The sequence below is a fragment of the Amycolatopsis dendrobii genome, from assembly GCF_014145675.1.
Taxonomy (GTDB): Bacteria; Actinomycetota; Actinomycetes; order Mycobacteriales; family Pseudonocardiaceae; genus Amycolatopsis; species Amycolatopsis dendrobii.
On sequence record NZ_JACGZW010000021.1, the window covers coordinates 57,672 to 113,188 of the forward strand.

Sequence of the window (55,517 nt, forward strand, 5' to 3'; positions counted from 1 at the left end):
GCTCGCCGACGCGGGCCTCGCGGACGCCGTGGATGTGTCCAGCGCGGGCACCGGTCCGTGGCACGTCGGCGAGGCGGCGGATCGGCGGGCGCGCGCGACGTTGAAGGCGCATGGCTACCCGACCGAGCACATCGCGGCCGAGGTCAGCGACGAAGACCTCGAAGCCGACCTGCTGCTCGCCGCCGACGAGAGTCACTTGGGCTTCCTGCAGTCCCGCGTCGAGGACCCTTCGCGGGTGCGGCTGCTGCGGTCGTTCGACCCGTCCGCTCCGGAAGGCGCCGAGGTGCCGGACCCGTATTACGGCGGCGACGACGGCTTCGAGGACGTGCTCGGGATGATCGAGCGGAGCGTGCCGGGGCTGCTGGATTGGGTCCGCGAACAGGCGTGACGTCCGGTCCGGGTGCGCGCACGGAACGCGACGGCCTACCGTAGAGGGGTGCGGTTGCGGTTTCTGCTCCGGCCGGGATGGCTGGCGTTGACAGTGGTGGTGTTCACCTTCGCCATCTGCTGTTACACGTTGCTGGCCCCGTGGCAGTTCCGCCGCGACGGCGAGCAGGTCACCCAGAACAACGCGCTGACCACGTCGTTCACCGCGAAGCCGGCACCTGCGGCACAGCTGCTGCCGCCAGGGACGAAGCCGGACAAGAACACCGAGTGGCACCTCGTGTCGATCACCGGCACGTACCTGCCTTCGGCCGAGGTTGTCGCACGGCTGCGCACTGTGCAGGGCCAAGGCGCGTACGAGGTCCTCACACCGCTTCGCGCCACTGACGGCACTGTCTACCTGATCGACCGCGGCTACGTGGGGCTCAGCAGTGACTCGGGCGTGCTCCCGTACGCGGCAGCGCCGGGCGGACAGGTCACGGTCGTCGCGCGCGTGCGAAGCGACGAGACGGACCCGAAGAACCGCGAAGCGTTCGCCGACGCGTCGACGAACGGGAAGCTGCAGAGCTACACCGTCGACTCGCGCGTGGTGGCGAAGTCTTCCGGCCTGACCATCCGGCCCGGGTACTTCCAGCTCGACCAGAATCAGCCCGGCGTGCTCAGCCCGTTGCCACTGCCACAACTGGAGTCAGGCCCGTACTTCTCGTACGCGCTGCAGTGGCTGGCGTTCGGCACGATGGCGTTACTGGGCTGGCTGTACTTCACGATCCGCGAGCTGCGTCCGGGCGGCGCACTGACCACCGAGCGCCCGCAGCGGGGCCGGCGCAAGTCCGTCGCGGAGATGCTCGCCGAAGACGAGGACGAGTACTCGCCGACCGCCTGAGTGGCCTGGTCGTTTCTCGGGAAAATGGCTCTTTGTCGGTGCCACTTGCGGCGCTGATACTGATCGCATGCTGATCCACCCCTGGGACGCCGCGGACGAGAACGAATGGCGGGAATGGCTCGCCGGACACGATTTCGGCGAACTGGTCGCCGGCGGCCGCGGCCGTGATCTCCCCGTGGTGGTGCCGACGCACTTCGTCTTCGACGGCGACGCGACCGTCCGCCTGCATCTCGCCCGGCCGAACCCGGTATGGCCGCTGCTGGAGGAACACCCGCGCGCCCTGCTGACCGTAACCGGCGATTACGCCTACATCCGCTCGGATTGGAACACCGCCGACGATCCCGCACTCGGCGTGCCCACGTCGTACTACGCGAGCGTGCAGCTGGCCTGCGACGTCCGGCTCGTCGACGATCCCGAGGAGAAAGCCGCCTTGCTGAACCACCAGCTGGCGCACTTCGAACCGGACGGCAAGCGCACCCCAGTGTCCGCTGTGGACGCTCCGGACCGGCGGCTGCTGCCCGGGATTCGCGGCGTCGAGCTGACCGTGACCGAGGTGCGGGCGAAGTTCAAGTACGGCGGGAACAAGAAATCCGAGGACCGGCAGCGGATCGGAGCGCTGCTGTCCGAACGGGACGGTTTCAACGACGCGGAAGCCATCGCGCACCTGAAACCGTGACAGCTCAAGGGTTTCGGCGGCGCAATCCGGTCAGCACGGCCACGAGCACCGACGTCCCCGCGGCCAGCCAGCCCACCACCCGGGACAGCTCCACCGCACGCGTCACGTGCCCGGCATCCGGATTCCGGCCGACCCCCAGCACCGGCAACTCCACCACGCCGTGGGGATACTCAGTCCGCCCGCCGACCCGGATCTCCAGCGCCCCAGCGAAAGCCGCCTCGACCCGGCCCGCGTTCGGGCTCGGATGCGCGATCGTGTCCCGCCGCCAAGCCCGCCACGCTCCACCGGCCGAACCGCCGACCACCGGCGCGCCCAGAACCGTCAACCCGGCAGCCACCCGGGTCGGCAGGAGGTGGACGAGTTCGTCAAGCCGGTCGATCACCCAGTGCCCGGGAAGCAGTCGGCGCAGCAAGCCGATCGTGCGCGCCGCGAGCAGCCCGGGCACGCCCGCGACCGCGCCCCACAGCAGCGGGGTCACGACCACTTCGGACGTGTTCTCGGCCAGAGTTTCCACGGACGCACGGGAAAGCCCGATCGTGCTCAGCCCGTCGGTGACGCGCGGGTCCAATTCGGACAGTGTGTCGCGCGCCGGTTCGAGACGGCCCTCTTCGAGATCGCGAGCCAATTCCGTCCCCTGCGCAGCCAGCCCGGCCGCGCCGACGACCGCCCAGGTCACCACTGCCGTCGCGGTCGCCTGCAGCACCGGGCTGCGGCGGCCGGTGCGCTCGACCAGCACGCCAGCCGCGACGGCCGCGCCAGCGATTCCGAGACCGGCCGCGCGCCGCGAACCGGTGGCGGCGACTGCCCGGCGAAAGGCGGTGACCGGCGGACGTCGCCGCGGGTCGCCGAGTGCTCCGTCTGCGGCCAAACCGAGAATCAAGCCGATCGCGCGCGCCGCGCTCACCTGTAGCCCCCCGAACGTGGACGATTCAGTCGCCGAGATTACTCGACACCGCGGCGGCGATTTCCTCGCGTGCCTGCTCCACGATGTCGCGCATCGCGCGTTCGGCGCGGACCGGGTCGGCCAGGTCGATCGCCTCGGCGACCTCGACGTGCAGCGCGACCGCCTCGGGCTGCGGTTCGTCTGGCATCAGGCCGTGTTCGGTGCGCCCGGCGAGCACTTCGGCGACCACTGAGGACAGCTGCGCGAACATCGGATTCCGCGACGCGGACAGCAGCAGATCATGGAATGCGACGTCGTGACCGAGGAAGGCGTCAAGATCCCGAGCCCGCGCCGTGCGCTGGAGATGCACCGCCAGCGCGCGCAGCCGTCCGCGCTCCTCCGGGGTCGCGCGGACCGCGGCGAACCGGGCGGCGCACGGTTCGACGGCTGAACGCAGCTCGGTCAGCGTGCGCAGCGCGGTCGGCCGGTCGGCGCCGTCGAGCTGCCAGCGGATCAGCCTCGGGTCATAGTGGTTCCACTCGGCCGGCTCGCGGACGGTGACCCCGACGCGGCGGCGGCTGCTGGTCAATCCCATCGTCTCGAGGACCCGGACTACCTCGCGGGCCACCGTCCGCGACGCCCCGTACCGCTCCTGCAGCTCCTCCGAGCGCAGCACCGCGCCCGGCGCCAGCTCGCCGCTGGCGATGGCCGCGCCGAGCTCGTCGAGCATGTCCTCGTGCCGATCATTCCCCACGGGCTTAACTTAACCCTCTGACTCGATTAAGTACTACTTCTTCTTGATTAAGTAGTACTTTTGAGTTTGACTCTCCAGGGCACAAAGACGTGGGAGGTGCGCATGACAGTCATCGTGGTGATGGGCGTATCGGGTTCGGGCAAGACGACGGTCGGCAAGGCGGTCGCGGAGGAGCTCGGGGTCGAGTACGCCGAGGCGGACACCTTCCACCCGCAGGCCAACATCGAAAAGATGACCGCGGGCCATCCGCTCACCGACGAGGACCGCGAGCCGTGGCTCGCCGCGATCGCGCTGTGGATCGCCGAGCACCAGGAAAGCGGCGGCGTGGTCAGCTCGTCCGCGCTGAAGCGGCGTTACCGCGACGTGCTGCGCGGCGGCTGGGACGTGTGGTTCCTGCACCTGCACGGCTCGCGCGACCTGCTCGCCGAGCGGATGAAGACCCGCAGCGGCCACTTCATGCCGGTCTCGCTGCTCGATTCCCAGCTCGCCGACCTCGAACCGCTCGAGCCCGACGAGCCGGGCGAAACCTTCGACATCAGCCTCCCGCCCGCCGATCTCGTCGAGTCGGCCCTGACCGCCTTCCGGAAGTCCGCATGAACACCCTCGCCGCCGGCTGGACCGGCCACGACACCCGCCTGATCGTCGCCACGGTGCTCGCCATCGCCGTAATCGTGGTGCTGATCAGCAAGGTCAAACTGCATCCGCTGCTCGCGCTCACGCTGGGCTCCGGCGTGCTCGGCCTGGTCGCCGGGATGCCGATCGACAAACTGCTCAAGAGTTTCACGAACGGCGTCGGCAGCACCGTCGCGTCCGTCGGCGTGCTGATCGCGTTCGGGGCGATGCTGGGCAAACTGCTCGCCGATTCCGGCGGCGCGGACCGGATCGTCGACACCGTGCTCGGCCGGGTCCGCGGGCCGGGGCTGCCGTGGGCCATGGCGCTGGTCGCCGCGCTGATCGGGTTGCCGATGTTCTTCGAGATCGGCCTCGTGATGCTGATCCCGGTGGTGCTGCTGGTCGCCAAGCGCAGCGGAAAACCGGTGCTGCTGCTGGGAATTCCGGCGCTGGCGGGACTTTCGGTGCTGCACGGCCTGATCCCGCCGCACCCCGGCCCGCTGGCCGCCGCCGGTTCGCTGAACGCCAACGTCGGCCTCACTCTGGGGCTGGGCCTGCTGGTCGGCCTTCCCACGGTGATCATCGCCGGTCCGCTGTTCGGCCGTCTCGCCGCGAAGATGGTGCCCGACGCCGCGCCGCCCGCCCGGCTGGTCCCGGAATCCGAGAGCACCGACGAAAAGCACCGGCCGAGCTTCTTCGCGACCCTGTCGACGGTGCTGCTGCCGGTGGTCCTGATGCTGGCCAAGGCACTCGCGGACATCTTGGCGGACAAGGGAAACCCGGCCCGCCGCGTCCTGGACTTCATCGGCGACCCGCTCGTCGCGCTGCTGCTGGCGGTCCTCGTCGGCATGGTCGTGCTGGGCCGTCCCGCGCGACTGAACCGGGAACGCCTGTCGTCGATCATCGGCGATTCCCTCGGCCCCATCGCCGGGATCGTGCTGATCGTTGCCGCGGGCGGCGGGTTCAAGCAGACCCTGGTCGACGCCGGGGTCGGCGACGTCATCACCAGCCTCTCCAAGGGCGCGGACCTCTCCCCGCTGCTGCTCGGCTGGCTGGTCGCGGTGGCGATCCGCCTGGCGACGGGCTCGGCGACGGTCGCGACGGTTTCCGCGGCGGGCATCGTCGCCCCGCTGGCCGCGACGCTCGATCCGACGCACAACGCCCTGCTGGTGCTGGCCATCGGTGCCGGGTCGCTCTTCTTCTCGCACCTGAACGACGCCGGGTTCTGGCTGGTCAAGGAGTACTTCGGGATGTCGGTCGGCCAGACGCTGAAGAGCTGGTCGGTCATGGAAACGGTGATCTCGGTGGTGGCGATCGCGCTGATCCTGCCGTTGGGCGCACTGCTTTAGCGCTGGTTGATTCCCTTCACGGCCGCGGCGGGTCTTCCTTTGGCGGAAGTCCCGCCGCGGCCGTTCGGCCCACCTCGCTAACGGGCGAAATCGCCGGTGGAACCGATTGCCAACCGGGTGCCGGTGTGGCTGCTGTACAGCTCGCCGGTCGCGAGAAAGGTGTAGTGGCCGCTCACTCCGCTGACCTTGGGGGTCCAGCACACCCGCTGGAACGCACCCACGTTCCCATTGCCGCCCTTGCTGTCGCAGTTGACTGAATCCGCCGGAACTGTGTCGCGTTCGCGGTACAGCGTCGCCTGCGCCCACTGGCTGGCCGTGAGCTTTTCCCGAAACCCGAGATAGCCCCAATAGTTGTACGAGTCATCGCGGCAGACCGCGACTGTGCCCACCAGATCTCCGCCGTAATACAGATCACCGCCGCGGACAACGTGCCCGTACTCGTTGCCGAACTGGCACGTCTGCGCGGCCGCCGAGGCTGAAGCCGAAGGCGCGACCGCTACCGCAGCCGAAGATATCAGCCCGAGCACCGTCGCCATCTTCACCGCGTTCTTCATTTCCCGTCCTCCCCTTGGTTCCTGCCTCATGCGCACGATCTGAGCGAACTGACCACGTTGTCGAAGCTGTAGCGCGGACCGAGCGGGCCTTGCCACTCCACCGAGATTCGCAACGAACCGCCCGAGTAGCCCGAGTCCCGGTAGACGCACCACACGCTCGTGGTGCGGTTCCACACATACGAGATCTGATCGTTGAAAACGTGCCCGTTGATTGGTTTCGCGAGATCAGACGAGCCGAGCTGGAACTTGGCGAAGTGCCCGGTCGCGTTCGGCTCCTCCCAAACACAGAAATAGTCGTCCGGACAATCATGCAGGTCCGCCGCACTGGCGTACGCCGCCGACGGCAATATCACCGCGGCAATGGCCGACATGACAATGAAAAGAATCCTCGTTCGATGCACATTTCCCCCGTCTTCGCTGTCGCGGCTCCCCCAGCGGGCCAGCAAACCAGAAGGTACCGCCCGCAGGCCGGGATGTGACGCATCTAGACCAAACGTCACCCGTACGGCCGTCGACGAGATTCGCGCTCCCTCTGCCTCGCCGGTTGACATGTGACCTTTTGGTCACCTATTCTCGGTGCGTGCCCGACGAGGACCTGGTTTTCAAGGCTCTGGCGGATCCGACCCGCCGGTTCCTGCTCGACCTGCTCTACGCGCGTGACGGCCGCACGCTCACCGAGCTGGAGTCCGAAGTGGACATGACCCGGTTCGGGGTGATGAAACACCTCAAGCTGCTCGAGGAGGCCGAACTGGTCGTCTCGCGCAAGGAGGGGCGGGAGAAACGGCATTTCCTGAACCCGGTCCCGATCCGCCAGATCCACGACCGCTGGATCGACAAGTACACCGCACACCACAGCTCGGCGCTGCTGGACCTCAAGGCCCAGCTCGAAGCCGAAGAAACCGTCAAGGAGCCAGGAAAATGAGCGACACCACGACCGTGCAGGTCAACCGCGTCTACATCAAGGCCACCCCGCAGGCGGTGTGGGACGCCATCACCAAGCCGGAATGGACGGCGAAGTACGGCTACACCGGCCTCGCCGACTTCGACCTCAAACGCGGCGGCAAGCACCGCACCAAGCCGACCCAGGCGTTCATCGATTCGGGCTTCACCAGCGATCTCCTCGACGGCGAGGTACTCGAGGCCGATCCGCCGCGCAAGCTGGTGATCACCTGGAAACTGCAGATGGACCCGAGCCTCGTCGCCGAGCCGTACACCACGCTCACCTATGACATCGAGGAAACGCAGACCGCGGGAACCCGGCTCACCGTCACCCACGACGTCACCGGCGCGCCGAACCACGCGGCGCTCGTGTCCGGCGCGCACGAAGACATCAACGCCGGCCCTGGCGAGAACGCGGGCGGCGGCTGGGCGTGGGTCCTGTCCGACCTGAAGTCCGTTCTGGAGACGGGCAAGAACCTCACGGCCTGACACGAGAGCGGGGTGGCTGCTTTCGGGCAGCCACCCCATTTTCACGCGCGTTGCGTCGCAGCCTTCAAAGCTGCCTTCGCGGCGTCAGAAGCCCCGATCTCGTCCAAACCGAACAGTGCGGCTCCGACCACCGGGTTCACCTCCACCACGCGCACCTGCGCCCGCGGCGCCACCTTCAGGCAGCGGCGTTCGATGTCCGCGATCACCGACGCGCCGACTCCAGTCAGCACACCGCCGCCGAGGATCACCTCGGGAGCGGACGTCGTGAGGTCCAGGCGGCGCAAGATCGCGGCCACCAGCAGGCTCACTTCCTCGGCGAACCGCGTCACCACGTCCTGAGCGACCTCGTCGCCAGCCGCGGCCACCTCGAACAGCAGCGGACACAGGCCGTGGATCTTCGCGGCGTCGATCTCCTCGAAGTGCAGGCCCTGCACCACATCAAGCAGTGTCGCAGCACCGAAGTACTCCGCGACCGCCGATTCCAACGCAGTCCGCGGTCCACGACCGTCCTCGGCGCGCACGGCCCACCACAAAGCTTCCTCGCCCAGCCGGTACCCGCCGCCCCAGTCGCCGGACACCTTGCCCAGCGCGGGAAAACGGTACGACCGGCCGTCCGGGGCGAAGCCGGCGCCGTTGATGCCCGCGCCGCACACCACCGCTACCCCGGTGCCGTCGGAACTTCCGGCCCGCAGCAGCGCCAGCACGTCGTTGCCGACGTCCAAAGTGGAACTCCAGCCGCGCGCCGACAAAGCCTCGTGCAGCGCCTCTTCTTCCCGGGGGAAGTCGAGACCGGCCAGGTAGGCCGACGTGTGCGCGGCGAACGGCGGATCAGCGGGCAAGCCACCGGAGCGGAGGGCCTCCCGGACGAATTCTTCCAGTGCGGCAACGCATCCGTCGACTCCGACCCGCTGGGGAGAAACGCCGGGGCCGCGGGAAGCGCCGAGCACGACGCCGTCCCGCGAAACCACCAGCACCTCGGTCTTGCTGTTTCCCCCGTCGATCGCGACGACGGTGTCGCTCATGCCCGCGCCCAGGGCAGGAAATCCCGGTTGCGTGCGACCAGTTCGTCCGCGAGCTGGTCCGCCTTGGCGTACTGGCCGACCAGCGGGTGCGCGAGCAGCGCGTCGGCGACTCGGTCCCGGCCGCCCTTGATCGCGGCGTCCAGCGCCAGGTACTCGTACGCCGTGACCCCGGCGATCAGCCCGGCGAACCGCGGGTCGACCGGGGACTGCGGAATCGGGGTCGCGCCCGCGGAATCCACAGTGGACGAGACCTCGATCACCGCGTCGTCCGGCAGGAAATCGAACGTGCCGTTGTTGCGGACGTTCACCACGTGTTCCTCGGCCGCGCCACCGGAAGTGAGCGCGTGCACGAGTTGCACCGCCGCCTCCGAGTAGTAAGCGCCGCCGCGCTTCTCCAACGACTCCGGCTTCGTGACCTGCTCCGGGTCGAGGTAGATCTTCAGCAGTTCTTCCTCGACGTCGCTGACCACCTCGGCGCGCGGGCGTTCGGTCTGCTGCTTCGCCACCTGCGCGTCGTGCGAGTAGTAGTACTTGAGGTAGTACGACGGCACGGCCTGCATCCGCTGCATCCACTCGACCGGCACGCTGACCTCTTCGCCGAGGTATTCCGCGTGCTGGGCAAGGAGTTCCGGCAGCCGATCGACGCCGTCGACCAGTACGCCGCGCTCCCAGCTCAGGTGATTCAGTCCAGTGTGGACCAGCTTGACGTCGCCGGTCGAAGCGCCGAGCAGCTTCGCGAACTTGCGCTGCAGGTTGATCGCGACATTGCACAGGCCGACCGCACGGTGGCCTTCCTGCAGCAGCGCGCGAGTGACGATGCCGACCGGGTTGGTGAAGTTGACGATCCAGGTGTCGTCACCGGCGACCTTGCGCACGCGCTCGGCGATGTCGAGCACCACCGGCACCGTGCGCAGCGCCTTCGCCAAACCGCCCGCACCGGTCGTTTCCTGGCCGACGCAACCGCACAGGTGCGGGAACGTCTCGTCCGACGCGCGTGCCTTCTGGCCGCCGACGCGCAACTGGATGAGGACCGCCGACGCGCCGTCGACGCCTTCCTCCAGGTTCGCCGTGGTGCGCACGCGGGCCGAATGCCCCGCGTGGTTCAGCAGCCGCTGGCTGAAATCGCCGACCGCTTCGACCCGGTAGGCGTCCGGGTCGATCAGCACGATCTCGTCAACGTCGAGCGAGGCCCGCCGCCCGGCGATGCCGTCGATCAGCTCCGGCGTGTAGGTGGACCCACCGCCGACCACTGCCAGTTTCATCCCTTGACTCCCGTGAACGTGATGCCCTTGACGAACGACTTCTGCGCGAACACGAACAGCACGATCACCGGCAGCATGATCAGCGCGGTGGCGGCCATCGTGAGGTTCCATTCGACGTGGTGCATGCCTCGGAAGGACGCGATCGCCAGTGAAAGCGGCCAGTTGTCTTTGTTCTCGCCCGTGTAGAGCAGCGGGCCGAAATAGTCGTTCCAGGTGAACAGGAAGCAGAACATCGCGGTGGCCGCGATCCCCGGCTTCGCCATCGGGATCAGCACCCGCGTGAGCACCCGGAACTCGTTGCAGCCGTCGATCTTCGCCGCTTCGAGGTAGTCCTTCGGAATGGTCAGGAAGAACTGCCGCAGCAGGAAGATCGAGAAGGCGTCGAAGAAGAAGTACGGCACGATGAGCGGCACCAGCGTGCCGGTGAACCCGAGCCGCACCCACAGGTCGTACAGCGGAACGACAGTGACCTGGGGCGGCAGCATCATCGCGACGACGACGAGCATGAAGCACAGGTTTTGCCCGCGCCACCGCAGTTTCGCCAAGCCGTACGCCGCCGGGATCGCCGAGACCAGTGCCCCGACCGTCGCCAGCGCCGAGTACAGCAGGCTGTTGCCGAAATACTCCAGCAGCGGGGCCTTCTTGAACACCTCGATGAAGTTCTCGAAATGCCATTCGGTCGGCCACAGACTGGACGTCATCGCCTGGTCGCTCTTCATCACCGAGGTGAGGAAAACGAACAGCAACGGCAGCATGAAGATCACGCCGAGCGCGATGCCGACCGCGTGCGTGGCCACAAAGGACAGTTTCTTGTCCCAGCGCCGCTTGAACTTCTCCCGCGGATGCACCGGAGGAGCCGGGGGCGCGGGGGCCGAAATCGTGGTCATGCGCCCACTCCGCTCATGCGGGGCGCTCGCACCCGGTCGGGGCCGTGAACAGGCTGCCGCAAGGGTATATTCATGCCCCCTCCTCCTGATGCTGGTTCTTGCGCATCTGCCTCACCAAAAGCCACGTGAACCCGGCGGAAACCAGGAACAGCAGCACCGCCATCGCGGCCGCGTAACCCATGTTGAAGTACCGGAAACCCTGGACGTACAACCAGATCGGGTACGTCAGCGTCGAGTTCTCCGGCGCACCGATCAGTTTCGAGTTCCCCGCTACGTCCGCGGTACCCGCGGAAGCGGACGCGGCGACGATCGCTTGGGTGAAAAACTGCAGTGCGTAGATCATCGAATTGACCACGCCGAACAGCAGCACCGGCGAGATCGACGGCAGCGTCACGTGCCAGAACCGGCGCACCGGACCGGCCCCGTCCAGTTCCGCGGCCTCGTACTGCTCGGCCGGAACGTCCAGCAACGCGGCCAGGATGATGATCATCAGCTCGCCCGAACCCCACAGCGCGAGCAGGGTCAGCGCGGGCTTCGACATTTCCGGGCTGTTGAACCACAATCCGCCGTCGATGCCGACGAGCCGCAGGAATCGGTTCACCGGACCGAACTCCGGGTTGAACACGAAGACGAACGCGAGCGTCGCGGCCGCGGGCGGGGCGAGCGCGGGCAGGTAGCAGAGCGTGCGGACGAGGCCGACGCCCGACTTCAGCCGCGAAATCACCGACGCCACGCCGAGCGAGAACAGCACCCGGCAGACGGTCAGGATGATCACCAGCCACAACGTGTTGTACGCGGCGGTTTTCACCAGCGGTTCGCTGGTGAACATGCGCACGTAGTTGTCGAACCCGATCCACTGTGGAGGGTTGATCAGGTCGTAGCGGGTGAAGGAGTAGAACAGCGTCGCGCCGAGCGGGTAGGCGAAGAAGATGAGGAACCCGAGGGTCGCCGGCGCCATGAACCAGAACACCGTGCGCCGGCGCTTGGCCCGGGGAGACCCCCTCCGCGCCTGGTTCGGCGCGGAGGAGGTTCCGGATTCCGCCGCGGTCAGCGTGGTCATCCGCCGGCGCCCTTCTGCGCCAGTTCGTCGTTGATCTGCGCGTCGACCTTCTTGAGGCCCGCGTCCAGATCAGGAACGGACCCGGCCTGCCACTTCTCGGCGAAGTCGTTGACCGCCTTGAGGAACGCGTCGCCGATCGGCGTGGTCGGGTTGGCGACCAGCTTGCCGCTGTTGTAGATGTCGGTGAAGGTCTTGAACTGCGGCGGCATCTTCAGATTCGGCGAGTTCAGCGAATCCTTGGTGCTCGGCACGTTGTTCAGGCCGTTGGCCATCTCGACGAGGGTGTCGGTGTCGAGCGAGGCCTGCTTGATCAGCTCCCACGCCGCACCGGGGTTCTTCGCACCCTTCGGGATCGCGATGATCGTGCCGGTGCCGAACCCGCCGCCGTACTGGCTCGCCAGGCTGTCGAGCACCGGAGCCGGAGCGGTGCCGTAGTCGAGCGAGGGCACCTGGTCCTTGATGAACGCGGTGCGGAACTCGCCGTCGTAGATCATCGACAACTTGCCGGTCTGGAAACCGTTGTCCTTCGAGTACTCGTCACCGAGGCCGGCCTTGAACTTCTCGACCTTCTCGTGCCCGCCGTAGAAGTCGATGAGCTTCTTCTGGAACTGGAACATCTCCTTCCAGCCAGGGCTGGAGGCGAGCGACGATTTCCCGTCCGGGCCCATGAACTTGGCCCCGAAGTTCGGCGCCCAGTACTGCGCCTGGTTGGCGTAGAACGGCATCGACGGCAGGAAGCCCGCGGTCTTGATCGAACCGTCCGGGTTGAACTCGGTGAGCTTCTTGACGTCCTCGAACAGTTCCGTGGTGTTCTTCGGCGGACCGGCGATGCCCTTGGCCGCGAACTGCGCCTTGTTGTAGAAGAACCCGTACACGTCGGCGAGCATCGGCATCGCGCACCGCTTGCCCTGGTAGGACGTGTAATCGCGGACCGCCTGCGGGATCTGCTCGAGATCGATCTTGTCGCGCTCGATGTAGGGCTTCAGGTCCTGGAAGCTGCCGGTCGAGCACCACGCGCCGAGGTTGTCGGTGTAGAACGAGATCGCCACGTCCGGCGGGTTGCCGCCGCGGATCGACTGGGTGAGCTTGTCGTCGTCCTGGTTCCCCTCGTGCTTGATGGTGATGTTGGGGAACTTCGCCTTGAGCTTGTCCAGCGCCTTCGTGACCACGCCGTACTCGCGGTCGGTGAACTTGCTGTAGACGGTGATGATGAGCTTGTCGTCCTTGTTCGGCGGGGCCGCGGCGTCACCGCCTCCAGCGGGCGCGGCGGCACCGCACGCGGCGGTCGCCAGCAGCGTGCTCGCCGCGACGGCGCTGAGCAGCAGAGATCCGCGCTTGCGCGCGATTCTCCGGGTGCGGGTGGGAGCGGACATGAACCCTCCTGTCCTTCGGGTGGGTCTACTCGGTCGGGGACGGGGCTTGCTCTCCGGCGGACCGACGCGGCCCGAGGAGCGTGGGGGTGACGACGCCGAAGACGTCCTCACGGGCGGTGGCGAGCGCGGACTGCAACGCACCGGCGCGCACGGCGTTGCCCTGCACAGAAGCGACGCCGACCGGCGTGCGCGGCAGGACCAGTTCGTGCAGTTTTTCCGCGACGATCTCGGCGAACTCGTCTCCGCCGGCGCGGCTGGTCTCGCCGCACAGCAGGATGAGCTGCGGGTCGGCGACCGCGACGAGGCTGGCGACCCCGCTGGCGACGCGCCGCGCGAGATCGTCCAGAAACCCTTGGTGTGCGGTACGTCGCGCCTGCGTGACGGCGTCCCATCCGGTGTCCGCGGAGATGCCGTGTGCCTTGGCGAGCCGGACGATCGCCGACGAGTCGACCAGGTTTCCGTACCGGGCGCCGGCGGAGGGCCAGCTGTCGCCAGTGTCCACAGTGGCCGGATCGGGGACGCGCATCCAGTCGATCTCGCCGCCGCCACCGGTCGCGCCGCGCAGCAGCCGCCGTCCGATGACGACCGCGCCGCCGACGCCTTCGGACAGCCACACCAGCACGAAGTCGTCGACGTCCTGTGCGTTGCCGACGGTCATTTCCTCAACCGCGACAAGGTTCACGTCGTTCTCGATCTTGACCGTCACGCCGAGTTCGTCGCTCAGCCGCTTCGGCACGTCGAACCCGAGCCAGCCCGGGATGTGCGGGGCAGAGGACAGCAAACCGGTGCGCGGATCGAACGCGCCCTGCGCACCGATGACCACATTGGCCAGATCGTCGAGTTGCATGCCCGCGGCCTTGGTGACCCGGCGCAGCGCCTGCCCGAACGAGCCGACGACGTCCGCGTCCTCGGCCACCGGAAGCTGCACGCGGTACTCGGCGAGCACGGCCCCGGCGACGTCAGCGACCACGAAGTCCGCGACGCGCGGGGTGAGGTCGACGGCCGCGACGTGCGCGAGCGCGCCGTTGACCGCCCACAGCTGCGCGCGCGGTCCGCGTCCGCCACCGGCCCGTTCCCCGGCTTTGCCGACGAGATTGTCCTGCTCAAGCCGGGTGAGCAGCTGCGCGGTGGCGGGTTTGGACAGTCCGATGGCGGCCTCGAGCTCGCCCCGGGTCATCGGCCCGTTCCGCAGCAACGCCTCGATCGCCGCGCGGTCGTTCATCTCGCGCAACGTTCGCGGACTGCCGGCTCGCACCTGGCTGCTCCTTTATTAGGAAACTTTACAGACGGTTTTCCGGGACTGTAGTGAGCGCGGCCACACGGCGTCAATGGGCTCGGGAAACAGCGGGGTAACGGCTTGATACCGCGGGATGCCGGCGACCGGCACAGGGTGACCGGGCGAGCGCGGACCGTACGCGGTCCAGACCAGCGGAGCGGCGTGGTCCGGGATTTCCGGGACCGAACGAGCGCGGACCGCGGTGGCTCAGACGGAGCCAGCTACGCGGTCGGGCAAGAGAGAATCAAGCTGCGCGGCACGAACCGACGGCAGCTGCCTGCTTTCCGAGAACAGGCGAGGGCCCGCGTCGCCGGACGCGGGCCCTCGCCTGACCGTCATTCCTCAGCTTCCGCCCATGCCTTCAGCATTACCCGGGCGATCGACGAGTTCCCCGGCAGCAGCAGGTTCGACGCACCGCCAGCGATCGGCGTCGGCACCCCGCTCCCGGCATTCCGGAACGCAGCCCGGACGTCCTCCCTGGACACCCACAGCGCCTCCTCGATCTCGCCCTCGGCCGGGACGAGCGGCGCGTTGCGGTCCGCGCGCGCGGTGAAGCCCAGCATGATCGAGCGCGGGAACGGCCACGGCTGGCTGCCGAGATACCGCACGTCGCCGACCTCGATCCCGGCCTCCTCGCGGATTTCGCGGACGACGCAGCCCTCCAGGGACTCCCCCGCCTCCACGAATCCGGCGAGCACCGAATACCGGTCCGGCGGCCACATCGGCTGCCGCGCGAGCAGCACGTGCGAACCGTTGACGCCGTCGAGGTCGTGCACCAGGCAGATCACCGCCGGGTCGGTGCGCGGGTATTCCTCGTGTCCCTTGGCTTCGCAGCGGCTGGCCCAGCCGAACTGGATCAGCTGCGTCGGCGAGCCGTCGCGGGTGCAGAAGCGCGACTGCCGCCGCCAGTGCCGCAGTGCCTGCGCGGTGGTGAACAGCCCGGCCGACGTGTCGTCCAGCCGCTCGCCGTAACCGCGCAACTCGACCCACAGCTCGCCGTTGGCGCGCGGGACCTCTTCGATGACGCCCCAACTGCCCGCCAGCCGCACGCTGTCGACGTCGCCTTCGATGCTGCCGGGCAGCGACCAGTAATCGACGTCCTCCCACTCGCCGAGGAACACCGCGTCGGCGGGCGGTTCGGTGCCGAAGTCCATCGCCTTGCGGGTGGCCAGCGAACAGCTGCCCTCGACGACCGGCGTGCGGCCGGTGTCGTCGAGCAGCACCACGCGGGCTTCCGACCACTTCGCGGCGAGCCGCTCGGGGTTGGTGCGCAAGGTTTCCTGACGGTCCACTGTGGAACGCGACAGCGTCGGCAGTGCCCCTAGTTCGAACGGAACGCTCATCGGTCCTTCTCGCTGGTGGAAACTCCGAGCGCGGCCAGCTTCGGCGCGAGCAGGTCCGCGTCGCCGACCACGACGCCGGTGAACCGGCCCGGCGCGAAGAATTCCGCCGCGGCTTCGGCGACCTGGTCCGCGGTGACCGCCGCGAGCCGCTCCGGGTGGCTTTGCAGCCATTCGATGCCGAGACCGTTCGACGCCAGTGCCATCAGCTGTCCGGCGAGCCCGCCCTGCGAGGACGTGCCGGTGACGAGCGAGCCCATCGCGTACTGCCGCACCGATTCGACCTCTTCGGCGGTCGGCGGCACGGTGCCGAGCCGGAACAGCTCGTAGCGGGTTTCCAGGTACGCCGCCGCGGTGACCTCGTTGGCGGTGTCCGCGTCCACATTGACCACTGCGGTGTCGCCGGTGAACTCGAAGCCCGAGTGCGCGCCGTAGGTGTATCCCTTGTCCTCGCGGATGTTTTCCACCAGCCGCGAGGAGAAGTACCCGCCGAACGCCAGGTTCGCCAGCTGCAGCGCCGGGTAGCGCGGGTCGACGCGCGGCACCGTCTGCGCGGACAGCCGGATCTGCGACTGCACCGCGCCGGCACGCGGCACCAGCAGGACGTTGCCGCCGGTCAGCGCGGGCAACGGCGGCAGCACGACAGCCGAACGGTCCGACTTCCAGCCGCCGAGCGCCCGCTCCAGTTCGGCCGGAACCTCTTGCGGGTCAAGGTCTCCGACCAGCACGAGCACCGCACCGCGCGGAAGCACCGAAGCGGTGTGCAGCGCGCGTACCTGCTCGGCAGTCACCTCGGCCACGTCCTCGGCCTGCGGAACCTCGCGGGTGGCCGGGTGGTCGCCGTACCGGTGCTTCTGCAGTGCTTCGCGCGCGATGGTGCGCGGTTGCGTCCGCGAGACCGCGATGCGCTCGATCAGCCGCTCCCGCTCGCGCGCGACCTCTGCGTCGCCGTACGTCGCGCCGGTGAGCACGTCGCCGAGCACGTCCAGCAGCGTCGGCAGGCCGTCGGACAGCGCGGTGCCGCCGAAGTACAGCCGCTCCGGGTCCACGCCCGCGTTGAGGTCGCCGCCGATCAGCGCGACCTCGGCGTCGATTTCCACCCGGTCGCGCCGCGCGGTGCCGGTGAGCACGGTTTCCGCGAGCACTTCCGCGGTGGCCGCGTGCATCCGGTCCTCGCCCGCGAACGGGATCCACAGCCGCAGTTCGACCATCGGGACGCTCGCCTTGCGCACCGCGAGCACGCGCAGCCCGTTGGACAGCGTGGTGTCCACATGGGACAGATCCGCGGCGGCGCGCTGGTGCCCCAGTGCGGGCAGCGGACGCGGTCCGGCGGCGGTGCGGCCGATCTCCTCGGCGCTGCGGTGTGCGGCTTTGACCTGTTCAGCCGAGGTCACTGTTCCGTCCCTTCGGTGCTTGCGGGCTTCACGACGAGCACGGCGCGCGCGTCCGGGCGCAGCGCCTTCGCCGCCGCCGACACAGCCTCGCCGGAGACCGCGGACAACCGGTCGGCGAGCTGGTAGACCAGCGACGCGTCGCCGTAGAGCAGTTCGAACGCGCCGAGCGCCAGCGTGCGCGACACGAGCCGGTCGTGCTCCGCGTGCAGGCTCGCCGCCCAGCGCGCGGTGACCTTCTTCAGTTCCTGTTCGTCCGGCGGCGTGGACGCGAGCTTCTCCAGCTCCTCGTCCAGCGCGGCCAGCACGCGCTCGCGCGGCACGTCCGGCGGGTGGATCGCGGTGATGGTGAACGTGTCCGGGTCGCGCGCCTCGAACGGGCCGAAGAGCCCGGCCCCCGCGCCGACGTCGACCACCAGCGGTTCGACGTGCACCAGCCGCTGCTGCAGCCGCGAGCCGTCACCGTCGGTGAGCACGCCCGCCAGCACCAGGTACGCGAGGTAGCCGTCGAGGTCGTTGATCGGGTCCGGCATCCGGTAGCCCACCGCCAGCGCGGGCAGCGGCGCGTGCGGGTCGGTGTGCTCGCCGAGCAGCTGCGTGGTGGGCAGCGGCTCGGAGAACGACGGACGCACCGGAGCCGGCCGGTGCGGAACGTCGCCGAAGTGCTTCTGGACGAGCGCCTTGGCCTCTTCCACCTCGAAATCGCCCGCGACGGTCAGCACCGCGTTGGCCGGCGAGTAGAAGGTGTCGAAGAAGGCAGCGCAGTCGTCCAGCGTCGCGCCCTCGAGGTCTTCGAAGGCGCCGTAGCCGTCGTGCGCGTTGGCGAAGGTGGAGTACAGCACCGGCGGCAGCAGGATCCACGGGAATCCGCCGTACGGCCGGTTGCGCACGTTCAGCCGGATTTCCTCCTTGACGACCTCGATCTGGTTCGCCAGGTTCTCCGCGGTCAGCTTCGGCGCGCGCATCCGGTCGGCCTCGAGGAACAGCGCGCGTTCCAGCGCCGCGGCGGGCAGCACCTCGTAGTAGTCGGTGTAGTCCGGGTGCGTGGAACCGTTGAAGGTGCCGCCGCTGGACTGCACGTGCCGGAAGTGCGCCAGTTTCTCCAGGCTTTCGCTGCCCTGGAACATCAGGTGCTCGAAGAGGTGCGCGAAACCGGTCAACCCCTCCGGCTCGGAACGGAAGCCCACGTCGTAGTGCACGCTGACCCCGACCACCGGCGCGGTCGGGTCAGGAGCGAGCACCACGCGCAGACCGTTGTCGATCGTGAAACGGAAGAGCTCGGGATCGGCCATGCCTCCACCCTACGCAGGCGCGGGCGTCTTCGGCTCGTCCGGTCGGAGGTGCCTCGCGCCCTCGAACGCGGCGGTCAGCGCGGCCACGAATCCGCTGGTCCGCGCCAACGGCACGGCGTCCTCGCCGGAGCCGCCGTACCAGTACGCCGACAGCGAACAAACGTTAACTAGCCAAGCGTCTGCTTCGCCCAGCGCGTACGCGTACGGGAGCGCGCGAGAGGCGAGCAGTTCGTCGTCTGGCGCTTCCATTGTCCGAAGCTGTGCGTTAAGGCCGAGAAGGCGGTCTCTGAGGTCTAGGCCGGCCTTCGTCCGCTCCGGCAAGAGACGTGCGGCTGCCGTCACCGCGATGCCGGTGGCGAGGAGCACCAACCCAAGTTGTGCGTAACCGACGGTGAAGGCCAGCAGGACAGTGAGGAAGACGCCGTACCCACATAGCCGCGGGCCGATCTTCGACAGTCGCTTCGGGTAGCGCCAGCCGCGACGGACCGTGTCGGCGACTAGCTCGCGTACGCCTCCTTCGCGGACTTCAGCGAGCGTCGCGGCTTCGCCGGGAACGGCGGCTGCGTACACGGCGCGCTCGAAGGCAGTGAGGTGTTCGTCGGGCGGGTTGCGGCGTACGAGGACCCAACTGCGCGTGCCGACTTCGCTGACCCATAGGTAGTTACGGACGCATAGGTCGAGCACTGTCGCGGCTAGGTCGACGGAGCTGACGCGTCCGGTGAGAAGCGGTCCTACGTGTCCGGGGAGCACGCCATCCGGCGACGAGAAGCGGCCGTTGTCGAGGAGTTTGACGGCGGTGGCGTGGCCGGGCTGTTGGTCGCGTCGGCGGCGTACGAACACGGTGACGGCACCGGCGATCGCCAGGACGGCGAAGGCCAGCCATGCCCACCACACCGGTGCGGTCGCGGCGAAGGGTCCGGCGGGGATGAGCTTCTCGGTCGGCGCGACTGTGCCGCCGGGGAGTTCGGCGGTCAGCTGTACGCGGGAACCGGGCTGGAGTTTCGGCACCGAGACGCGAGTGAGGCCGGAGTGGTCGATCTGTGCGGCGCCGCAGCGGGTCGTCGAATCGGGCGGACCGGCGAGGCAGCTGAGCGCGTCCGGGATGGCGGGCGCGGCGAAGGTCGCGCGGACCAGTTCGAGGCGGGTGTCCCAGCCGCCGGCGACGTCCCAGGTCACGTGCTCGACGCCGAGGCTCGTGCCGACCGCACCGTCCACTGTGTACCGGAGCACGGACGTTCCGCCGCGCAGGTAGAAGGTCACCTGGTCGTTGCCGGATTCGGCGTTGCCCGCGCCTTCGATGCTGATGTCGCGGATGCCGAGGACGCGGTCGTTGGCGCGCAACGGGATGGTGCGGGTCATCGAGGTGTCGCGCGGGACCGAGACTGCTTCGGTGACGGAAAGGCTGCCGTCGCGCTGGACTTTCAGGGCTACTTCGACGCTCTGCGGCAGACCGGGCAACGACGGCTGGTCCTGCGCCGCAGCGGGCGTCGCGCAGAGGAATGGGAGCAACAGCAGGGCGGCGAGTTTCATTGCGCGGCCACCGCCGAGCGTCGTTCGGCCATGGCCTGGATCGCGTCGATCTCCGCCGCCAACGGAGATTCGGCCCGCACCGTCGGACGCCCCAACGCGCGACCACGGCGGGGGTGAACCAGCGGAGCGGCCAGGGAGGTGGCGATTCCAGCGATCAGGAGCGCGACGCCGATCAGCGCCTCGCCGACGGTGAAGGCGAGGACGACGGTCGTCACGATGCCCGCAGCGGCCAGGATGAGCCCGGCTCGGCGGACGTGCGGTTGCTTCGTGGACAGCCAGCCATGGCGATGCGCTTCGGCGTCGAGAAGGGCGCGCAGTTCCGTCTGATCCGGCCGTGCGGCAGCGAGCGGTCCCGGCGGGATTGCCGTCTTGACCGCTTGTTCGAACGGCGTGAGCGGATCGGCTTCGCCATGGCTGACCTGACCGTCAGCGATGTGCAGATGCCTGCGGGCGACGAGATCGAGAACCGTGCCGGTGAGGTCGAGTTCACCACTCCTGGTGCGGCGACGCAGCACAGCGGCACCGATGACCAGGTAGAACGCTAATGCAAGACCACTGAGGACAGAAGGAAATCCCGGTGCGAAGGCGGCCAACGGTCCGGTCGGGAGAAACCGGGCGTTCTCCGGCAACGGTCCGGTGTGGACCGCCAGATCGATCCGATCCCCTTTGCGCAGCCCGTTCTGTTCGGCATGCGCTCCCCCGCTCCGAAGTTCGGAGAACGTGCACTGCCGAGACGATCCCGGCTGACCGGCGTAACAATCCGCAGTGGACACTTCCGGTCCGCTGAACGCGGCGGTGACCCGATCGACCGCACGGTCCCAGCCCCCGGTGAGCTGAAACCGGACCTGCCCGGCGGCGACCGCACCGTCCACTGTGTACTTCACGGTCGCTGGCCCGGTGACAGTGACCGTCGTTCCCTCAGCGGAAGCGGCACCCGAGACGTGCAGCTCGGTGATCGAGTAAAGCCGGTCCTCGTCGTCGGTGACCGGTACTCGCTCGGCGATGCGGTGAATGGCCGGGGCGTCGGTGACGATGCGCTCGATGACCGTGAGCTGACCGTCCTGCGCGGTGGTGACGGTGACGTCGTCGGCGAGCATGTCCTCAGCTCGGCGGAGTGAAGGGGTTGTCGGACTTCGGCGGAGCCGGAGGCGGAACGGGCGGCGGCGCGTAGGCGGGCGGACCGTACTGCGTCGGCGCGATCCGGGCGTGGTCGCGATTGCGGCGTTCGGCCAGCACCGCGGTGAGGAAGACCCACGGCGGCATCCCGTAGGGCAGCGGCACCCCGATCGCCGCGGAAACCTGCTGCGCCAGGCTGAAGCCGAGCGACGCGGCCGCTTCCGGGCGCAGTTCGTGGTAGCGGCCGAGATACTGGCGGGAGGCCATGGCGAGGTCGTCGGTGAGGCCGCTGAGGTCGAAGTGCGCGGCCCACGCTTCGAGACCGGGCGGCACCGCGAGAATCGCCTGCGCGGACTGCGGCACGCGTTCGCGGATCACCAGGGTGCCCGCGAGGTAGTCGCCGACGCGGCGGCCGTTCGACGACGTCAGCGACACGATGACGGCCACCGCGCCGAGGAAGCCGAGCGCCCAGAAGTCGACGAAGAAGCCGGCGAGCGCGCGGGTCAGCGCGTGCCGGAAGCTGATCGGACCGCCGTCGAGGCGCACCACGCGCAGGCCGAGCGCGAGTTTGCCGAGCGAACGGCCTCGGCTGAGCGTTTCGAACAGCACCGGGTAGCCGATCACGACCAGCACGAACGCGGTCAGCATCAGCGCGATGGTGAGCGCCGAGTCGAACGACCCCGCGGTCAGCATCAGCGCGACGAGCACGAGCAGCAGCAACGCGGCCTGGACGAGGACGTCCAGCAGCATCGCGACCGCGCGGCTGGCGAGCTTCGCCACCCGCAGGTCGAGGACGACGGCCTCACCGGTGACGAGATCGGACTCTTCCTGCACGAGGCCAGCGTAGAGCGCCTGCCTCTATCCTGGCGGGAGAGGAGGTGGCCGGTGGACGTCGACGTGTTCGTCGCGGCGCACAGCGCGGAATGGAACCGGCTCGGCGAGCTCGCCGGACGGAGCAGGCTGACCGGCCTGGAGGCGGACGAACTGGTCACGCTGTACCAACGCGCGGCGACGCATCTGTCGATGATCCGCTCGACCGCACCCGACCCGGCCCTGCTGGCCAGGCTGTCGGCGCTGGTCGCGCGCGGCCGCTCGGCGGTGGCCGGTTCGCACAGCCCGGCGTGGCGCGAGGTCGCGCTCTTCTTCACCCACCGCTTCCCGGCCGCGGTCTACCTGAGCCGCCGCTGGTGGATCCCGGCCGCGCTGCTGTCGGTCGCGGTGATGGCTGTGCTGGGCGTCTGGATCGCCGGCGACCCGCAGGTGCGCGCGTCGCTGGTGTCGCCGGACGAGGTGAAGGCGATGACCGCGCCGGGCGGCCAATACGAGACGTACTACTCGAACGGCCCAGCGGCGTCGTTCGCGGCGAAAGTGTGGACGAACAACGCCTGGGTCGCGGCGACGTGCCTGTTCCTGGGCGTCGCGCTCGGCCTGCCGGTGATCGCCGCGCTGTGGATGAACTCGCTGAACGCCGGGGTCGCGATCGGCCTGATGTCCTCGGCAGGCCGCGGCGACGTGCTGCTGGGCCTGCTCCTGCCGCACGGTCTGCTGGAACTGACGGCGGTGTTCATCGCGGCGGGAACCGGGCTGAAACTCGGCTGGACAGTCGTGGATCCGGGCCGACGGTCCCGAAGCGCGGCGCTGGCCGAGCAGGGCCGGTCAGTGGTGGTGATGGCGCTGGGGCTCGCGTGCGTGCTGCTGGTGTCGGGCGTGATCGAGGCGTTCGTGACGCCGTCGGGGTGGCCGACGTGGCTGCGCATCGGCATCGGCGCGGTGGTGGAGCTGCTGTTCCTGACGTACGTGTTCACGCTGGGCCGACGAGCCGCGCTTGGCGGCGAAACAGGCGATGTCGACCGGCGCGCCGCCGGAGACGCCCTGCCCGAGGCTGGCTAGAAGTACGTGAGGGAATCTGCTTCCCTCACGTACCTACAACCGGCCCGCCGCCTTCAGGGCGAGGTAGCGGTCGGCGAGGGCGGGCGGCAGTTCTTCCGGCACCGCGTCCACTACGCCGACCCCGTGCCGGGTCAGCCACGCCACCGAAGACTCCCGATCCGCCAATGCCCGCTCAGCCGCGGCAGCGTCGTAAACCGCCTCCGCCGATCCCCGCGAGGCCGCCATCTCCGCGACCCGCGGGTCGGCCACCGAAGCCACCAGCACCTCGTGCCGAGCGGTCAGCGAGCCCAGCACCGGGAACAGCCCCTCCTGCAACGGAGCCGGTTCCAACCCGGTCAACAGCACCACCAAAGCCCGCCGACGGGTCCGTCGCAGCACCTCCGCCACCATGCCCCGCGCGTCCGTCTCAACCAGGGACGGTTCGATCGTGGCCAAGGCGTTCACCAGAGACGGCGTCGCAGCGTTCGGCACCGACGCCCGCACTCGCCGGTCGTAAGCCACCAGGTCGACCCGGTCCCCCGCGCGGGAAGCGAGCGCGGCCAGCAAAAGCGCCGCGTCCATCGCCGCGTCCAGCCGGGGTGCGTCACCGACTCGGCCCGCTGAGACGCGGCCGGTGTCCAGGACCAAAACGACCTGCCGGTCGCGTTCCGGACGCCACGTCCGCACCATCACGTCGGACGCGCGGGCCGTCGCGCGCCAGTCGATCGACCGCACGTCGTCGCCGATGACGTATTCGCGCAGGGAGTCGAATTCCGTGCCCTGGCCCCGGATCAGCACCGCGTTGCGACCGTCCAGCTGCTGCAGCCGGGCCAGTCGCGAAGGCAGATGCTTGCGGCTGTGGAACGGCGGCAGCACCCGAACCGTCCACGGCACCTCGTGCGAACCCTGCCGCGCGGCCAATCCCAGCGGGCCCACCGCGCGCACGGTCACCCTTGCCGCGATGCGGTCGCCGCGTCGGGTCGGGAGCAGCGCGGTCGTCAACGCACGCCGTTCGCCGGGCGGAACCGTCAGCGCGTGCCGGTCGTCGGCACCGGCGCTCGGCGGCCAGGCGTCTCGCAGCGAGCCGCGAACGGTGCGTCCGCCGGGATTCGTGACGGTGAGCGTGACCTCGGCGGGCTCCCCCAGCCGGACGGAAGTGGTGCCGCTGCGCGAAAATCGCAGCGCCCGCACACTCCCGGCCAGCACCAGGTCCACGACGACCAGCACCAGCAGCACCGCGACCACGACCGCGACGCCGGTTCCGGACGGGAACAGCAGCCCGACCACCAGCGCCCCCAGGAGCGCCAGCAGCCCGAGCCGCCCGGTGACTGCCATTTAGCGCGGCACCGGCACGGAGGCCAGCACCCGGTCGAGGACGCCGTCCGAGGTCACGCCTTCGAGTTCGGCTTCGGGCCGCACGTCGAGACGGTGCCGGAGCGCGGGACGGGCGAGCGCCTTGACGTCGTCAGGGGTCGCGTAATCCCGGCCGGACAGCCACGCCCACGCACGCGTCACGGCGAGCAAAGCCGTTGCGCCACGAGGAGAAACGCCGATGCGCACCGCCGGGAGTTCCCTGGTCGCACGGCAGAGGTCGACGACGTAGCCGATCACTTCCGGGCCGACGGTCACCTTCGCGACCGCCTCCCGCGCGGCAGCGAGATCCGCCGCCCCGGCGACCGGACGGACGCCCGCGGCGGCGAGGTCGCGCGGGTCGAAACCCTGTGCGTGCCGCCAAAGAATGCCGATCTCGTCCTCCCGCGACGGAGCCGGCATGGTCAGCTTCAGCAGGAACCGGTCGAGCTGCGCCTCGGGCAACGGATAGGTGCCCTCGTACTCAACCGGGTTCTGCGTCGCTACCACGACGAACGGATCCGGCAGCGGCCGCGAGGCGCCGTCGATCGACACCTGCCGCTCCTCCATCGCCTCCAGCAGCGACGACTGCGTCTTCGGCGGCGTCCGGTTGATTTCGTCGGCCAGCAGCAGATTCGTGAAGACCGGGCCCTCGCGGAAGGAGAACTCGCCGCTGTGCGCGTCGTACACAATGGACCCGGTGACGTCGCCCGGCATCAGGTCCGGGGTGAACTGCACGCGCGTCGTCTTCAGGTCCAGCGACGCCGCCAACGCCCGCACCAGCAGCGTCTTCGCGACGCCGGGCACGCCTTCCAGCAGCACGTGCCCCCGGCAGAGCAGCGCGAGGATGAGCCCGGTGACGGCCGCGTCGTTGCCGACCACGGCCTTCCCGACCTCGGTGCGCAACGCGATCAGGGCCGCCCGCGCGTCCTGCATCTGTTCGGTACTCAAGAACGCTCCACCTCTCGTTCCACCGCGTCCAGTTCGTCCGCCAGCCGCACCAGCGCCGCCTCGTCGGACGGCGGCGGGCCGTACAGCACCGCCCCGACCTCGTTCGGCGCCCGGCCGGTCCGCGCGCTCACCGTCTCCACCACCGCGGGCGGGCCGGCGTCGCGCGGCAATCCCAGTCTCTTCCGCAACCGTGTCCTGGCCGCCTCGCGCAGGGTTTCCGCCGCGTGCCCGGTCGCGCCGCCCCGCCGGTACAGCCGGGCTCGGCCCTCCGCCGTTTCCGCCGACCGCACGACCACCGGCAGCGGTTCCCGCACCACCGGCCCGAGCCGTCGCGCCCGCCACAGGGCGAACAGGACGATCGCGATTCCCGCGGTCAGCGCGCCGTAGCGCCAGCCGGGCGGGATCAGGTCGACGAACGGCTTCTTTTCGCCGTCCAGCGCGGGGTCCTCTGTGGACGGTACGTACCAGACCAGCTGCCGGTGATCGCCCAGCAGCCGCATGCCGAACGCCGCGTTGCCTTCCTTGGCGATCTGGTCGTTGGTGAACGCCTCGGCCGAGCCGAGCACGGTCACGGTGCCGGTCCGGTCGGCCAATTGCACGAACGTCGGGTCGCCGTCATCGCGGTAGCAAGCCCGCGCCGTCTTGTCGTCCGTGCGGTAATGGCGTCCGCCAAGCGTGACCGAGCCCGCGCTGACTGCCGCGCCGACCGTGCAACCCGGTTGCAGCGTACGGACCTCTCCTGTCCCCGCCGAGGAAACAGTCGGCGCGGCCATCCCCAACGACATCGATCCGGGCGCGACGAGCACGAGATGCGCGACCCGGCGGCGCAGATCGGCCAACCCGTTCGCGGGCACCAGCTGCGGGTTGGTGATCAGCAGGGTTCCGCCGTCGGCGGCCTCGCGTGCTTCGGCGAGCGAATGCGCGGCGCGGATTTGAACGCCTTCCTGCTCCAGCAAATGCGCTAGTGCGTGACTGCCGCGCGGTTCGTAGGAACCGGGGTCGAACTCGCCGCTGGTCTGTTCGCCGCGACTGAGCACAATCGCCAGTGCGATGATCACGATGAGCAGGAGCAGCGCCAACGGAACCCGGGCGCCACGCCAGATTCGGCGCAGATCCGGCGAAACAGCTGTGCTCATGCGTCCGCCAAAACCGGTCGTGCGCGCTGGACGCGTTCGTCCAATTCGGACAACGTGCGGTAGGCGGCTTCGGTGCCCGGCCGTCCGCCGTAGTGCACGTCGTCGAACTGCCGCGCGGCAGCGGTGAGGTCAACGGCCAGATCCGGCAGGAACCTCCCGGCCTCAGCGACCGCTTCGTCCGCGGTCCGGCCGGAGCGGACGTCGAGCAGCGCGCGCTCTTCCATCGCCCGCACGAGCGCGCGGAACCGATCCCGCACCGCGTCGGCGAAATCGCCGCGAGCTGCGGCCTCCTCGGCGGCTTTCCGGTACTCGTCCGCGGTTCGCCGCCGTCCGCTGAACACCTCGCCGGACGTTGTGGCCGACCGCCCGACCTTGCCCACCCGCAGCCGCACGACGACGATCAGCACGATCACCAACGCCAGCACCAGCAGCAGGCCGAGCGGGCCGCCGGGAACCCCGGACAACGCGTCGAACAGCTCGGAAATCCGCTGTCCGAGCCACTGCCAGACGCGTTCGAGAAGGCCCGGCTGCGCCGCGGCATAACCCGGATCGGTCAGTTCCTGGATCGCCCGCAGCCGGGCGGGGTCCCGGTCGATGTCGACCGGGACGTCGGCGAGAAGGCCGATCACCACGCCTGCTGCGGCGGTTGCGGCGGCTGGATGCCCGCCGCCCTCGCCAGTTCGATGTCCATGCCCTCGCGGCGCATCCGCTGGTCGATGTAGAGCACCACGGTGACCAGCGCGGTGAACGGCATGACGATCGTCTCCGCGATGACCTTGCCGACCGACTGCAGCACCAGGCTGCCGGTCGTGACCTTCGGCAGGGTCGCCTGCGGGTCGAAGATGCCGTTGAACGCGCCCGAGCCGAGGCTGAACGGAACGCTGATGATCGCCGAGATCAGCCAGCTGATCACGCCCGCCAGCAGCAGAATCCCGAACACCCGCCAGAACATGCCCGACACAAGCTGGCGCGAACGCGTGAACGCCTGCCCGATGGTGCCGCGCTCCAGCACCAGCGCCGGACCGGCGAGCGACCAGAACACATACGGCAGCACGGCGGGAATCAGGCAGAACGCCGCGGCGACGATCGTGGCCAGCGTGTACAGGATGGTGACCGCCAGCAGCGGCAGCAGCCGCGGCGCGGCTTCGCGCATCGCCGAACCGAAGTCGACCGGGCGGCCGAGCACCGCCTTGCCCATCACCACGGTCAGGAATCCGGTGAGGAAAGTCTGCGCCAGCATGGAGATCACGAGCACCGGCAGCAGCGCGGTGAGCGTGGAGCCCAGCAGGCTGTACAGCGCGTCGAGCTGCTGTTGCTGCGTCGCGGCCGGACCGAGCTGGGTAACCCGGTTGAAATCGGGCACCAGCCACAGCGACGCGACGAGGTTCAGCCCCGCCGCGACCACCGCGACGACCGCGGACACCCCGAGGATCAGCAGCGGATACCGGCGGATCGCGGTGATCGCGCCGTCGAGGATGTCGCCGACGTTCAACGGGCGCAACGCGATCACGCCCGGTTTGCCCAGCCCGTTCGGGTTCCAGCCCTGGCCGGGGCGGCCGTAGGGGGTGCCGGGGTACGGCGGAATCGGTTGCTGGCCCGGGGATTGCCACTGACCGCTGCCTGCCGGAGGCGGCGGAACGGCACCGGAGGACGAAGGCACTCCCGACGAGCTCTCGCTGCCCGCGCCTGCGGGGCTCGCCCATCCCGGCTGCGACGTCGCCGGATTATCACCGGCCGGAGTCTCGCCGACCGCGCTTTCGCCACTCGGCCGCGAGGTCGCACCAGCGGAGTTTTCGCTGGCTGAAGGCGAAGTCGCGCCAGCCGGGCTTTCGCCGCCCGGCTGCGGCGCCGAACCAGCCGGGTTTTCGCTGGCAGCCGAAGGATCCGCCCCGGCCCGGTTCGTCCCGGCAGGCGGATTCGTCCCGGTCGACGCGGCGTTTTCGCCGGCGGACGACGAAGTTCCGGCACCGGACGGGTTGTCCGTTTCGCCGGTCTGCGGCGGGGTGGCGGCGGACGCGCCGGGATCGGGACTGGCGAAGCCCCGGCTCGGCGTAGGCGTGTCGTCCCCCGGCCCGGGCGCACCGGGTGAGTTTGTCATCGGAGCCCCTCGTCTGCACGGCCCTGCGGTTGCTGCCGTCACTCTTCCAGAGCCGTCCGCACCCGGCCAGACCTGGGGGGACGTCCGGGCGGGGAGCCAGTCCGGCGAAGTGCTGCGGCGGGCCGGGCATCCCCCGATATGCTGAACGGCAAGCCGGGGGACGCCCGGCCCGCGCCGAGACCCACCGGGACTGCCCTGATGACGCAACCGCCCTACGGCCAGGTGCCGCCACGCGGGACCGTTCAACCGCCGCCGGTGCCGGGCCAAGGACCGGTGCCGCCGGGCCAGTACCCGGGCCAGGCGCAAGGCCCTTACCAGGCCCAGCCCGGACAGGGTCCGTACCAGGGGCAGCAGCCGCCGTTTCAGGGTCCGCCGCCGCAGGGACCGCCGTGGCAGCAGCAGCCGCCGTCCTATCCGGTGCCGCCGCGCAAGCCGACCGGGCTGATCGTCGGGCTGTGCCTCGGCGCGGTCGCGGTGCTGGCGCTGGGCGTCGTGGCGATCGTTTCGCTGAACCGCGGGCCGGGACCGAGCAACGCCGGCTACCAGGCCGCTCCGCCGTCGCCGTCGTCCGCCTACGAGCTGCCGCCCACCAGCGGTTCGTCCGCCCCGTCGAGCACGCCGACCAGTCCGTCGGAAAGCCCGAGCACCTCCGCCAGCGCGGGCCCGCACAAGATCCTCAAGCTGGCCGACCACCCGATCCTGCAAGACCCGAACGCAGGCCTGCAGAACCGCGTCTGCAACCTGCCGCCGTGGACGAGCACGCAGGACGGCGCGGAAGCCTTCTTCACCGCCGCGAGCAAATGCCTCGACGCGGCGTGGGGCCCGTTCCTCGAGTCCTACAACCTGCCGTTCACGCCGCCCGCGCTGCACTTCCCGACCGGGCCGAGCTTCGACACCGAATGCGGCACCATCCAGGTCGGCATCGCGACCGCGGCGTACTACTGCGAGAACAATCTGTACGTCCCGTTCAAGGGCCTGCAGACCGACCAGTACGGCAACAACCCCGGCGTCTACCTGGCGCTGTTCGCCCACGAGTACGGCCACCACGTGCAGGAAGTCGCGGGCATCATGGACGCCGCGTGGCAGAAGATCTACGCGGCCGGGCAGAACAGCCCCGAGGGCCTCGACATGTCGCGCCGCAAAGAACTCCAAGCGCAGTGCTTCTCCGGAATGTTCCTCGGCGCGCACGTCGACCGCGGCGGCACGATCACCCGCGACATGTACAACAAGGCCTGGAACGACCAGGAAACCCGAGGGGACAACACTTCCCGCAGCCACGACCACGGCACCAACGCGCACTACGCGCAGTGGTGGCGGGCCGGGGCGAAGGACAACCGGATCGCCGACTGCAACACCTTCGCCGCTTCCGCCTCGGACGTCAGCTGAGCTGGTGGTTCACGGGCGGGCACTACAGACGCAGTGGTTCGGCTGTTTGTGCTGGACGCGTCAGCTGAGCAGCGCGAGCTTGCCCGGACCGCGGATCACCAGGTAGGCATACATCCCGCCGCAGAAGCAGGCGAACACCAGCAGCGCCAGCGCGATCGGCGCGCGAAGATCCTGCGCGCCCGCGGTGGCGTCCGGCATGGTGACCGAGACCGTGCCGTCCGCCGGGGCGTCGTCCGGGACCAGCACCTGGAGATGCTCGTCCTTGCCGTGCCCGCAGCTGTCGAGGGTGCCCTGCCGCGGTTTGCCGCCGAGCTGGAACGAGACCGATTCGGCGGCACCGGGAACGGAGCAGTCGACGGCCTTGGTGATCTGGGCGTCCACCGGCGCACCGGGGGACTTCGCGCGGATGCCGAGCATCCCCGGGCCGGCGAGCCACACCAGGACCACGACGAGCACCCCGACCGCCACCGGGATGCCCACCTGGAGCCACCGCTTGACGGGGCTCTTATGCGGGGGGTCGGAAACCTGCACGACGCCATGCTTCCAGATGCCGGGGGCAAAACCCAGTGAGGTGCCCGCGCACGGGGGACCCCGGCCGAGGCCGGGTCCGCCGCCGCCCGCCCAGCCTCGCCGCTACCCGGCCCGAGCCGCCCGGGAGAGCGCCCCGATGCTGCATTGGCGCGGGCCCCGAGGACCGCGCCTCTGCACCGGGGACAGCTCCACGCACACAACGCCACAGCAGGCCGGCCCCAGAACCGGCGGCCCCGCCGAACCTCAGCGTTGGATCTGATCCGCCTGCGTGACCTTCTTGACGTACAGCAGCCGGTCCCCCGGCTCCAGCGCGTCCGCCTGCGGGGCGTCGACCCGGTAAAGCACCCCGTCGCGCACCACGCCGAGCACCGTGTCCGCCAGGTGCCGCGGCGAGCCGCCTTCCTCGCTCGGTTCGATGCCGCGTTCGGCGATCGCCAGTCCGGATTCCGGGGTCAGCAGGTCCTCGACCATGTCCACTACAAGCGGAGTGGATGTCGCCATCCCGAGCAGCCGCCCGGCGGTCTCGCTCGACACCACGACCTGGTTCGCCCCGGACTGCTTCAGCAGGTGCACGTTCTCCGCCTCGCGCACCGACGCCACGATGTGCGCTTTCGGGGCCAGCTCGCGCGCGGTGAGGGTGACCAGCACGGCGGTGTCGTCGCGGTTCGGCGCGACCACTACGGCTCGTGCGTGCTGCACGCCCGCGACGCGCAGGACGTCCGCCCTGGTCGCCGAGCCGTGCACGGTGACGAGGCCGAGCGCGCTCGCCGCGTCCAGCGCCTGCTGGTCGGTGTCGACGACCACGACGCGGTTGGCCTGCACCTCCTCGTCGCCGAGCAGCGCGTTGACCGCCGAGCGGCCCTTCGTGCCGAAACCGACGACGACGGTGTGGTCACGCACCTTCGTCCTCCACTTCTGGATTTTGAACGCCTGCCGGGAGCGCTCGGTGAGCACTTCCAGGGTGGTCCCGACGAGGACGATGAGGAAGAGCACTCGCAGCGGCGTGATCACGATGACGTTCACCAGCCGCGCGGACGCGGTGGCCGGAGCGATGTCGCCGTAGCCGGTGGTCGAGAGGGAAACTGTCGCGTAATAGAGCGAGTCGAGCAGCGAGAGGCCGTCGCCGTTCGCGTCGCGGTAGCCGTCCCGGTCGAGATAGACGATCAGCACCGTCGCCAGCAGCGCCAGCAGCGCCCCGATGATCCGCTTGACGATCGCCCGCATCGGGCTGACTGTCAGCTCCGGCATCCGGATCACGCCGACGAGCTCGTGGTCGGGCCGGTCGTTCAACCGGACGTTCAGGGGCAGCCGTTTCAAGGCCTTCATGCACCGGCTCCCCGCGCGCGTTCGGCGTCACTCACAGCCGGGAGGATAACCCAATCGGAGCACCCGCACACCCGTCGCGGCGATCATGCTGTGGCAGGCTTGCCGCATGTCCGAGCCTCGCGCGTCGCAACGTCCGGCGCTTCTTCTCGCCGCCCTCCTCGCCGGGGCGGGCGTCCTGCACTTCGCCCGGCCGAAGCCGTTCGACGCGCTGGTCCCGAAAGAATTGCCCGGTGACCGGCGCACCTGGACGTACGCGTCGGGGGCCGCCGAGCTGACCGTCGCCGCCGGGATCGCGCTGCCGCGCACTCGCCGGCTCGGCGGGTTGGCCGCGGCGCTGCTGTTCGTCGGAGTCTTTCCGGGGAATGTGAAAATGGCGTTGGATTATCAGCGGCGCGGCCGTCCGGCTCGGGAGCGCGCGGTCGCGTGGCTGCGCTTGCCGTTGCAGTGGCCGTTGGTGAGCTGGGCGTTGACCGTCCGGGATCGGGCCTAGCCGCTATTCCTGCGGAACGTTGCGCAGCAGGGCCCGCAGGCCTTCCGCGTCCAGCAGGTCTGCCGGGCGCAGCGTGTGTCCATGCCGGACATAGTGGAAGGCCGCGCGTACGCGTTCCACCGGGACTTTCTTCAGCGCCGCCCACGCCAATCGGTACGCACCGAGCTGAATGGCCAAGGCCGGCAACCGTTCTTCGGACGGAACAGAACCGGTCTTCCAGTCCACGACGGTCCAGCCGCCGTCGGGATCCGCGTACACCGCGTCCATTCGGCCGCGCAAGGTAATGCCTTCGACGTCCGCGGAGAACGGCACCTCCACGGCGACCGGGACCCGGTCGGCCCATTCGCTGTTCTCGAAAGCTTCTTGCAGGGCCTCGAAATCGGTGTCCGGGGCTTCGCCGACGTCGGCCGCGCCCGGGAGGTCGTCGATCTCCAGCAGCCGGTCGCCGGAGAACCGTTGCTCCAGCCAGCTGTGGAACGCGGTGCCACGACGAGCGAACGTGTTGGGCGGCAACGGAAGCGGTCGTCGGAGGCGTTGCGCGAGAGCGTCCGCGTCGGACGCCAGGTCCACCAACTGGCTCACGCTCAGCTGCGCGGGCAGCGCAACGCGATCCACTGTGGACTGCGAGCGGGCGCGTTCGGCCAGGAGAACGTCGGTGTCGGCAGCCCAGCCGTCCGGGTCTTCCGGATCGATGACGTCCTCGTCGTCTTCGAAGTATTCGTCGTCCGGCAGATAGTCTTCTTCGTCCTCGGGTTCGGGAGGCAACGGAATCTCGTCGTCGTCAGCGGCCGGAAGCGGCTCGGCCTCCGGTTCGGACTCCGGTTCCTCTTCCAGCGCGGCCATTTCCGCCAGCAGCAGATCCACCCCGGTAGCGACACCCGATCGCCGGTCGCCCAGCGGATCCACCGGCCACTGCGCCGTCCGGGAGTCCGCGACCAGCGGGTTCTCCTCGCCCTCCGCGGGTTCCTCGGCCCAGAGGTCCACCACGCCCAGCGGCGGATCGGCCTCGTTCATCACCTCGGCGATCTCGGAGAGGAAGATCGACGGCCCCTTGGCCCGGGTACTGCTTTCGTTCCACCAATGCCCGGAAACGAGCAGCGCGCGCTCGGAACGAGTCAGCGCGACGTAACACAATCGTCGTTCCTCGTCGGCTTCGCGGGCGACGAACCCTTCCTCGTGCAGTTCCAGCGCTTCTTGCACTTCCTTGCGGTCGTACCCTTCCGCGATCTGCAGTTTCGGCAGATCCGCCGCGTCACCCCGCAAATGCGCGGGCAACGCGGTAGAAGTACGCAACCACGACGACGAACGACGTTTGCCCGGGAACACCTCAGCGACCAGATGCGGGACAGCCACCACTTCCCACTCCAGCCCCTTGGCGGAGTGCACGGTGAGCACCTGCACCCGGTCCGGAACGACCTGCACCTCACCGGGCGTGAGTCCGTCTTCCGCATGTGCCGCGGTGTTCAGATAGTCCACAAAGGACAACAGAGTCGCCGTCGGCGCGGTCTCCGCGTAATCAGTGACGACTTCGGCGAACGCGTCCAAATGCGCGCGGCCCGCCGACCCGGGCCGGGCAAGCGATTCGACATCAAGCAGCATCGTGCGTTCGACGTCCGCCACCAATTCCGGCAGCGACTGATCCAGCCGACGACGCAGCGCCGTCAGTTCCGCGCCCAGCCGGCGAATTCGCCGGTAACCTTCCGCGGAATAACGCTCCGGCGCACCGGGTTCGTCGACGGCGTCGATCAGCCCGGCCTGTTCCGCGCGTTCGGCGACCAGTTCCGGCTCGTCGCCCTCCTTCGCGCGCGGCTCGGGCGAGGTGAGTTCGTTGGCCCGCCGCCACAACGCAGCGACGTCCGCCGCCGCGATCCGCCAGCGAGCACCGGTCAGCAATCGAGCGGCCGCGCTCCCGGCCAGCGGATCGGCGAGCACCCGCAGCGTGGACACAAGGTCGGCGACCTCCGGTTCGTCCAGCAATCCGCCGAGGCCCACGACCTCCACCGGCAGCCCGCGCATCCGCATTTCCGCCGCGATCGGCGCCATGTCCGCACGTCGACGCACCAGTACCGCAGCGGTCGGCGGCTTGCCGGATTCCTCCTTCTCCGCATGCCAACGCTGCGCCATCGCGTCGGCGACCCACTCCCGTTCCGCGCGCACATCCGGCAGCAGCGCGACCGCGATGTCTGCCGGACCGGCACCGTCCCGTGCGCGCAGCCGTTCGACGCCAAGTCCGCGGCGGCGCAACGGTTCCGAGATCGCGTTGGCCAGTTCCAGAATTTCCGGCGGGTTGCGGAAGCTGGTGAGCAGCCCGAACTCATGCGCGGTTTCGAGCCGTTCCTCGCCACGACGCGGGAAGTCCGTGGTGAACCGGGGCAGGTTCGCCGCACTCGCGCCACGCCAGCCGTAAATCGCCTGCGCCGGGTCACCGACCGCGGTCACCGGCATCGGCGGATGCTCAACGCCGCCGAACAGCGACCGCAGCAACACTCGCTGCGCGTGCCCGGTGTCCTGGTATTCGTCCAGCAGCACCGCCCCGTACCGCTCGCGCTCCCCCGCCACCACTGCCGGATATCCATCGGCCAGCTGCGCCGCGAGGGACATCTGATCCGCGAAGTCAAGCGCGCCTTCCGCCCGTTTTCGGCGATGATAGTCCTCGACCAACGGCAGCAGAGCCAGCCGAAACCGTTGGGCCGCGAGAACTTCCTGCAACTTCACCGGCAGCGAGGCGCGCTGGCCTTTGGCCCGTGGAGCGTTTTCGATAACCTCGCACAGCCACTCCGTGTACTGCCCGAGCTTCTCCGTCGAAATCAGATGCTCGCCAAGTTCACCGGCCAACGCGAGCAGCTGCGCGGTGACCGTCGGCGGCACCCGGTCGGTGTCCAGGTCATTGTCCCAAGTGGACACCACGCGATGCGCCAGCTGCCACGACGAAGTCTCCGACAGCAACCGGACACCAGGCTGCACCGGAAGCCGCAGCCCGTGCTCCGACAGCAAACGCCCGGCATACGCGTGATAAGTCAGCACCGTTGGCTCACCGGCGACCACAGTGGCCCGCAACGCGCCCGACGGATCAATCCGCTCCAACAGCCCCGAACCGGCAAGCCGCCGCAACCGCGCCCGCACTCGCTCACCGAGCTGACGCGCGGCCTTCCGGGTGAAGGTCAGGCCGAGCACCCGTTCCGGGCTCACGATTCCGTTAGCCACCAGCCAGACCACGCGGGCGGCCATGGTTTCGGTCTTGCCCGCACCCGCGCCCGCGACGACGAGCGACGGCTCGACCGGCGACGCGATCACGGTCGCCTGCTCGGGCGTCGGACGGTGCAACCCCAGTGCGTCAGCGATTTCCGCGGGTCCGACGGGGTTGGCGATGACCACCGGGCTCACGGTCCGGTCACCTGACGCCCTTCCGGACGCAACGGGCAGCACCCGCGCGCCGGGCACCGGTCGCAGTCGGCGTTCTCGTGCGCCTGATAGTCCGGACCGACCGCGGCGGCCGCGGCCGAGCGCACGAGTTCCAGCCACTCGCGCCCGTTGTCCTCGTCCATCGGCGGCTGATCCCGTTGAGTGGCCCCGGTCTTGTTGTTCCCCTTCGCGACATACACGAGTTTCGCGCCGCCGGGCGTCTTCTTGCCCTCGACCGCGCCCAGCAGCACCGCCAGCTGGTACGCCGCGAGCTGCGGGTGCTTCTCCGCGTCCGCGCCGGACACCGGGACCTTGCCGGTCTTGATGTCCACGATCACCGGGCGGCCGTCCTTGTCCATCTCGACCCGGTCGACCCGTCCGCGCAGCAGCACGCGCACCTCTTCGTCGCCCATCGGCAACTCGACCTCGATGTCCTGCTCGACCCCGGCCTCGATCAGCTCCTGTCGCGATTTTTCCAGCCACGACACGAAGTTGCGCAACATCTGCTCCACCCGGGACCGTTCGCGCCGGGAGAACCACGGCGCGCCGGCGTCCACGCGCACCCACGCCTCGTCCAGCGCGGCCTGGATCTGCTCCTCAGTGCTGCCGCCCGCGATCGCCTGCGCCAAACCGTGCACGAGAGTTCCGGTCACCGCCGCCAATTGCGCCGGATCACTGCCGCCGTGCCGCTCGATCAGCCAGCGCAGCGGGCACTTCACCAGAATCTCCACAGTGGACGGCGAGATCCGCATCAGGTCGCCGGGCCCGTGCACCGGGTCCGCTGTGGACGCTTCCATCAATCCGTACCACGTGTCCGGATGCGCCCCCGGAACCCCAGCCGCGGCCAGCCGGGCGAGCTGTTTCGCCGCCCGCTTCCGGCGTTCTGGATCCGTCTTGTCGTCGCACACGACCTCGCGCAGCTCGCCGACCAATTCGGCCAGCACGAGCGACCGGCCCGGCGGCTTCATCCGGGAGTCGAGCATTCCGTCGTCGGCGCCGTTCTCTTCAAGGTCGTCGAGGAATCGGGACGGCTGCTCGTCCTCCCCGGCCACCGCGGTCACCAGCAGCGTCCGCCGCGCGCGGCTAGCCGCCAGGTAGAACAACCGCCGTTCTTCGGCGAGAATCGGCGCGATGGCGGACACCTTGTCGTGTTCGTCCACTCCGGACAGCAGGTCGACCAGCCGCTCGACACCCAGCAACGAGCCACGCAGCCGCAGGTCCGGCCACGCGCCCTCCTGCACCCCGGCGACCGCGACCACTGTCCACTCGCGGCCCGCCGATGCGTGCGCCGTCAGCAGGGAAACCCCTTCACCCGGAATCGCTGCCGGAGCGAGAGTGTCGCCCGCGATGTTCTGCGACGAAAGATAGTCCGCGAATGCCGCGACGCTCGCCTTAGGCAACCGGTCGGCATACCGGCCTGCCGAATCGAACAACGCCACCACAGCGTCCAGGTCGCGATCAGCCTGCGCACCGAGCGAGCCGCCGCGATCCACCAACCGCAGCAAACGTTCCTGCAGCCCGCTCGCCTGCCACAGCTCCCACAGCACCTGCTCGACGCCTTCGCCGCGGCTCACCGCCTGGTGCGTAACGCTCAACAGCTTGCCGACTCGGCGAACCGGCAACGCCTCGTTGTCCGCGAGACCGACGAGAATGTCCCCGCCCCGCAACGCTTCCACGAGCAACTCGTCGCTCGAACGCTGCCCGCCGCCCGCCAGCTCCAGCCGACGAAGACCGCGCCGCAACCGCCGCAGCGCCAACGGATCCGCCCCGCCGAGCGAAGACGACAGCAACATCTCCGCGATATCGACGTCGAGCAATTCCGGCTCCGCCGCGATCCGCAACACCGCCAGCAACGGCCGTACCGCGGAGTGCTTCGCCAACGGCAATTCCTCCGTAGCGGAACCGATCGGCACCCCGGCCGCGCGCAAAGCGCGTTGCAGCACCAGGAAAGTCCGCGCCGGAGACCGCACCAGCACCGCCATCTCCGACCACGGCACCCCGTCAACGAGATGCGCCCGCCGAAGCTGGTCAGCGATCCAGCTGGCCTCCGCGGCCGGAGTCGGCATCAGCCGAACCCGCACCTTGCCGCCGCGTTTCCCTTGCGGCGTAACCAATTTCCGGTGCGGCGAGGCACCGGGCAACGTCGCACCGAGCTTCGCGACCGCCGCCCGGACCGTCGGAGCGAGCCGGTGCGAGGTGGTCAGCATGACCGTCCGGTCGCCGTCGTTGTCGGAATCGGCGAACAGCTTCGGGTCCGCGCCGCGGAAGGAAAACACCGACTGGTCTGGATCGCCGGCCACCACGAACTCCTCCGCGGTGTGCCCGATCGTGCGGATCAGCTGGACCTGCAACGGATCCAGGTGGTGCGCGTCGTCCACGAACAAATGCCGGACCCGGCCGCGCTCGCGTTCGCGCAGCTCCTCGTCGTCCTCCAGCGCGAGCAACGCCGACGTCACCAGCTCAGCCGCGTCGAGCGCGGGCGCGGCGGGCAGGCCGAGCGCGTTGCCGCCCGCCCCCTGCAGCTGGGTGACCTCCTCGTACTGCGCCCAGAACTGCCCCGCCGCGATCCACTCCTCGCGGTCCTGGCGATGCCCGAGTTCGGTCAGATCCTCCGGTCCGAGCCCGCGCTCGGCCGCCCGCATCAGCAGGTCGCGCAGCTCCTCGGCGAATCCGGGCACGGTCAGCGCCGGACGCAGCTGTTCGGGCCAGCCGGTCGCGCCCTCCTCCAGGTCGCCCTCCAGCAACTCGCGCACGACTACGTCCTGCTCCGCCCCGGCCAGCAACCGCGGCGGCGGCAGCTCCTCGGCGCGAGCTTCCAGGCGCAGCAACGAAAACGCGTACGAATGCACTGTGCGCACGAGCGGTTCACTCACCGTGCGCGGCAGCGGAGACTCCTGATCCGGGTCCGACGTGAGCCGCCGCGTGAGGTCGGCCCGCAGCGCGTCGGCCGCCCGGCGGGACGTCGTGAGCAGCAGCACGCTCTCCGGATCCGCCCCCTCGGCGATCCGGCGCGCGGCGGCGGTGGCGAGCAGCGCCGTCTTGCCCGTGCCCGGCCCGCCCAGCACGCGGCGGAATCCAGCGGGCGCCGACAGCAGCCGTCGAGCGTCCTCGTCCCAGGTGAACGTGGGTGCGGCGGGGACCGGCGGGCGCACCAGCCGCGCCTGCCCGTTTCCCGCTCTCCGCACGTGCACATCAGCGATGGAACCATGCCCGCTCACCCGGGTGGCGCACCGGCACACCCCTCGGCGGGACTATCATTCCCCGGGTCATGAACGACGAACTGCACGAGCGGATACGCGCAGTCATCGCCGACGTACCCGCGGGGACAGTCGCGACGTACGGCGACGTCGCGGCGCTCTCCGGTGCCCCCTCTCCGCGCATGGTCGGCCGCGCGCTCGCCGAGGACGGCCACGACCTGCCCTGGCACCGCATCCTCCGCGCTAACGGAACCCCCGCACCGCACCTGCTGCACGAACAACTGGAGCGACTGCGCGCCGAGGGCGTGCTCGCCGACGGCGAAAAGGTGGACCTGCGGAAGTACCGCTGGCGACCGGACGGGGACGAGCCCGGGGAGGACGAGCCGCCCGGCTTGTTCTAGAGCTCCGCACGACTATTTCCGCACGCCGGCTTCTGCGGGGCGGTTCCCTCGACGGCTTCCGGACGACGCTTTCGGCCGACCGCCTCCGCTCGACGACTTACCGGCGGCATGCGGCCCGGCAAGCAACCGCCCCAATGCCACATTGGGTGCGTCCGATGCACCCAATGTGGCATTCGGTGCGCCCAGCGCACCCAATGTGGCATTGGGGCGCGAACTGGTTCCGCCCCGGAGGACCGTGGCGTCCGCCATCCTCCCCGGCCATAGCCCGCGCCGCCCGTTTTAGGTTAGCCTCACCTCATGAGCGTCCTGACTTACCACCCCGGCAGGGTCACCGCGGTCCGGCGGGTCACCCCGCACATGGCCCGCGTCACCTTCGACTGCCCGGGTCTCGCGGCGGCGGGCCCGGCGGCGCCGGACGCGTACGTGAAGGTGTTCTTCCCCCTCCCCGGCCACGAGGAGCCGCACCTGCCACCCGCCGAGACGGGCGAGGACGACGTCCTGTCCTGGTATCGCCGGTACCTCGCGATGCCCGACGACGTCCGGCCGCCGATGCGGACGTACACGGTGCGCGCGGCGCGTCCGGAGACCGGCGAGGTGGACGTCGACTTCGTGCTGCACGAGGAGAGCGGCGGCCCGGCTTCGACGTGGGCCGGGCAGGCGGAGGTCGGCGGCCGGGTGGCGTTCCTCGGGCCGCACGGGCTGTACGACGTGCCGGACGGGACAACCTGGCAACTGTTGGTCGGCGACGAGACCGCGCTGCCCGCGATCGGCGGGATTCTCGAGAGGCTGCCACAGTCGGCGCGCGCGTCGGTGTACATCGAGATTCCGGACCGCGCGGAGCGACAGACCTTCGAGACCAACGGTGCCGTCGAGGTGCACTGGGTGGTCCGCGGTGCGCGTACGCATGGCGAAGCGCTCGTAGACGCCGTACGCGCGGCCGAGCTGCCCAACGGCACGCCGTACGCGTGGGTCTCCGGCGAAGCAGGCGTCGTGAAGCTCGTTCGACGACACCTCGTCCGTGAACGCGGCTTCGACAAGACAGCCATCTGCTTCACCGGCTACTGGCGACAAGGCCTCAGCGAAGAAGCCGCGGGACGACAGCAGGCCGAAGCGTCCTAACCGAGCTTCGCGACCACCAGCTTCACCAACGCACCGAGCCGCTGACGCTCCGGCTGTAACGTGCTGATCCCGGCTGCCTCCAACGGCGCCGCTGTCACCGGACCAACGCACGCGCAGACGACCGTGCCACCGCGCAGGGTCTCGCGCAGCTCCGCGCCGTGGCCGGTTTCGTCAGCGAGAGCCAGGAAATTCGTCGCCGCCGGGGCACTGGTGAACACCAACGCGGCCAGTTCTCCGGACAGCACCTCGCGGATCAACGAGAACACCGGCGCCGGATCCGGCGGCGTGTGCCAGCGGTAAGGCTGCACGGCGAGCACCGACGCCCCGGCCGCAGCAAGCGGATCGGTGAACTCCGGCAGCGGCGCGCCGTGCAGTTGCAGCGCGACGCGCGCGCCCTCGACACCGGCCTCAGCGACCGCGCCGAACAGCTCGTCATTGGTCTCGCCGGGCGCGGAGTACTCCTCGCGCAGGCCGACACCCCGCACCGCGCCGACCGCTTTCGGCCCGCGCGCGAAGATGCGCGACCCGGCCAGGGCGTCCAGCAGCGCTTCGCGAAGTCCCCAGCCCTCGGCGGCGTCAAGCCAGCCGCGGAACCCGGCTCCGGTGGTGACCGCGGTGAGGTCGACCGGCGCGGCGAGGACGGCTTCCGTGCCGCGACGCAGCTCCGGATCATCGGCCAGCGGGACGATCGTGATCGTCGGCGCGTGCCGGACCTCCGCGCCGTGCCGGAGCAACGCGCCGATCAGGTCGTCCGCGCGCCGCTCGGCCGTGACGCCGATTCGCACGCCGTCCAGCTCACCCATTCGCTCGCTCCGTCTCTCGGGGAAGTCCGCCTGGCCCCGCACCGTGCCGCAGCCTGATCAGCTCACCCATCCGTTCGTCCCGTCTCCGGCGAGAACCCGCCGGGCAGCCACCAGCACGCCGCCCACGAAACTTCCGTGACACTACGCAGCAGCGCCAGCTCGCCAGTCCGCTCGCTCCATCTCCGGGGAGAACCCGCCGGGCTGCCAGCCGAACCGCGCACCGCGCCGCGGCAGTATCCCGATCATCCGCTCACCCCGTTTCCGGCAAAACCCGCCGAGCCCAGCACCCGCGCCACCGCAGCATCCCAATCAGCTCTCCCCGCCTCCGACGAACCCACCGGGCAGCACCCCGTCCGAGTCACTCATACGCCTGCCCCATCTCCCGGATCGCCGCCGCCAGCTCCGTCCGCAACTCCTCCGGCGCGAGCACCTCCAGATGCGGCCCGAACCGCAGCAGTTCGCCGATCGCCGCTTCTCCCGGTTCGACCGGCAGGTCAATCGTCAACCATCCGTCGCCGTCCGGTTCCGCTCCGGCCGCGACTGCCTCGCGAAGTGCCCGGGCGCCGACGCTGCCCGCATAGAACGGTACGAGAGCTTGGGCGCGCGGCGAGAGGCGGACTGTCGCCTTTCGGGGGTACATGCGGCGCTCGAACTGCTCTGACCACTCTTGCCAGTAACGAGCGAGGTCGAATTCCGCCGGTCGCTCGAACTCCTCGCCGAGGTCGGTCAGCTCGTGGATGCGCGAAATCCGGTAGGTGCGATCGGTCCCCTCGCACCGGGCGGCGAGGTACCAGTTGCCCGCTTTGAGGATCAGGCCGAGCGGCTCCAGCACTCGCTCGACCTCGCGTTGGCCCCACCGTTCGTACCGGACGCGGACCCGCCGTCCGGCCCACACCGCGTCGGCGACGGCGGACAGGGCCGGCAGGCTTTCGATGCCGCGATGCCAGCCGGGAACGTCGAGGTAGAAGCGTTCGGCGACGCGGCCGGCGCGGCTGCGCAGTTCGTGGGGCAACGCGGCGTACAGCTTGAGCTGCGCCGCCGCCAGCACCGTGCCGAGCCCCAGCTCCGCCGCCGCGACCGGGAGTCCGGCCAGTGCCAGCGACTGGGCTTCGTCCTCGTTGAGGCCGGTCAGCCGGGTCCGGTAGCCGTCGACGAGCTGGTAGCCGCCGCTGCGGCCGCGGTCGGCGTAGACCGGCACGCCCGAGGCCGACAGCGCCTCGATGTCCCGGTACACCGTCCGGACGGAAACCTCCAGCTCAGCGGCCAGTTCCTCGGCGGTCATCCGGCCGCGGTTCTGCAGCAGGAGAAGCACGGTGAGCAAACGGCCGGCACGCATGCGGCAAGTATGACTGAAATACCTGACACAAGATGGCAGGTATGGGTGATTGAGTGAGCGGCATGAACACGTTTGGCATGACGAAGTGGGAAGAGCACGTGGCGAGCGGCGAGGAGGGCGGCCCGCGCGTCGCCTACGTGCACGCCGCGATGGAGTACTCCGGCGTGATCGAGGGTGCGGCCACGGGCGACTACCTGCTGTACTACCCGGGCGAGGGCTACGACGGCGGCGCGACCACGTCGCCGGGCTACGACCGGTTCGAGGGCACAGTCGACGGCCGCCGCGGCACGTTCATCGTCCGCCAGGAATGGGGTTTCGACCCGAAGAGCATCCGCTCGGAATTCGAGGTCGTGGCCGGTTCCGGCACCGGCGAACTGGCGGGCATCCGCGGCACCGGCACCGTGCACGGCGTACTGGGCGAGCCGACCGTGTCCTACACCTTCGACTACACGATCTGAAGGAGGCCGGGATGCTGGAGGTGTCGCGCGAACAGGCGCTGGCGTACCGGATCGCCGAGCAGGGGTTGCACCGCTCCGTCGCCGATCCGCACGACCTGCCGTTGCTGGACCTCGGATTGCAGGACAGCATGCGCGACACCGCCCTGCTCTCGCTGGCGGCCCGGATGCCGGATCCGGTCACGCCGGAGTCTCTTGCGGACGATCAGCGGCTCGCCCTGGTGTGGTCGCACCGGGGCGCGCCGCATTTTCACCGGCGTGCGGATCTGCCGGAGCTGACAGCCGCCTTGGTGCCGATCGACGATCCGGACGCGCTGGCGCGGATGCTGTGGCAGAAAAAGGACATCCAGGCAGCCGACGAGTCCCCTGTGGACATTGTGTTCACGACCGCGCGGGCGATCCGCAAGGTGGTCACCAAGCCGATGACCAAGGGTGTGGTGAGCGGGGAAATCACGAAGCTGCTGCCACCCTCCTTCAGCCGGTGGTGCCGCCCCTGCAACGCGACCCACGTGCACGAACAGCTCATGCGCGTCGCTTCTCTCCACGGCGGGGCGCGGCTCGAAGCCGGGCAGAGTCCGGCGACGCTCGCTCCGTTGGAGGGTCGCGGACGGATGTCCACGCGTCCGGTTCCGGCGGCGGTTTCGCGGGTGCTTCAGCAGTATTTGCGCTTCAACGGACCTGCTACGCCGGGTGACGCGGCCGGTTTCGTCGGCACTGCGAAGACCTGCATCACCAAGACTTGGCCATCGGCGGTTACCGAGGTCAAAGTGGACAGCCGGCGAGCCTTCATCCCGGATGATCAGTTGGCCGCGCTGGAGAACCCGCCGTCGCCCGCCGGAGTGCGTCTGCTGCCTCCGCTCGATCCGTATACGCAGAGTCGCGACAAAGCCGTCCTCGTTCCGGACAAAGCGCGAGCGAAAGAGGTGTGGAAAATTCTCGGCAGCCCTGGTGCGTTATTAGTCGACGGCGAGATTCTGGGTACTTGGCGGATGAAGGCGTCCGGCAAACGACTGGCTTTCACGCTGGCCGAATTCGATCCGCTCCGTCGCGCGGACCGTGCCGCGGCCGAGGACGAGGCGGCCCGGGCCGCGTCCGCACGGGGTTACCAGGACTTTTCCGTGACCTGGGCTTGACCGGCGGGCTAAAGTTCTGACGTGCTGAAATGGCTGCTCGACTCGGATCCGACGCTGCGCTGGCAGGTCGAACGGGACTTAGCGGACGCGCCGCCCGAAGTCTGGACGGCCACCCGGCACAAGATCGCGACCGAGGGCTTCGGCGCGCGACTCCTCGCCCGGCAGGACCCGGACGGGCAGTGGGCTGGCGGCGCTTACTTCCCGGCGCGATTCGAGTCCGGCCCCGATACCGGACAGCCGTGGACGGCCACCACCTGGTCGCTCACCATGCTGCGCGAATGGGGCATGGATCCGGCGGTCCTGCGCGCCAACCGCACCGCCGAGCTGATCGCTGAGAATTCCCGATGGGAATACGAAAATTTGCCGTACTGGGGCGGTGAGGTCGACGTCTGCATCAATGCCTGGACCCTCGCGAACGGCGGCTGGCTCGGCGTCGACGTCTCACAGCTCGCCCGCTGGTTCTCCGAACACCAGTTGGCCGACGGCGGCTGGAACTGCGAATGGGTCGACGGGTCGAAGCGCTCGTCCTTCCACTCGACGCTGAACGCCGTGAAGGGCCTGCTCGCCTACGACATCGCGACCGGCGGCACCGACGAGACGCACGCCACCCGCCGCGCCGGTGAGGAGTACCTGCTCGAACGCCGCCTGCTGTATCGGCTTTCGACTGGCGAGCAGGTGGCGTCCTGGGTCGACCACTTCGCGTACCCGATGCGGTGGCACTACAGCGCGATCAACGCCCTCGAGCACTTCCGCGAAGCCGCCATTGTGGACGACGTTCCGCCGGACCCGCGTCTCGCCGACGCCGTCGAACGGGTTCGCGCCGCCCGGCAGCCGGACGGAACTTGGCTACAGGACGGTCGATTGCGCGGCGACATGTGGTTCGAGGTCGACGTACCGGCCGGGGAACCTTCGAAGTGGCTGACGCTGCACGGCACCCGGATTCTGTCCTGGTGGGACTCCGCGCAGTCCTAACTGGACCGTGCGACGCGAAAGCCGACATCGTCCACGCGGAACGTCGGATGGCTCCGGCGACGCACCGACACCCGGACACTCCAGTGCTCGTCCGCCCAGCCGCCGCCCTTGAGCACCCGGTACTCGCCGTAGACCGCCGGATCGTAGAGATCCCAGCACCAGTCCCAGGCGTTGCCGAGCAGATCGTAGGCGCCCCAGGCGTTCGGAAGCTTCTCACCGGACGGATGCAGCCGACCGCCGGAGTTTCCTTCGTACCAGGCGATCTCGTCCAGGTCGCCGTACCTCGGGCCCGCAGTGCCCGCTCGGCAGGCGTGTTCCCATTCGGCTTCCGTAGGCAGCCGGTAGCCCGCTGAAGACCGGTCCCACTCCACGCCGCCGTCCAGCCGATACGCCGGTGGCAGTCCGTCCCGTTCGGACAGTGCGTTGCAGAACCGCACCGCGTCCAACCAGGACACCTCGACGGCAGGCAGACGACCGCCGCCGTCGTATTGCTCCTGAGTGACCGGGAACGCGCCAAGCTCGAACGCGGGCACCTCGACTGTCCAGCTGCGCTCTGTCCGCCGGTCGGTGAGCGTCACCGTTCCCGGCGGGATCGGGACCATCCGCACCGTGTCGAGGCTAGCCGATCGGCGCTGGGGTGTCGCCGGGATTCACCGCCAGCCGATAACCACGCTTGACCACTGTCTGCACCACCCCGGTACCGCCGAGGGCCGTCCGCAACCGACCGATCGCCGTCTCCACCGCGTGCGCCTCGCCGCCGGAGGGAAGCTCGGCGGACAACTCCCGGCGCGCGACCACTCGGCCGGGCTGTCGCGCGAGCGCGCGCAGGAGCGCCATCGGCGCTGGAGCGATCTCGCGCCATTCGCCGTCGACTAGCGCGCCTGTGCCGCGGATCTGCAACACATGCCCGGCGGCGTAAAGCGTCGGCGAGGCTGTGACCAACGCGTCCGCAACCGTTCTCGCCAGCGCGCCGATCCGCGATCGTAGCGGTTGGACAGTCGAAATACCCAGCGAAGCGAGCGGCGCGGCCGTGATCGGCCCCACACACGCCACGACCACACGGCTGCTCAACACCTCGATCAACGCACCGAGCCGACCGGTCCGCCGCGCCATCGCGACAGTGGACGCGGCAGCGGGCGCGCTCGTGAACGGCAGCGCGTCGATCGTTCCTTCCAAAACGGCGTCCAACAGCCGGTCCAGCGGTCCCGGATCGGCCGGAGCCACCCAGCGGTACACCGGGATCTCGATCACCTCAGCGCCCGCCTGCCGAAGGGTCTCCGCAAAGTACGGCAGCGGCTCGCCGTGCAGTTGCAACGCGATCCGGCGTCCGTCCACTCCGGACTGCGTCAAGTACTGCAACAGCTCCGCGCTGCTTTCCGACGCAGGCGAATAGTCCTCCGCCAACCCGGCCGTCCGCACCGCTCCAGCCGCCTTCGGGCCGCGCGTCAACAGCGAAGCGTTCGACAGGTGGTCGAGCACCTTCTCGCCGAGACCCCAGCCTTCCGCGGCCTCAATCCATCCGCGGAACCCGATCCCGGTCGTCGCCACCACGATGTCCACCGGCGACTCCAGCAATCGCATCGTCGCCGCGTGCAGTTCGGTGTCGTCGGCCAGCGGCACGATCCGGATCGCGGGTCCATACCGGACGGCAGCGCCCTGGCGCACAAGCAGCGCGCCCAGCTCTTCAGCCCGGCGCGCTGCCGTGATTCCCACCGTGAACCCGGCCAGCGGCCGGACGTCCGTCACGGCGAGCCCACCTCGATCACCCCGTCCCGTACGCGAACCGGATACACCGGCACCGAAACCCCTTCCGCGTCGAGGCACGCGCCGCTGCGGAGCGAGAACCGTTCTTTGTAGACCGGCGACGCGACCACCGGCTCTCCCCCGGCGTCGCCGACGATCCCGCGCGACAGCACGGCCGCACCACTGCACGGATCCCAATTGGACAGTGCGTACCAACCGTCGCCGGCGTGGAACACCGCGACCTGCTGACCGTCGATCAGTGCTGCCGCTCCGGAGAACTCCGGGATGGCCCCCGCCGCGCAGACCGCCGTCCAGGATGAAGTCATGGTCATCGTCGCACCTCCGGAACTCCCAGCAGCACCGGGATCTTCTGCTCCCGCTCCGCCCGGAACGAAATCGACGGGTCCGGTGTCCCCGGCGCGTTCACGAACGAACTGAACCGCGCCAGCTTGTCCGGATCCTCCAGCACTCCTCGCCATTCGTCGGTGTAGCCCTCGATGTGCTTAGCCATCGCCGCGTCCAGGTCCTCGCAGATGCCGAGGCTGTCGTCCACGATCACCGCACGCAGGTGGTCAAGTCCGCCGTCGAGCTCCTCGATCCACGGTGCCGTGCGCTGCAACCGATCCGCCGTGCGCACGTAGAACATCAGGAACCGGTCAATCGTGCGGACCAGCGTCTCGGTATCCACATCAGACACCAGCAGTTCCGCGTGCCGCGGCGTCGCTCCGCCATTGCCGCCGACGTAGAGGTTCCATCCGTGTTCGGTGGCGATCACGCCGAAGTCCTTGCCGCGCGCTTCAGCACATTCACGCGCGCATCCGGATACCCCGGCCTTGATCTTGTGCGGCGACCGCAGTCCGCGATACCGCAGCTCCAGATCGATCGCCAATCCCACGCTGTCCTGGACGCCATAGCGGCACCAGGTCGAGCCGACACAGGATTTGACCGTCCGCAACGACTTGCCGTACGCATGCCCGGACTCGAAGCCCGCGTCGACCAGTCGCCGCCAGATGTCCGGCAACTGGTCCACCGTGGCCCCGAACAGGTCGATCCGCTGTCCGCCGGTGATCTTCGTGTACAGCCCGAAATCCTGCGCGACCTGTGCGATCACCATCAGCTTCTCCGGCGTGATTTCGCCGCCGGGAATCCGCGGTACCACCGAGTAGCTGCCGTTGCGCTGCATGTTCGCGAGGAACCGGTCATTCGTGTCCTGCAGCGCCGCCTGCTCGCCGCCGAGGATGTGCCCGTTGCCCAGCGTCGCCAGGATCGACGCCACCGCGGGCTTGCACACCGCGCACCCCGTCCCGGTGCCGTACCGGCTCACGACCTCGCTGAACGTCGTCATCCGAGTCGCGCGGATGATCTCGAACAGCTCCGCACGAGACTGCGCGAAGTGTTCGCACAACGCCTTCGACTGCTCGACCCCGCACGCGTTCAGCAACTTGGCCAGCATCGGCACGCACGAGCCGCATGACGTTCCCGCCCGCGTGCACGCCTTCAGTTTCCCGACCGAATCACAACCGTCCTCGGTGATCGCCCGGGTCAGCGCGCCCTTGGAAACGCCATTGCACGAACAGACCTGCGCCTCGTCCGGCAACGCGTCCACGCCGACCGCCGCACCGCCGCCGGCCGGGGCGAGCAACGCGCCCGGGTCGGCGGGCAGCGGACGCCCGACCAGCGCGCGGAGCGTGTTGTACTCCGCCGCGTCGCCGACCAGGACCCCGCCGAGCAGCGTCCGGCCGTCGTCAGTCACCACGAGCTTCTTGTACGTTCCGGCCACGGCGTCGTTCACCGCGACTTCCAACGAGCCCTCGGTGGCCGCGTGCGCGTCGCCGAAACTGGCGACGTCCACGCCCATCAGCTTCAGCTTCGTTGCGGTGTCCGGTTCGGGGAAACTCGCCGTCGTGCCGGTGAGCTGTGCCGCGACCACCTCCGCCATCGCGTACCCGGGCGCGACGATGCCATACACCCGGCCTTCGACCGCCGCGCACTCGCCAATCGCGTAAACCGCCGAGTCGCTGGTCCGGCACGTCGCGTCGACCAGCACGCCGCCGCGCTCGCCAACGTCCAAACCGGACTCCCGGGCCAAGTCGTCCCGAGGACGGACACCGGCGGAGAAGACCACCAGGTCGACGTCCAGCTCCGTACCGTTGCCCAGCCGGGCCAGCAACCGCGAGCCGTCGGCCTCGATCGCGTCCGTCGAGGTTCCAGTGTGGACGGTTACGTCAAGGTTCGTGATGAGCCGCCGCAACAGACCGCCGCCGCCGTCGTCGACCTGCAACGGCATCAGCCGCGGTGCCATCTCCACCACATGCGGCGACAACCCCATGTCCCGCAACGCCTTCGCCGCCTCCAGACCGAGGAGACCACCGCCGATCACCACCGCTGCACGGCGGCCGCGGCCCTGCCGTTCAGCTGCGGCACGAATCGCGTCGAGGTCTTCGATCGTCCGGTATACGAACACGCCCGGCAGATCCCGCCCCGGCACCGTCGGTACGAACGGACGCGAACCAGTCGCCAGCACCAGCGAGTCGTACCGCTCGATGTGTCCGGAAGCTGTCGTCACCGTCTTGGCTTCGCGGTCCACCGACACGACGACCTCGCCAAGCCGAAGCTCGACCATGTCATCGTCTGCGTAATCCGAGCCAGGCAACGCCAAGGCGGCCGGATCCCAGCTGTCCACATAGGAGGTCAGTGCGACCCGGTCGTAAGCGGGACGGTTCTCCTCGCCGAAGACGACGACCCGCCACTCGCCCGCCGCGTCTGCCGCGCGAAGTGCCTCCACGAACCGGTGCGCGACCATGCCGTGCCCGGCGACCACCACTGTAGGCATTTCAGACCTCCGCTCCTGCCAACGCCACCTGCGCACGCACCGCCGGCTTGCGCAGGTAGCCGAACCACGTCACACCCACGCACACCGCGTAGAAGACCAGGAATCCGACGAACGCCGGAACGCCGCTGTGCGCTTCGGCGAACGACTGCCGGAAGGCGAGGTTGATGAACAACCCGCCCAGCGCGCCGATCGCACCTGCCAAGCCGATCAATGCCCCGGACAGCCGACGCGCGTTGCGCAATTCCGTCGCCTCGTCCGCACCGGCTTGAATCGCGGCCCGCGCCTTTACCTGGAAGATCGCCGGGATCATCTTGTACGTCGATCCGTTGCCGATTCCGGTGAGCACGAACAAAACGATGAACGCGGCGGTGAACGTCGCCAGCGAGTCCGCGGAAGAAGCCAGCACCAAGACCACGGTCGCCAACGCCATCGCCCCGAATGTCGCGAAGGTGACGCGACCGCCGCCGATGCGGTCCGACAGCCATCCGCCGATCGGCCGGGACAGCGAACCCAGCAGCGGACCGAGGAACGTCACCGCGGCCGCCTGCAACGGCGTCCGGCCGAACTGGTTCTGCAGCACCAAACCGAAAGCGAAGCTGTAGCCGATGAAGGAACCGAACGTGCCGACGTACAGCAGCGACATCACCCAGGTGTGTCCATAACGGACCACCTCGCGCATGGCCTTGGTGTCACCGCGAACACTGGCCAAGTTGTCCATGAACAACGCGGCGCACGTCGCGGCGATGACGATCAGGGGAAGGTAGATGTACAGGACCAATCGCGGCGCGGTCGCACCAGCGGTGCCGATGACGAGGAGTCCGACGAGCTGAATCACCGCGACGCCGAGGTTTCCGCCGCCGGCGTTCAATCCGAGCGCCCAGCCCTTGTACCGTTCTGGATAGAAGGTGTTGATGTTCGCCATCGAGGACGCGAAGTTGCCGCCGCCGACCCCGCCAAGCGCGGCCATCAGCACGAACGTGCCCAGCGAAGTACCCGGGTGCAGCACTATGGCGGTCAGCACTGTCGGAATGAGCAGCAGCACGGCGCTGATGACTGTCCAATTGCGACCGCCGAAGCGCGCGACCGCGAAGGTGTACGGGATCCGCATGATCGCGCCGACCACGGTCGGGGTGGAGACCAGCAGGAATTTGTCCGCCGCGCTGAACCCGTAGGCCGGGCCCATGAACAGCACCACGACCGACCACAAGGTCCAGATCGAGAAGCCGATGTGCTCGGAGAACACGGAGAACCACAGATTGCGCCGGGCGACGCGCTTGCCGGTCGTTTCCCAGAACTCGTCGTCCTCGGGATCCCAATGCTCGATCCAACGGCGGGTCATGGCGTCCTCCTCGTTACCGGGGGCGGTCATTGCGCGGCCAGCCAGTCCGCGACCGCGCCGACCGTGTCGCGGCAGCTGCCGCATCCCGTGGTGGCGCGGGTGGTGCGGGCGAGTGCGGCAGCGTCGGTGGCGCCACCCCGCCAGGCTTCGATCAGCCGGCCTTTGGTCACCGCGTTGCAGCGGCAGATCACTGTGGACGAAGGAAGATCGGCTGGGCTCGCCGCCGTTGGCGCGCCCGCGGGCAGCGCACGGCCGAGCAGCACCGCGAGCCGGTCTTCGGGTACCGGAGTGCCCCGGTCGTGCAGCTGCGTCACGGTCGCCGCCGCGTCTGGCAGGCCGAGCAGGATCGCACCGGTCACCCGGTCGCCGCGGACGACCAGCTTGCCGTACCTGCCGCCGGACGGATCGTCGAAGGTCACGACCTCGGCGGCGGCGTCCTCGCTGGTCACCTGCGTTTCGCCGAGCGCGGCGAGATCGATGTCGCGGGCCTTGAGCCGGGTTACCGTGCGGGTGCCGCGGTAGCGCGCTGTGGCGTCCGAGCCGGTGAGCAGATCCGCGAGCACCGCGGCCTGTTCCCACGCGGGCTGCACCAATCCCGGTGGCGCACCGGGGTGCCGCGCGCAGTCGCCCAGCGCGTGGATGCGGCCGTCGCTGGTCCGGAGCAGATCGTCCACCAGGATTCCGCGGTCCACCGCCAGCCCGGCGGCTTCGGCGAGCGACGTCTCCGGGCGGACTCCGGCCGCGACCACGACCAGGTCTGCGGGAACGAAGCTGCCGTCGTCGAGTTTCAGACCGTCTCCGGGCAGGTGCCGAGCGGCCGTCACCTCGAACCGGAACGTCACGCCCAGCTCCGCCAGCCGACGGGCCAGCACCCGGCCCGCGCCGGAATCCAGTTGCCGCTCCAAGACGTGCGGCTGCGGATGCACCACGGTCACGTTCGCTCCGCGACCGGCCAGCCCTCGTGCGGCTTCCAGGCCGAGCAGCCCGCCGCCGAGTACCGCGACCGGCGCGCCCGGACGAGCGGCGTCCACGATGCGCGCGCAGTCGTCCAGCGTCCGGAACGCCACGACCTCCGGTCCGAGTTCGAGCCCTTCGACCGGCGGCAGCCAAGGCGCGGCTCCGGTCGCGAGAACGACCGCGTCGTAAGGAAATTCGTCAGTTTCAGTGCAGACGGCCCGGCGCACCGCGTCGATCCGCGTCACCCTGGTTCCGAGCCGCAGATCGACCCGGGTCTGCGCGGCCCACTCGGAATCGTGCAACCGCACCGTGTCCGGACTCATCCCGCCTGCGACCACAGTGGACAGCAGCACCCGGTTGTAGGCCGGATGCGGTTCTTCGCCGAGCACGGTCAGCCGCACTCGGTCGCCTTCCGGATCGCGCCGCCGGATCTCGTCGGCGAGCCGGGCCCCGGCCATTCCGTAACCAATGATGACGACGTTCCGCGCGCTCATGCTTCCGCCCTCGCCAACGACACCGCGCACACCTTGAACTCCGGCATCCGGCTCACCGGGTCGAGCGCCGGGTTGGTCACCAGATTCGCCCGTGCCGCACCGGGAAAATGAAACGGCAGGAAGACGAGGTCCGCCCGCATCGACGGCACGCACCGCACCCGCGCGACGGTTTCCCCGCGTCGCGATCGCACCAGCGCACGGTCGCCGTCGGCCAGTCCGGACCGCGCCGCGGTATCCGGATGCACTTCGACGAACACCTCTGGCACGACCGCCGTCAACTCCGCGATCCGGCGGGTCTGGGCTCCGGATTGGTAGTGCTGCAATACGCGACCGGTCGTGGCCTGCAACGGAAAAGCCTCGTCCGGCAGCTCAGCGGGTCCGCTGTGGTCAACCTCAGCGAACCGTGCCCGGCCGTCCGGATGCGCGAAACCGTCGAGAAACATTCGCGGCGTGCCTGGGTGCGTCTCGTCCGGAACCGGCCAGTGCAACGCTTCTCCGGACCGCAATCGTTGGTAAGTCACGCCGGAGTAGTCCGCGGCTCCGCCCTTCGACGCGGCACGCAGCTCCTCGAAGACCTCCCCCGCCTCGTCCGGGAACCTCTCCGCAGGTTGTCCAATGCGGACTGCGAGATCCCGCAACAACGACAGATCGCCGCGCACTCCGTCCGGCGGCTCGATCGAGCGTTGCCGCAAGAGGACTCGACCTTCGAGGTTGGTCAGCGTGCCCTCCTCCTCGGCCCATTGCGGGACCGGGAAGACCACGTCAGCCAGCTCCGCGGTTTCCGACAGGACGAAGTCCGCCACCACGAGAAGATCCAGACCGGCCAACCGATCCTGCACACGCGACGAGCGCGGTGCCGACACCACCGGATTGCTCCCGAACACCAGCAATGCCTTGATCGAATCGCCCAGCTCGTCGAGCAGTTCGACCGCCGACCGTCCGGGTCCGGGCAAGCTTTCCGCTGGCACGCCCCAAACCTGGGCGACATGCGCCCGCGCCGCCGGGTCGTCGATCTTGCGGTAGCCCGGCAGCTGATCCGCTTTCTGCCCGTGCTCGCGTCCGCCCTGGCCGTTGCCTTGCCCGGTCAGACAGCCGAAGCCGGATCCGGCGCGACCGGGCAATCCCAACGAGAGGGCGAGATTGATCCACCCGCCGACTGTCGCGGTGCCCGAAGCGTGTTGCTCCGTCCCACGCCCAGTAAGCACGTATGCGTTGCCTGCCCGAGCCAGCATTTCCGCGGCCTGCCGCTGATCCGCGGCCGAGACCCCGGTCACCCGCTCGACCCGTTCCGGCCACCACGTCGCGGCAATGCGCCACATTTCGTCGAATCCGGACGTCCGAAGATCCACATAGGACTTGTCCAGGTGTCCCTCGGCGACGACCGCGTGCAGAATTCCCAACGCCAGCGCGAGATCCGTGCCCGGCGCCGGCGCGAGATGCAGGGCGGCCCGCTCGGCTGTCGGCGTGCGACGCGGGTCGATGACGATCAGTTCCGCACTATCGAGATGCTGCATGAACGGCGGCATCGTCTCGGCCGGGTTCGCCCCGGCGAGCAGCACGACATCCGCGTTCGCAAGATCGGTTACCGGAAACGGAAGTCCGCGGTCCACCCCGAACGCGCGCATCCCGGCCGCGGCGGCCGAGGACATGCAGAATCGGCCGTTGTAGTCGATTTGCGACGTTCCGAGCGCGACCCGAGCGAATTTCCCGAGCAGGTAAGCCTTTTCGTTCGTGAGTCCGCCGCCGCCGAACACGGCGGCCGAATCCGCGCCGTGGTCCCGACGCGAGGCCAGCAGCCGGTCCGCGACGAAATCCAGTGCCTCGTCCCAGGGGACCGGCTGCAGTTCCCCGTCGCGGCGGAGCAGCGGGGAGCTCAGGCGTGCGCCGGATTTCAGCAGGGCGCCGGCGGTCCAGCCTTTCTGGCACAGGCCGCCCGCGTTGACCGGGAAGTTCCTTGGCGTGACCCGGGTCTCGTCCAGGCGCATCCCGCACTGCAGAGCGCAGTACGGGCAATGTGTGTCGACGTGCGGCACAGGCGCTCCTCGAGTCGGCGATGACCCGACGGTAAGGACGCCGTGTTACCTCGAAGTGCCGGAATGTTTCAGGCAGTTGACATTGCCCGCCGTCACACCGGGGGTGCGCGGTGAGTCAGAGGATCGCGCTGACCTCGCGGGCCGCTGCGCGCAGGCCGTCCAATGCGGCATTCGTGGACTTGGGGTCCAATGCGTGTGACGCGAGACGGAAGAGGATGGCACGCAGCAGGAGCTGGGGCCATTCGGGGAGGTGAGCCCAGCGCTCCAAGAGGGCTCCGGTCGCGCCGCCCCAGATCAGCGAGTCGACCGCGGCGATCGCCGCACCCCATTCGCCTGGGCGGTAATACGGGACGAAATCGACTACGCCGGGGGCTGCGTCGCCGTCGAAAAGCAGGCCGGCCAGGAGTTCGCCGTGAGCGACCTGGTGCGGGAGTTTGATCGGGCGGCGGGCCGGGGCCAGGATTTCGAACCAGCGGCCGCCTTTCTCCTCGGAGAGGGGACGGTCTTGTTCTTCCCAGGCGATTCGGTCGGCTATCGCGTCGATGTCGTCGCGTGCGGAGAGGAAGTCCGGTCGAGGAAGGTCTGCCGTTGCCCGGTGCAGGCGTACCGCGGCGAGGACTGCTTCGTCGCAGCGGTGCTCGGCGGCGCCGGGGAGGTAGCGCCAGGCTGACCAGTCTCCGACGATCCAGCGGCCGTCTCGCGAGCGGACTGGTTTGGCGATGCGGAGGCCGGGGTCTTCGGCGAAGTCCAGGGCTCGGGCGGTCCAGAGGGCTTGAGAGCGGTCGGTGACGCGTTTGAAGACCACGTCTCCGGCGTGCCAGGTTTCGGAGTCCGGGAGAAGGGTGATGGCGTCGGCGTCGCTGCCGAACGCGGAGCAGACGCGTTCGGAGGGACGTTCGAGGGTTGACCGCACAAAGGGGGAGGTTACCCCGGGGTGGGCGTGGTTCCCGGGGAGACTCGCTGGTCGGTGATTCGGCTCGTCGCCTGGCGGCGACCTTGCCGGGGTGGTTGCGTGGGGCACCCCGAAGCTTGATTGTGCTGACGGTCTGGGCGCCTCGATGGTTGAGTGCACCGGCTGCGGTGTCGTAGGC

Annotated in this window: 50 protein-coding genes (1 of these 50 only partly in view); 15 read left to right on the forward strand and 35 right to left on the reverse strand. The window is 69.3% G+C overall.

What is annotated here, in order from left to right:
* The 3 genes from H4281_RS41550 to H4281_RS41560 all read left to right on the forward strand — a co-directional run.
* On the forward strand, positions 1-388 hold the 3' portion of the coding sequence (locus tag H4281_RS41550) for a low molecular weight protein-tyrosine-phosphatase (protein WP_182896341.1). It extends 74 nt beyond the left edge of the window; only the last 388 of its 462 coding nucleotides appear in the window; its start codon lies beyond the left edge, outside the window; the stop codon is at positions 386-388.
* Positions 389-436: 48 nt separating this feature from the next.
* Complete coding sequence (locus tag H4281_RS41555; RefSeq protein ID WP_182896342.1) at positions 437-1,267, forward strand: SURF1 family cytochrome oxidase biogenesis protein; 831 nt, start codon at positions 437-439, stop codon at positions 1,265-1,267.
* 67 nt (positions 1,268-1,334) lie between these two features.
* Positions 1,335-1,943 (forward strand): FMN-binding negative transcriptional regulator, encoded by a 609-nt coding sequence (locus H4281_RS41560; RefSeq protein WP_182896343.1) that lies wholly within the window; start codon positions 1,335-1,337, stop codon positions 1,941-1,943.
* A gap of 4 nt (positions 1,944-1,947) precedes the next feature.
* On the opposite strand, the gene H4281_RS41565 is transcribed toward H4281_RS41560, so the two are convergent.
* Both H4281_RS41565 and H4281_RS41570 read right to left on the reverse strand, forming a co-directional pair.
* Positions 1,948-2,847 carry a cobalamin biosynthesis protein CobD/CbiB gene (locus H4281_RS41565; RefSeq protein WP_182896344.1) on the reverse strand — a complete coding sequence of 300 codons (900 nt, stop codon included), beginning with the start codon at positions 2,845-2,847 and terminating at the stop codon, positions 1,948-1,950.
* A gap of 25 nt (positions 2,848-2,872) precedes the next feature.
* Positions 2,873-3,556, reverse strand: coding sequence for a FadR/GntR family transcriptional regulator (locus tag H4281_RS41570; RefSeq protein ID WP_182896385.1), 684 nt, complete (start codon positions 3,554-3,556; stop codon positions 2,873-2,875).
* Positions 3,557-3,682: 126 nt separating this feature from the next.
* Here H4281_RS41570 and H4281_RS41575 point away from each other — a divergent pair, with 126 nt between their 5' ends.
* Both H4281_RS41575 and H4281_RS41580 read left to right on the forward strand, forming a co-directional pair.
* On the forward strand, positions 3,683-4,177 hold the full coding sequence (locus H4281_RS41575) for a gluconokinase (RefSeq protein WP_182896345.1): 495 nt from the start codon (positions 3,683-3,685) through the stop codon (positions 4,175-4,177).
* On the forward strand, positions 4,174-5,541 hold the full coding sequence (locus H4281_RS41580) for a GntT/GntP/DsdX family permease (protein WP_182896346.1): 1,368 nt from the start codon (positions 4,174-4,176) through the stop codon (positions 5,539-5,541). Before H4281_RS41575 ends, H4281_RS41580 begins: the two co-directional genes overlap by 4 nt.
* Positions 5,542-5,618: 77 nt before the next feature.
* Here H4281_RS41580 and H4281_RS41585 read toward each other — a convergent pair whose 3' ends face one another.
* Entirely contained in the window at positions 5,619-6,095 is a 477-nt protein-coding gene (locus tag H4281_RS41585) for a hypothetical protein (RefSeq protein ID WP_182896347.1), read from the reverse strand.
* Positions 6,096-6,121: 26 nt separating this feature from the next.
* A complete protein-coding gene (locus tag H4281_RS41590) occupies positions 6,122-6,646 on the reverse strand; it encodes a peptidase inhibitor family I36 protein (RefSeq protein WP_182896348.1) in 525 nt (174 codons plus the stop codon).
* Positions 6,647-6,675: 29 nt separating this feature from the next.
* Between H4281_RS41590 and H4281_RS41595 the strand changes: the two genes are divergently transcribed.
* Complete coding sequence (locus H4281_RS41595) at positions 6,676-7,017, forward strand: ArsR/SmtB family transcription factor (protein WP_182896349.1); 342 nt, start codon at positions 6,676-6,678, stop codon at positions 7,015-7,017.
* Positions 7,014-7,523 (forward strand): SRPBCC domain-containing protein, encoded by a 510-nt coding sequence (locus H4281_RS41600; protein WP_182896350.1) that lies wholly within the window; start codon positions 7,014-7,016, stop codon positions 7,521-7,523. Before H4281_RS41595 ends, H4281_RS41600 begins: the two co-directional genes overlap by 4 nt.
* Positions 7,524-7,564: 41 nt before the next feature.
* On the opposite strand, the gene H4281_RS41605 is transcribed toward H4281_RS41600, so the two are convergent.
* The 12 genes from H4281_RS41605 to H4281_RS41660 all read right to left on the reverse strand — a co-directional run bounded on the left by H4281_RS41605 (position 7,565) and on the right by H4281_RS41660 (position 21,906).
* Positions 7,565-8,545, reverse strand: coding sequence for an N-acetylglucosamine kinase (locus tag H4281_RS41605; protein WP_182896351.1), 981 nt, complete (start codon positions 8,543-8,545; stop codon positions 7,565-7,567).
* Positions 8,542-9,807 carry a 6-phospho-beta-glucosidase gene (locus H4281_RS41610; RefSeq protein ID WP_182896352.1) on the reverse strand — a complete coding sequence of 422 codons (1,266 nt, stop codon included), beginning with the start codon at positions 9,805-9,807 and terminating at the stop codon, positions 8,542-8,544. The genes H4281_RS41605 and H4281_RS41610 overlap by 4 nt, the downstream gene beginning before the upstream one ends.
* Complete coding sequence (locus H4281_RS41615) at positions 9,804-10,694, reverse strand: carbohydrate ABC transporter permease (RefSeq protein ID WP_182896353.1); 891 nt, start codon at positions 10,692-10,694, stop codon at positions 9,804-9,806. Before H4281_RS41615 ends, H4281_RS41610 begins: the two co-directional genes overlap by 4 nt.
* A 70-nt stretch (positions 10,695-10,764) precedes the next feature.
* Complete coding sequence (locus H4281_RS41620) at positions 10,765-11,754, reverse strand: carbohydrate ABC transporter permease (protein ID WP_182896354.1); 990 nt, start codon at positions 11,752-11,754, stop codon at positions 10,765-10,767.
* On the reverse strand, positions 11,751-13,127 hold the full coding sequence (locus H4281_RS41625) for an extracellular solute-binding protein (RefSeq protein ID WP_182896355.1): 1,377 nt from the start codon (positions 13,125-13,127) through the stop codon (positions 11,751-11,753). The genes H4281_RS41620 and H4281_RS41625 overlap by 4 nt, the downstream gene beginning before the upstream one ends.
* Before the next feature lie 25 nt (positions 13,128-13,152).
* Positions 13,153-14,382 (reverse strand): ROK family transcriptional regulator, encoded by a 1,230-nt coding sequence (locus H4281_RS41630; RefSeq protein ID WP_376772025.1) that lies wholly within the window; start codon positions 14,380-14,382, stop codon positions 13,153-13,155.
* Positions 14,383-14,738: 356 nt separating this feature from the next.
* Complete coding sequence (nudC, locus tag H4281_RS41635) at positions 14,739-15,746, reverse strand: NAD(+) diphosphatase (RefSeq protein WP_182896356.1); 1,008 nt, start codon at positions 15,744-15,746, stop codon at positions 14,739-14,741.
* The gene (locus H4281_RS41640; protein ID WP_182896357.1) at positions 15,743-17,137 is read right to left on the reverse strand and encodes a M16 family metallopeptidase; all 1,395 of its coding nucleotides are present in this window, start codon (positions 17,135-17,137) and stop codon (positions 15,743-15,745) included. Before H4281_RS41640 ends, nudC begins: the two co-directional genes overlap by 4 nt.
* Positions 17,134-18,426, reverse strand: a complete 1,293-nt coding sequence (locus H4281_RS41645) for a M16 family metallopeptidase (protein ID WP_182896358.1) — start codon at positions 18,424-18,426, stop codon at positions 17,134-17,136. The genes H4281_RS41640 and H4281_RS41645 overlap by 4 nt, the downstream gene beginning before the upstream one ends.
* Before the next feature lie 9 nt (positions 18,427-18,435).
* A complete protein-coding gene (locus H4281_RS41650; protein ID WP_182896359.1) occupies positions 18,436-19,956 on the reverse strand; it encodes a DUF2207 family protein in 1,521 nt (506 codons plus the stop codon).
* Complete coding sequence (locus H4281_RS41655; protein ID WP_182896360.1) at positions 19,953-21,053, reverse strand: DUF2207 domain-containing protein; 1,101 nt, start codon at positions 21,051-21,053, stop codon at positions 19,953-19,955. The genes H4281_RS41650 and H4281_RS41655 overlap by 4 nt, the downstream gene beginning before the upstream one ends.
* Before the next feature lie 4 nt (positions 21,054-21,057).
* Positions 21,058-21,906, reverse strand: coding sequence for an RDD family protein (locus H4281_RS41660; RefSeq protein WP_182896361.1), 849 nt, complete (start codon positions 21,904-21,906; stop codon positions 21,058-21,060).
* A gap of 51 nt (positions 21,907-21,957) precedes the next feature.
* Between H4281_RS41660 and H4281_RS41665 the strand changes: the two genes are divergently transcribed.
* Complete coding sequence (locus H4281_RS41665; RefSeq protein ID WP_182896362.1) at positions 21,958-22,962, forward strand: stage II sporulation protein M; 1,005 nt, start codon at positions 21,958-21,960, stop codon at positions 22,960-22,962.
* A gap of 33 nt (positions 22,963-22,995) precedes the next feature.
* Here the strand turns inward: H4281_RS41665 and H4281_RS41670 are convergent, their stop codons facing one another.
* The 5 genes from H4281_RS41670 to H4281_RS46020 are packed head-to-tail and all read right to left on the reverse strand — an operon-like array spanning position 22,996 to position 28,476.
* Positions 22,996-24,276: a DUF58 domain-containing protein gene (locus tag H4281_RS41670; protein ID WP_182896363.1), complete on the reverse strand. Its 1,281-nt coding sequence runs from the start codon at positions 24,274-24,276 to the stop codon at positions 22,996-22,998.
* On the reverse strand, positions 24,277-25,227 hold the full coding sequence (locus tag H4281_RS41675; protein WP_182896387.1) for an AAA family ATPase: 951 nt from the start codon (positions 25,225-25,227) through the stop codon (positions 24,277-24,279).
* 11 nt (positions 25,228-25,238) lie between these two features.
* A complete protein-coding gene (locus H4281_RS41680) occupies positions 25,239-26,378 on the reverse strand; it encodes a DUF4350 domain-containing protein (protein WP_182896364.1) in 1,140 nt (379 codons plus the stop codon).
* On the reverse strand, positions 26,375-27,010 hold the full coding sequence (locus H4281_RS41685; protein WP_182896365.1) for a DUF4129 domain-containing protein: 636 nt from the start codon (positions 27,008-27,010) through the stop codon (positions 26,375-26,377). The genes H4281_RS41680 and H4281_RS41685 overlap by 4 nt, the downstream gene beginning before the upstream one ends.
* Positions 27,004-28,476 (reverse strand): hypothetical protein, encoded by a 1,473-nt coding sequence (locus H4281_RS46020; RefSeq protein ID WP_182896366.1) that lies wholly within the window; start codon positions 28,474-28,476, stop codon positions 27,004-27,006. Before H4281_RS46020 ends, H4281_RS41685 begins: the two co-directional genes overlap by 7 nt.
* Positions 28,477-28,674: 198 nt before the next feature.
* Between H4281_RS46020 and H4281_RS41695 the strand changes: the two genes are divergently transcribed.
* Positions 28,675-29,862: a neutral zinc metallopeptidase gene (locus H4281_RS41695; protein WP_237598097.1), complete on the forward strand. Its 1,188-nt coding sequence runs from the start codon at positions 28,675-28,677 to the stop codon at positions 29,860-29,862.
* 60 nt (positions 29,863-29,922) lie between these two features.
* Here the strand turns inward: H4281_RS41695 and H4281_RS41700 are convergent, their stop codons facing one another.
* Together H4281_RS41700 and H4281_RS41705 are read right to left on the reverse strand one after the other, a co-directional pair.
* Positions 29,923-30,342: a hypothetical protein gene (locus H4281_RS41700; protein WP_182896367.1), complete on the reverse strand. Its 420-nt coding sequence runs from the start codon at positions 30,340-30,342 to the stop codon at positions 29,923-29,925.
* 294 nt (positions 30,343-30,636) lie between these two features.
* On the reverse strand, positions 30,637-31,719 hold the full coding sequence (locus H4281_RS41705) for a potassium channel family protein (RefSeq protein WP_182896368.1): 1,083 nt from the start codon (positions 31,717-31,719) through the stop codon (positions 30,637-30,639).
* A gap of 106 nt (positions 31,720-31,825) precedes the next feature.
* On the opposite strand from H4281_RS41705, the gene H4281_RS41710 reads away from it, so the two are divergent.
* Positions 31,826-32,209, forward strand: a complete 384-nt coding sequence (locus H4281_RS41710; RefSeq protein ID WP_182896369.1) for a DoxX family protein — start codon at positions 31,826-31,828, stop codon at positions 32,207-32,209.
* Positions 32,210-32,212: 3 nt separating this feature from the next.
* Here the strand turns inward: H4281_RS41710 and H4281_RS41715 are convergent, their stop codons facing one another.
* Both H4281_RS41715 and H4281_RS41720 read right to left on the reverse strand, forming a co-directional pair.
* Positions 32,213-35,593 (reverse strand): ATP-dependent helicase, encoded by a 3,381-nt coding sequence (locus tag H4281_RS41715; protein WP_182896370.1) that lies wholly within the window; start codon positions 35,591-35,593, stop codon positions 32,213-32,215.
* Positions 35,590-38,763: an ATP-dependent helicase gene (locus H4281_RS41720; RefSeq protein ID WP_182896389.1), complete on the reverse strand. Its 3,174-nt coding sequence runs from the start codon at positions 38,761-38,763 to the stop codon at positions 35,590-35,592. The genes H4281_RS41715 and H4281_RS41720 overlap by 4 nt, the downstream gene beginning before the upstream one ends.
* 116 nt (positions 38,764-38,879) lie before the next feature.
* On the opposite strand from H4281_RS41720, the gene H4281_RS41725 reads away from it, so the two are divergent.
* A complete protein-coding gene (locus H4281_RS41725; protein WP_067585909.1) occupies positions 38,880-39,209 on the forward strand; it encodes an MGMT family protein in 330 nt (109 codons plus the stop codon).
* A 297-nt stretch (positions 39,210-39,506) separates the two neighbouring features.
* Positions 39,507-40,328: a siderophore-interacting protein gene (locus H4281_RS41730; protein ID WP_182896371.1), complete on the forward strand. Its 822-nt coding sequence runs from the start codon at positions 39,507-39,509 to the stop codon at positions 40,326-40,328.
* Here the strand turns inward: H4281_RS41730 and H4281_RS41735 are convergent.
* Together H4281_RS41735 and H4281_RS41740 are read right to left on the reverse strand one after the other, a co-directional pair.
* The gene (locus H4281_RS41735) at positions 40,325-41,131 is read right to left on the reverse strand and encodes a uroporphyrinogen-III synthase (protein WP_182896372.1); all 807 of its coding nucleotides are present in this window, start codon (positions 41,129-41,131) and stop codon (positions 40,325-40,327) included. The genes H4281_RS41730 and H4281_RS41735 overlap by 4 nt on opposite strands.
* Before the next feature lie 358 nt (positions 41,132-41,489).
* Positions 41,490-42,467 (reverse strand): helix-turn-helix transcriptional regulator, encoded by a 978-nt coding sequence (locus H4281_RS41740; RefSeq protein ID WP_182896373.1) that lies wholly within the window; start codon positions 42,465-42,467, stop codon positions 41,490-41,492.
* A 62-nt stretch (positions 42,468-42,529) separates the two neighbouring features.
* On the opposite strand from H4281_RS41740, the gene H4281_RS41745 reads away from it, so the two are divergent.
* From H4281_RS41745 to H4281_RS41755, 3 genes are read left to right on the forward strand one after another with little or no spacing between them, the layout of a single operon-like run.
* Complete coding sequence (locus tag H4281_RS41745) at positions 42,530-42,925, forward strand: DUF3224 domain-containing protein (protein WP_182896374.1); 396 nt, start codon at positions 42,530-42,532, stop codon at positions 42,923-42,925.
* A gap of 11 nt (positions 42,926-42,936) precedes the next feature.
* The gene (locus tag H4281_RS41750) at positions 42,937-44,055 is read left to right on the forward strand and encodes a winged helix DNA-binding domain-containing protein (protein WP_182896375.1); all 1,119 of its coding nucleotides are present in this window, start codon (positions 42,937-42,939) and stop codon (positions 44,053-44,055) included.
* Positions 44,056-44,076: 21 nt separating this feature from the next.
* Complete coding sequence (locus H4281_RS41755) at positions 44,077-45,027, forward strand: prenyltransferase/squalene oxidase repeat-containing protein (RefSeq protein WP_182896376.1); 951 nt, start codon at positions 44,077-44,079, stop codon at positions 45,025-45,027.
* Here H4281_RS41755 and H4281_RS41760 read toward each other — a convergent pair.
* The 8 genes from H4281_RS41760 to H4281_RS41795 form a co-directional block, all read right to left on the reverse strand.
* Positions 45,024-45,629, reverse strand: a complete 606-nt coding sequence (locus tag H4281_RS41760; RefSeq protein WP_182896390.1) for a formylglycine-generating enzyme family protein — start codon at positions 45,627-45,629, stop codon at positions 45,024-45,026. The genes H4281_RS41755 and H4281_RS41760 overlap by 4 nt on opposite strands.
* Positions 45,630-45,645: 16 nt before the next feature.
* Positions 45,646-46,773, reverse strand: coding sequence for a uroporphyrinogen-III synthase (locus H4281_RS41765; protein ID WP_182896377.1), 1,128 nt, complete (start codon positions 46,771-46,773; stop codon positions 45,646-45,648).
* Entirely contained in the window at positions 46,770-47,102 is a 333-nt protein-coding gene (gene nirD / locus H4281_RS41770; protein ID WP_182896378.1) for a nitrite reductase small subunit NirD, read from the reverse strand. Before nirD ends, H4281_RS41765 begins: the two co-directional genes overlap by 4 nt.
* A complete protein-coding gene (gene nirB, locus H4281_RS41775) occupies positions 47,099-49,603 on the reverse strand; it encodes a nitrite reductase large subunit NirB (RefSeq protein WP_182896379.1) in 2,505 nt (834 codons plus the stop codon). The genes nirD and nirB overlap by 4 nt, the downstream gene beginning before the upstream one ends.
* Position 49,604: 1 nt before the next feature.
* Entirely contained in the window at positions 49,605-50,942 is a 1,338-nt protein-coding gene (locus H4281_RS41780) for a nitrate/nitrite transporter (protein ID WP_237598088.1), read from the reverse strand.
* Between the two features lie 26 nt (positions 50,943-50,968).
* Positions 50,969-52,393 (reverse strand): FAD-dependent oxidoreductase, encoded by a 1,425-nt coding sequence (locus H4281_RS41785; RefSeq protein ID WP_182896381.1) that lies wholly within the window; start codon positions 52,391-52,393, stop codon positions 50,969-50,971.
* Positions 52,390-54,426: a molybdopterin oxidoreductase family protein gene (locus tag H4281_RS41790; RefSeq protein WP_182896382.1), complete on the reverse strand. Its 2,037-nt coding sequence runs from the start codon at positions 54,424-54,426 to the stop codon at positions 52,390-52,392. Before H4281_RS41790 ends, H4281_RS41785 begins: the two co-directional genes overlap by 4 nt.
* Positions 54,427-54,541: 115 nt before the next feature.
* Positions 54,542-55,339 (reverse strand): TIGR02569 family protein, encoded by a 798-nt coding sequence (locus tag H4281_RS41795; RefSeq protein ID WP_182896383.1) that lies wholly within the window; start codon positions 55,337-55,339, stop codon positions 54,542-54,544.
* Positions 55,340-55,517: the final 178 nt, after the last annotated feature.

Bases quoted from the DNA above. Each gene is read 5' to 3' on its own strand.
- H4281_RS41560 (WP_182896343.1), top strand. From the start codon at position 1,335: ATGCTGATCCACCCCTGGGACGCCGCGGACGAGAACGAATGGCGGGAA.
- H4281_RS41570 (WP_182896385.1), bottom strand. From the start codon at position 3,556: ATGCTCGACGAGCTCGGCGCGGCCATCGCCAGCGGCGAGCTGGCGCCG.
- H4281_RS41575 (WP_182896345.1), top strand. From the start codon at position 3,683: ATGACAGTCATCGTGGTGATGGGCGTATCGGGTTCGGGCAAGACGACG.
- H4281_RS41580 (WP_182896346.1), top strand. From the start codon at position 4,174: ATGAACACCCTCGCCGCCGGCTGGACCGGCCACGACACCCGCCTGATC.
- H4281_RS41585 (WP_182896347.1), bottom strand. From the start codon at position 6,095: ATGAAGAACGCGGTGAAGATGGCGACGGTGCTCGGGCTGATATCTTCG.
- H4281_RS41590 (WP_182896348.1), bottom strand. From the start codon at position 6,646: ATGTCAACCGGCGAGGCAGAGGGAGCGCGAATCTCGTCGACGGCCGTA.
- H4281_RS41600 (WP_182896350.1), top strand. From the start codon at position 7,014: ATGAGCGACACCACGACCGTGCAGGTCAACCGCGTCTACATCAAGGCC.
- H4281_RS41605 (WP_182896351.1), bottom strand. From the start codon at position 8,545: ATGAGCGACACCGTCGTCGCGATCGACGGGGGAAACAGCAAGACCGAG.
- H4281_RS41610 (WP_182896352.1), bottom strand. From the start codon at position 9,807: ATGAAACTGGCAGTGGTCGGCGGTGGGTCCACCTACACGCCGGAGCTG.
- H4281_RS41615 (WP_182896353.1), bottom strand. From the start codon at position 10,694: ATGACCACGATTTCGGCCCCCGCGCCCCCGGCTCCTCCGGTGCATCCG.
- H4281_RS41620 (WP_182896354.1), bottom strand. From the start codon at position 11,754: ATGACCACGCTGACCGCGGCGGAATCCGGAACCTCCTCCGCGCCGAAC.
- H4281_RS41625 (WP_182896355.1), bottom strand. From the start codon at position 13,127: ATGTCCGCTCCCACCCGCACCCGGAGAATCGCGCGCAAGCGCGGATCT.
- nudC (WP_182896356.1), bottom strand. From the start codon at position 15,746: ATGAGCGTTCCGTTCGAACTAGGGGCACTGCCGACGCTGTCGCGTTCC.
- H4281_RS41645 (WP_182896358.1), bottom strand. From the start codon at position 18,426: ATGGCCGATCCCGAGCTCTTCCGTTTCACGATCGACAACGGTCTGCGC.
- H4281_RS41650 (WP_182896359.1), bottom strand. From the start codon at position 19,956: ATGAAACTCGCCGCCCTGCTGTTGCTCCCATTCCTCTGCGCGACGCCC.
- H4281_RS41655 (WP_182896360.1), bottom strand. From the start codon at position 21,053: ATGCTCGCCGACGACGTCACCGTCACCACCGCGCAGGACGGTCAGCTC.
- H4281_RS41670 (WP_182896363.1), bottom strand. From the start codon at position 24,276: ATGGCAGTCACCGGGCGGCTCGGGCTGCTGGCGCTCCTGGGGGCGCTG.
- H4281_RS41675 (WP_182896387.1), bottom strand. From the start codon at position 25,227: ATGCAGGACGCGCGGGCGGCCCTGATCGCGTTGCGCACCGAGGTCGGG.
- H4281_RS41680 (WP_182896364.1), bottom strand. From the start codon at position 26,378: ATGAGCACAGCTGTTTCGCCGGATCTGCGCCGAATCTGGCGTGGCGCC.
- H4281_RS46020 (WP_182896366.1), bottom strand. From the start codon at position 28,476: ATGACAAACTCACCCGGTGCGCCCGGGCCGGGGGACGACACGCCTACG.
- H4281_RS41695 (WP_237598097.1), top strand. From the start codon at position 28,675: ATGACGCAACCGCCCTACGGCCAGGTGCCGCCACGCGGGACCGTTCAA.
- H4281_RS41705 (WP_182896368.1), bottom strand. From the start codon at position 31,719: ATGAAGGCCTTGAAACGGCTGCCCCTGAACGTCCGGTTGAACGACCGG.
- H4281_RS41710 (WP_182896369.1), top strand. From the start codon at position 31,826: ATGTCCGAGCCTCGCGCGTCGCAACGTCCGGCGCTTCTTCTCGCCGCC.
- H4281_RS41725 (WP_067585909.1), top strand. From the start codon at position 38,880: ATGAACGACGAACTGCACGAGCGGATACGCGCAGTCATCGCCGACGTA.
- H4281_RS41730 (WP_182896371.1), top strand. From the start codon at position 39,507: ATGAGCGTCCTGACTTACCACCCCGGCAGGGTCACCGCGGTCCGGCGG.
- H4281_RS41735 (WP_182896372.1), bottom strand. From the start codon at position 41,131: ATGGGTGAGCTGGACGGCGTGCGAATCGGCGTCACGGCCGAGCGGCGC.
- H4281_RS41740 (WP_182896373.1), bottom strand. From the start codon at position 42,467: ATGCGTGCCGGCCGTTTGCTCACCGTGCTTCTCCTGCTGCAGAACCGC.
- H4281_RS41745 (WP_182896374.1), top strand. From the start codon at position 42,530: ATGAACACGTTTGGCATGACGAAGTGGGAAGAGCACGTGGCGAGCGGC.
- H4281_RS41750 (WP_182896375.1), top strand. From the start codon at position 42,937: ATGCTGGAGGTGTCGCGCGAACAGGCGCTGGCGTACCGGATCGCCGAG.
- H4281_RS41760 (WP_182896390.1), bottom strand. From the start codon at position 45,629: ATGGTCCCGATCCCGCCGGGAACGGTGACGCTCACCGACCGGCGGACA.
- nirD (WP_182896378.1), bottom strand. From the start codon at position 47,102: ATGACCATGACTTCATCCTGGACGGCGGTCTGCGCGGCGGGGGCCATC.
- nirB (WP_182896379.1), bottom strand. From the start codon at position 49,603: ATGCCTACAGTGGTGGTCGCCGGGCACGGCATGGTCGCGCACCGGTTC.
- H4281_RS41780 (WP_237598088.1), bottom strand. From the start codon at position 50,942: ATGACCCGCCGTTGGATCGAGCATTGGGATCCCGAGGACGACGAGTTC.
- H4281_RS41785 (WP_182896381.1), bottom strand. From the start codon at position 52,393: ATGAGCGCGCGGAACGTCGTCATCATTGGTTACGGAATGGCCGGGGCC.